Origin of the sequence: Streptomyces sp. NPDC050534 (genome assembly GCF_044457745.1) — a bacterium.
Classification (GTDB): Bacteria; Actinomycetota; Actinomycetes; order Streptomycetales; family Streptomycetaceae; genus Streptomyces.
This window is the reverse complement of sequence record NZ_JBITHF010000014.1, coordinates 112,543-168,616: the sequence shown is the minus strand read 5'-3', so window position 1 is coordinate 168,616 and position 56,074 is coordinate 112,543. Positions and strand designations below refer to the sequence as shown.

The following is a 56,074-nucleotide window of genomic DNA, read 5'->3' as shown; positions in this document are numbered from 1 at the left end:
GGGCCTTGCCGTCCTCGACCAGCTGCTTGCCGGTCTGCGCCGTGAACATCGGGTAGTAGTCGAACCAGGACTGGTAGAACTCCGAGGACGGAGCCGGCCAGATCGCGGCCTTGGCGGCCTTGGCCGCGACCAGCTTGCGCGAGGTGTCGAGGAAGTCCTGGTAGCTGGAGAGCTTGGGGTGCTCCGGGTTCAGGCCGGCCTTCTTGAACAGCTCCTTGTTGTAGAAGATCATCACCGGGTTGCTCTTCCACGGCATCTGGTAGTACTTGCCGTCCGGCGACGCGTACTGCGACAGCCTGCCGCCGACGCGCTCCTGCAGGTACTTCTTGCCGTCGGGGAAGTCGTCGAGCGGAACGAGACCGCCCTGCTTCTGGAACCCGGGCACCGCGGCCGGCGCGGTGTTGAGGATCAGGCAGGGCGCGTTGCCGGCGGTGATCGCCGCGCCGATGACCTCTTCGGAGCTCTTGCCCGCGGGGATCTCCTGCGCGGTGATCTTCTCCTTGGCATGGGCGGCGTTCCACTGCGCCACCATCTTCTTGCCCCACGCCACTTCCTGCGCGTTGTTCGAGTACCAGATCGTGATCGGGCCGCGGGAGTCGTTGGAGGCGCCGGAGTCTGATCCGCCGCTGCCGCACGCACTGAGCGTCAAGGCGGCCACCGGCAGCAGGGCGAAGAGGGCCTTCTTCATTGGAGGTTCCGTTTCTTGCTGGGGAATCGCTTGCGGTACGGCTCGGCCGGTGCGTACGTGCCCCGTCCCGTCCCGGGGGTGGGGCGCACCGACGTGCCGCGGGTCTCAGCGGACCGGCGCGGGGCCCGTGGAGGCGCGCACCACCAGGGCGGCGGGCTCAAGTTCCACGTCGGCGGTGGTGCCGGTCTCGATCAGTTCCACCAGCGCCTGGGCGGACGCCCGGCCCCAGGAGACGGGGTTGGCGCGGCAGGTGGTCAGCGGGGGGCTGGTGTAGGAGGCGAGCGGTACGTCGTCGAAGCCGACCACCGACAGGTCCTCGGGCAACCGCAGCCCGGAGTCCTGGGCGACCGCCATCCCGGCCGTGGCCGAAAGGTCGTTGCCGTAGACGATGGCCGTCGGCGGCGTCGGCCGGTCGAGCAGCATCCGGGTGGCCCGCGCTCCACCCTCGGCCGTGAAGCCGCCCGGCAGTAACGTCCCCTCGGGCAGGCCGGCTTCGGCGAGGGCGTCGCTCCACGCCTGGCGACGGCGCCGGGCGTGCACGAACTCCTCGGGGCCGGCCACGTAGGCGATGTCGCGGTGTCCCAGGCCGGCGAGGTGGTGCACGGCCTCGCGAACGGCGGGCCGGTCGTCGAGGTTGACGGTCGGCAGGCCGGTGCCGGCACCGGCTCCCACCGCCACGGCCGGCAGACCCAGCTCGGCGACCAGCGCCGGACGGGAGTCGTCGGTGCGCAGGTCGGTGAGGAGCACGCCGTCCACACGATGGTCGGCGGCGAGCCTGCGGTAGGTGTCCACTTCGTTTTCGGGGCGGCTCATCTGCAGCATGAGTCCGTCGCCGGTTTCCGATATGACCGTCTCGATGCCCGCCATGAAGGCCGGGAAGAACGGGTCGGTGCCGATGAGCTCGGGCTCACGTGCCAGGACCAGTCCGACCGCTCGGACCCGGCCCGTGGACAGCGCCCGGGCACTGGAGCTCGGCGTCCACCCCAGCTCCTCGGCCGCGGTGCGGACGCGCTGCTGCGTGTCCGCGGCCACGCCGGGACGGTTGTTGAGGACGAAGGAAACGGTCGCACGAGACACTCCCGCCAGCTTCGCCACGTCGGCGATCGTGGGACGTCGGGCCATGCGCACACCGCTTTCTTCCGAACAGCCGGGCACGGGCCCTCCAAGGCGGCCGAGCAGGCCCGACACCTCGCCACCGCACGTTCCGGCACCGGCGAGGAGGCCGGGAGCGGGCGCGGAGGCGGGGTGCCGTGAGGGGCACCGAGCCGGCGTTTAAACCGGTTTGAATGAACGACCCGTAGCCTCGGCGCTCCAGTCGCGGAAAGTCAATAGCCCGCGAGAAAGTGCCCTACTTGCTGAGTCTTCCTATGGAATGGCCGATTTGTTCCAGTCGGGCACGCGCAGGTCAAGGGCGGCGGCGTCCGCGCCGGGCGAGGGCCTCGACTCGTACGGTGAGGTGATCTCCGGATTTCATATAAAGGGCGACGGGTCGCGACCGAGGCGATTCCGATCCTGCGGCGGAACCATCAGAAATATCCTTCGCTCGGGATTTTCCGAGATCCTCGACGAGCCTTCGTTGATCCATCAGCGGCCCGCTGAACAGGACTTTCAGTGGGTTGGCGGCGTGCGGACGCCTCCGTGCCGGTTGTGTGATCCGAGGCGGTCGCTTTTCGCTGATTCGGCGCCGCGGAGGAATGCAGAACCATCGCAGGCGCACAAGTAAATGCCCGGCCGGCGCCCCCCAGTCGCCGGCCGGGCAGGATCCCGACCCTGCGCCTCAGCGGCGCAGCCCCTTGTCGGTCGGGGAGGTCGAACGCGCGATGCCGTTCGCATGGCCGTTCTGCAACCAGGACCACTGAATCCGGCAACCGACTCGTAGGTGGCCCTGGGCGGTCGTACGCACGCCGAGACGCCCGAAATCGATCCGTGCCGGATCCTCCATCTCGGGGTGCCATTCGGGGTCGTCCCCGCCGGGCGGTTCGTCCCAGTCTGTGAAGATGACGGTGACGCCGACATCGTCCGTGCCGAGCATGACCCAGAAGCGGGCCTGCTCGCTGTGCCCGCGCATGTAGTGACAGCCCACCCGGATGGCGTCCGCCACGCGCGAGGCCGTGAGCTTCGGCACCCCGAAACCGACCAGCATGCCCCGAGCTGCTTCGGAGGTTCTGACGACGTCGATCTCCCGTCGGACTTCCATGGCCGAGGACACATGCGCAAGCTGTGAGAAGGCCTCGTCGCCGTATACGCGAGGAAGGCTGAAGAGCCGGACATCGCGCCCCACGGGATCATCCCCTCGTCCTTTGAATGCCGGAGAGGTGCAGATCAGGGGTGTACGGCCTGCGCCCCAGGACTGCTCTCGTCCGCAGTGGCCGCCGAGGTCTAGGGCTACATGACCACACTAGACCGGACTGATGGCCGATGCCAGGATGAGAGTTTCTGGGACGGATGACGGATCCGGAGGGGGACGTACCGCGGCTCGGGCGTCGGTCTGCAGGGCCCGCGGATCAGCACGGGAGCGACGTTATCTCCGAGTCTGGGTGCGGGTGTGGCCAGGCGAGGCGCGCGTGATCGTGGTCTGCCGATGCCGTCCACCCTGGGCCGGGCGTGCCCAGGGCGTGAACGACGCTACGGCGTGGCCGGGAACGCTGAAGGCCTGACCGACATGGTGGCGGCACACGGCTGGGCCTCCGTCGCACCGCTCGCGATCACCTCGCGCAAGCATCTGCGTGTGTCTTCGGGCGGTGCTTCGCCGTGCGGCCGGGTCCGTTCCTGACCCCCGCGCTTCGGCATCCCCGGGCTGCACGCGCCGTCCGCCCCAGCGGGCGGTCGGCGCGTGCAGCAGGCCGGCTGGTGGCTCATCCACCGCAGGCGGCGCGGATCTTGTAAAACGTACTGAGGTATTTCGAGTGGTAGGACGCGCTGGCGATCCGCACGATCGCCTCGTCGGCCGAGCGCAGCGACGACCCGGTCATGTTCGCACTGCCGGTGTAGACCCGGGGCGTGATGTCGCCGTCGTAGGCCCCGTCGATCAGCATCTCCTTGTTGTGCGGACGTACGTCGATGCCCGGGCCGTTGGGGATGCTGCATCTGCGGTGCTGGATGCCGGCGGCGTCCAGCCGGCTGGTGATCGTCGAATCGGTCTCGGCGTAGAGGATGTCGATCCAGCAGCCCTGGCCGTGCAGTTGGGCCAGTTTGTCGGCGACCTGGCGGCGCGAGCCGAAGAAATCGTTGGTCACGATACGGACGTCGGTCTGGTGCTTCTTGCCGTCCGATCCGGTGTAGGTGCAGCTGAGCTGGTTCAGTACGCCGACGATCGTGTCGGTGGCCGGGTTGTAGTACGACGAGTCACCGCGCGGGAAGAAGAAGGCGCGGTAGGTCGAGCCGCTGGGGGTGGAGAAGTAGGCGTGGTTGTTGCCGCCGGCGAGAGAACGCCCCTTACGGAGCATCTCGTGATAAGTGGCATAGCCGTTGTACACCGCGCTGTCGGCGAAGGTGACCGAGTCGTTGAAGGACTCGACCTTGTACCAGTCGCCGAGGTTCGAGGAGGTCTGGAAGACGACCTTCGAGTAGCTGGTGCCGTCGTCGAAGGGCCCGATCTTCGAGAAGATGAAGAACTTGTTGTGGGCGTAGGCCGGTCCGGGCGGGGCGACGCCCAGGCAACCGCGGCTGACGTCGTCCACGCCGTCCGCGTCCTCGAACTTGTCGTCGCAGACGACGACCCAGGACCGGGCGGAGTCGTTGGTTCCGAGCCCGGACTTGAGGGCCTGAAAGGCCGGGTTGGTGTATTCGGCCCCGTTGGCTCCCACATACGTGGAGTCGTCGACGACGAGCTTGACGGCGACGCCACGCGAGTTGGCGGCAAGCAGGGCGTTCGCCACCGCCAGGTCGTTGAACTCGTACATCGAGCCGCGGATCTGCTCACCCGCGGGCGTCGCGTTGATCAGCCGGATGAGCTGAGTGAAGATCGCCTCCTGCTGCTCCGATGTGCCCAATGGGTCGTTGAACACCGGTCCGTTGACCACTGGTTTGACGGGCGCGGCGGCCGCCGGTGTCGCCTGGCCGACGAGGAGGGCGAACACAAGCGGCAGCACCGTCGCTGCGACGACGGTCACGGTACGGAGATATCGGAAAAGGCGAGGCCCCACGGGCGTACGGGTCATCGGCGACGCTTTCATGAGTGCGGTGGGGGCGAGCGGGGGCACGGGTCGCCGAAGTGACATCACTGTGCCCAGAAAGGCCGAAATGTCATCCTGAGTTAGCCGAATCGGGGTATTCCGTGCGCCGTGTGAGTGACGGCCCGGCGCTCAGAGGGCAATCCAGGCCTACGCGGTCGTCCGCCGCCGGCAGGTGATGTGGCGGCTGCGATGTGCCGGCCGCGAACTTGACGAGCCGGTGTACTGCCGTCAACCGGCGGGCGGGGTGAGGACGGTGCGGTCGAACGGCCCTGCATGCGCGGCGGCGTATTCGACGGCGTCGTTGACGGCGTCGAGGGGGAAGGTCCGCACCTGTTCGGGACCAAGGTCGAGTGCACGCGCTGCGATGAGCCGGATCATGCCGACGTTCGCCGAGCGCGGGTACATCCACTGTCCCCGCACGGTCACCGAGTTGCGCATGATCCACGGGTAGGGGAGAGCGAGGTCTGCGCCGCCGAGCATTCCCACACCGCCCATGAGGACGACGCGTCCGCTCTCGCGGACGGTCATGGCCGCCGCGCGCGCCGCCGATGCGGGTGCGGCGGGCGGGAGCAGGTCGAGCACCATGTCGATCGGGCCGTCGGCGGCCGCGGACATGGCTGCGCGGTCGGTGGCCTCTTCTCCGGTCAGTTCGACCGGCCGCACGCGTGGACCGAACCGGTCGCCGAGGAGGCCGAGCGCGGCGCGGTTGCGTCCAGGCGCGATCACCCGGCCCGCACCCATGGCGAGGGCCACGGCGACCGCGGCACTGCCGAGGTTGCCGGTGGCCCCGCTGACGAGCAGCGTTTCACCGGCATGGAGTTCGCCTGCCAGCAGCCCTCCGTACGGGATGACGTACACGCTCAGCGAAGCCCAGCGCGCAGGGTCGTCCTCCGCTTCCGCGGGCAGCGGGTAGACGTTCTCCGTAGGAAGGCGCATGAGCTCGGCGAACGATCCGTCGTGCAGGTGCCGGGCGAGCCTGGCGCCGCCGTCGCCCCGGGAGCTCCAGCCCTGCAGCGTGATGTCGGGGGTCAGCGCGTCGTCGCGCGAGCGGACCGTGCAATCGCACCACACCAGGTCACCGACGCGCAGCCGGGTGGCGTCCGGGCCGACGCCGACGACCCGGCCTATGCCACCGATACCGGGGATCACCGGCGGTTCGAGCGGATATTTCCGCTGACCGCTGAAGACCTCGACGGCGTACGGCGGGACACAGGCCGCGAGGACCTGGACCACCACCTCGCCGCCCACTGCCTCCGGGTCGGGCGTCTCTCGCACGGTGAGCGGGGCACCGAATCGGGTCAGAACTGCTGCTCGCATCTGCTGTCTCCTTGGTCGTCCGCCTTGAGGCTAGGAGCGTGCAGGGCATGCGCCAAGCGACGTTCTGGCATGTGTGGTATGCGTAGTGCGCATGGACTTCTCCAGTACGGCTCTGCGGGTTCTGCGGCAGGTCGCCGAGTCCGGGAGCTTCACCGCGGCGGCCTCCCAGCTCGGCTACACCCAGTCGGCGATCTCACGCCAGGCGGCGGCCCTCGAACGGAGCGCGGGCACTGCGCTGTTCGAGCGCCGCTTCGACGGCGTGCAGCTCACTGCCGCGGGCCTGACCCTGCTGCGTCATGCCCGCTCGATCCTGGACTCCGTCGCGGCGGCCGAGAGTGAACTCACCGGCTCGGCTCCGCAGACCGAACTGGTGCGGCTCGGGATGTTCCCCAGCGCCGGGGCGGTACTGCTGCCCGGTGTGCTCGCGCGGCTCGCAGTGACCAGCCCGCGGATCACGGTCACGACACGTGAGGCCGGCACACCCGCGCTGCTCCGCGCCCTGCGGGCGGGCACCATCGACATCGCCGTGCTGACGTCCCGCCCACCGCACCGGCCGGCGGACGGTGAATCCCCCCGGTTGCACACCGAAATGGTCGAGGATTCCGAACTGCTCGTGGCGGCGCCTGCCACCGGCCGGTTCGCCGGCCGGACCACCGTGCACGTCGACGAACTCGTCGACGCTCCGTGGATCGCCAGTCCGTCGTCGAGCAGCGAACCCATGCTCGGCGTCTGGCCCGGCCTGCCCGGCAGGCCGCGCATCGTCCACATCACGCGTGACTGGCTGACCAAACTGCAGCTGGTCTCCGGCGGATTCGGCGTGACGACCGTTCCCTCGCGCATGTCGCCGGTGCTGCCGCACGGCGTGAGTCTGCTGCACGTGGACGGCGTGCCACCCGAGGTGCGCCGGATTCTCGTGACCCGCCTCCCCGGCCGACCGGCCCCGGCCATCTGCGCCGTCACCCGGGCGATCACCTCGGGCGCCTGATCCGCCGGCGGGGTTGCGGGCCTGCACGGCAGGGTGGGTTTTCGCAGGGACGGCAGCCGCCTTCCAGGCTGTGAACGAACGGTGCCGTTGTCGGCTCCCTCGCCGCTCTTGGCGCGGCAATCGTGAGTGGGCGTGTGGCGGCGCGCTCGCAGTTCGCCCAGTGGCGCAGGCAGCATCGCAGGGATGCCTACGCGAGTTACCTCAGCGCTCTGCACGATCGCGACATAGCCATGGACGCCATCTTTGATGTACTTCGGCCGCACCAGCCTGACCTGCAGAGTGTCGACGAGAAGGTGCAACGCTTCATCACCCTGGCGCGCGAAGTGCACCGTGCGGCCGAAGTTGTCGTGATTGAAGGGCCGTCCGCCGTGGTGAGGGCGGCCGACGACGTGGCCCGAGCATCCGGCGGTCTTTCCGACGTGATGCAGCGGATGGTGAAGAACGCTCACGCGGGAGACAGCTCTCACAAGACGGCGGACGTCGCCCTTGCCGCTGAGAGAGCGCGTCCTCTACCAGGCTGTGAAGAGCTTCCGCTCGGCAGCCAGGGACGTCCTCGGCAGCCCGAACTGACCGCTCCACACAGATCCGGTCTCCAGCGAGCCCTTTTCGCCCTCACCACCCGCCGCCTGAGGCGCAGTCAGGTGCGGCGCCTGTCTCAGGACCCCGTGCGAGGTTCCTCGCCCACATGGTCCACCACGGCTCGCTGGAGCACCGCGGTGGTCTGGATCACGCTGCCGGCCTTGCCGATCACCGTGTCCTGCTGAGTGACATCGCGGAAGCCGAGGAAGGCGTACGTGGACTTGTCGAAGATCCATTCCTGGCGGTCTCCGGCCTGACCGTCCAGGGTGATCGCGACACCGTGCCGGCCTGCGGCGTCCACCGCGTCGGGGATCACCGCGGTGCCGGGGATCTGGGCGGCGACGCGGTAGAGGAACGCCGTGGTCTGCGGGTCCACGGACTCCTGGAGCATGCCGCCGAGATACGCGAAGACCCACGGCATGCTCACGGCCGGGTGCTTGCCCCCCTTGGTGTTCTCCGCGTTGTCCACCTGTCGCTGCCAGTCGGTCTCGATCGCCCGAAGCGCCGCCGCGGGGTCGCGGGGGAGGGCGGCCAGGTCCTCGTAGGGGCTCTGCGTGTGTCCGGGGCCTCCGATCGTGCCCTCGCCGGGGCCGGGGAAGTTGAGGCGTTCGGGAGCCTTGTCGCCGTACGCCTGGGCGCCGGCCTGGCTCCGCGACCAGGGAATCCACTCCCGAAGGGTCTCCAACCTGCTGAGCTTCTCGGCGGTCTTGGAGTACTTCCTGTGCACCCGGCCGTCCTTGTCGGTCCACTGCGCCTGGAGGGGGTTCTCCCTTCCGGCAGAGACGCTGCGGATGTACACGTACTGCTGCCGGCCGACAGTGACGGCCGGTGCGCGAGAGACCACGTCGGCCGCGTTGTCCAGCAACATCGAGGCCTTGGAGGGAGCGGGCCGCGCGGTGTCGGTGTGCCGGTTGTGGTGGCCGACGCCGGTGGTGAGGACCACGGCAGCCACGGCTGCCGCGGCGAGCGGGGCGAGGACCGGCACCCAGCGCTGCCTACGGCGTCTCGGCGCCGCAACGGCGTCCGCGGCGGCAGCATCGGGGCCGGCCGCGGGTACGGATCGACGGATCTCGCTCATCAGGTGCTCCTTGAGGACGCCCAGGCGGTCGTCGGGCAGATCGCGGAGAGCCGGGAGCGGCAGCAGTCGGGCCGCGTCGGCGCGCTGTGCGGACTCCGCGGACGCTTCGGCATCGGGGCCGTCGTGGTGTGGCGTCTTGGCGTTCATCGGTTCTGCTCCTGGATCGACCGGGCCGCGATCGCGCGGCCATCCTGTTGCTGTCCGGAACGCGACGCCGGTTCCGTCCTGTCAGAGGCGAGTTCCTCGTCCGTCAACTTCCGCAACCGGCGCCGGGCGCGGGAAAGGCGGGAGCGGATCGTGCCGACGGGCACGTCCAGCGCCTCGGCGGCGGCCGCGTAGTCGAGGCCGGCCCACACGCACAGCGCGAACACCTCCCGCTCGCCGCGCCGCAGCCGCCGCAGTGCCCGCTGCGCTGCGGCCAGCCGCCTGGCGTCCTGCATCCGTTCGACGACCTCGTCCGCGAAGTCCGGCGCGGTGTCGTGCGGCGGGACACGGTTCAGGGCGGCTTCGTAGCGGCGAGCGGCCCGCGTGGTGTTGCGCAGCACGTTGGTGGCGATGCCGAGCAGCCACGGCAGCATGCCGTCGCCTTCGGGCCGTACCGTCTCGCGCAGCCGCCAGGCCTCCAGAAAGGTCAGCGACACCACGTCTTCGGCCGTCGCCCAGTTCCCGGTCACGCGGACCGCGTACCGGTGCACCGTCCGGGCATGTTCGTCGAATATCGCCCCGAATGCCTCCGGATCACCGGAGCGCAGGCGGGCGCGCAAGGAGAGTTCCACACCTGCTCCTGTCCGCGCGCCACCGGGTTCCCTGAGGCATTCGTGACTCAGGTCACATCCGCGGGCTGCAAGTAATCCGATGCAACTCGAAGAGGGAACGCGCGGCCGCGACCACGCCGCCGGCCGGCCGCGCCGTCACCGACCGTACCGTGTGGGTCTGTTGGGCGGCCGCCGTGATCTCAACGAGCGGCAGGGCACCTGTTCTGAGCGGAGGCCGGATCGCCTCTACGGCCCGGGGATGGTCTGCTCGTCACGCTCAACTCCGTTGAGACCGGCTGACGTCCACAATTCGGAATGTTACGGTCCGGTTCTGGGGCGGGGCGGGAGTTGCGGTCGGGGTGAGTGGGATCGATAGCGTGGCACAGCGATCATCACCTGCGCACTGCACAGGGCGATCGCCGAAAGCACACGAGAAACGGGGACACTTCTTCATGGCCAACTCGGCCCGCTCTACTCACATAGCCCGAGCCACGCGCATCGGCGTGCTCGCCGCGGCCGTACTCACAGCCGCGGCTTCCCTGACCGGATGCTCCGCCGGCGACACCGCTTCCGCGCCCGCGGGCGTTGCGGCGACCGAGAGGCCGCTGCTCACCAGGGCCGAGGCGAACAAGACGCTGGACGCCTATCAGAAGGCCAACAACCAGGCCAACGCCAAGCGTTCCGCCTCACTCATGGCGACGGCGGAGGCCGGCGCTGTCCTTGCGATGGACCAGGCGTACTTCACGCAGATCCCAGGCCTCAAGAAGAGCGATGTCGCGCGCACCATCGCTCCGTTCGTCTACGTCAACCGCACCTTTTACATCCCGCCCGCTTCCTCGGGGGCCGACTGGTTCCTGGTGCGCACCCAAGGCGCGCAACTCACCGGTGGCAAGCCGGGCAAGCTGTGGTCGAAGGACATCAGGTTCCTCGTCTTCCAGCGCTCCGGTGACGGCTGGCGGATGGTCGTTGCCCGCGACTTCGAAGGATCCGACGTGGCCAAGGTGCCCCACCTCGCCCTCGACAGAAGCGGGTTGATGAAGGTCGCCGCCCCCGACGCCAAGATTGGTAAGACGGCGCCCTCGCAGTTGCCGGGACTGGTCACCGATCTCTGGGTGACAGGAAGCAGCAACACCCCGCTCGCCCCCACCTCCGCCCGACGCATCGGCAGTTCCTGGTACACCGAACGGGAAGACAACCTGGACGGCCACGCCTGGGTCGACTTCAAGAAGACCGCCCCCCGCGCGGGCGACGTCTTCGCCGCGAAGACCACCGGCGGTGGCGCGCTTGTATTGTCCGACAGCGCTGTCGAGGAGACTTTCCTCGCCAAGGACCTGCAGTCCTATATCAGCCTCGGCGATACGGACAAGCCGTTCGTCAAGCACCACCCGGACGCGCACATGACCAAGGTCGTCCGCCACTACGTCCAGACGGAACTCGGACTCATCTCCGCAGACGGCAAACCCGCCGTCTACTCCATCGGCACCCAGCTGACCAAGGTGGACGCGACACCGACACCTGACATCTGACACACCGTCCACTTCCGGAACAGTTGGTTGGTTCGGGGCGGGTGGGAATGAACTCCGTTCGGCAGCGGGAGAGATGGGCATGATTGGTCTGCCCGTCTCGCTCGTGGAGGTGGCCGGTGCCCTCGGTGCTCGGCCTGCTGGAGGTCCGGGAGAAGTGAATCCGGGAAGAGATCGTGTGGTCGCCTGAGAGGTGCGGTGGAGCTGATCTCGCGACGACCGGATCCGCGGGACCGACGCGCGCGCCAGGTCCTCCTCACCGACAACGGCCGCAGGCGGCTGGAGCAGGTGCGGCGCAGCTTGGGAGCCGCGGAGGCACGACTTCTCGTAAGCCTCGGTGACAAGGACGCCGAACTACTGCGCACCCTGCTCTCCCGTGTCGCGCAGAACGCTCAGCGCGAGAAGCTCGCCCCCGACGAAGCAGACTGCTGAAAGCCCCTGCACAGGGGGCGTTGACGGCACGACGCGGCTCGCTGCTCCGCCCGCCGGGGCGGCTTGGCCGCGCGTACGGGATGGGCGGCGACGTAGCGCATGGCGGGCTTCTCGGCGATGCCGAACTGGCACATCAGCGTGAGCGGGTATGTGCTTCTGGTCGCCCGTCTGCTGCCTCGGCAGCGGCGTCCCAGTCGAGGTTCTCTCGAAGCCGGGGGAACTGGGCGAGGTGCCGTCCGTGGTGGTCGTCCACCTCGACCGTCCCGCGGTCATCCCCGAGATCACGGCCGCCGCGGCGGCGACCGTCGCCGAGTTCGGCATCACGGACGAGGCCCTGCTGGGGCTGTTGTTCGGCGATGCCGCGCCTCGCGGGCGCCTGCCGGTGGAGATGCCCTCCTCGATGCGCTCGGTGGAGGCGTCGCGCGAAGACGTGCCGAACGACACGGGGGACCCACTCTTCCCGGCAGGCCACGGCCTGTCCTACAGCGCCTCCGGGAATGAGCCGCGCCGGCCCGACTGACCGGGCCGGTACGGACACCGAGCCGCCCGCGCGCCCTCTACCTCCCCGGGACGGTCAACGTGTCAACGTCCAGGCGGGTCCGCCGGCTTCGGGGTGTCGGCGGGTGGCCGGGACGGCAGGGCCGCGAAGGCCAGTGCGGCACCGGCCGTGGCGACCGCGGCGCCGACGGTCAGGCCAAGACCCATGCCGCTGATGAACGCCGAGCGGGCGAGTGCCGCCAGCAGGCGGCCGGACGTACCGCCCACCCGCTGGGCCAGTTCGAGGGCGCCGCCCAGGGAACCGAGGACGCTGTCCGACACGCCGTGCGGGAGGTGGTACGGCGTGAGCGGCGGCCCCATGCGGTCCTGGTAACGGGTCGTCAGCAGGCTGCCGATCACGGCGACCCCGAGCGCGCCGCCCAGTTGCACGGACACGCCGTTCGATGCGGAGCCCACACCCGTGTCGCCCGGCGGCAGGGTGCCCATGAGGGAGTCGAGCGAGGCCGGGACGACCAGACCGGCGCCGAGGCCGAGCAGCATCATCCCGCCGACCACGTCTCCGTAGGTGGACGACACCTCCGCGCGGGACAGCTGCCACAGCCCGCCCGCGACGACCAGCAGGCCCACACCGACGACCGCCTTGGTGCCGGCCACCCGCACCAGCACGGGAGACAGGGGAGCCACCAGCGCCAGCAGCCCGGCGACCGGCAACACCCGCACGCCCGTGGCCAGTGCCGAGTAGCCGAGGCCGAACTGCAGGTACTGGGTGAGCACGAACAGCGCCCCGAACAGCCCGAACATCGCCAGTGCCACGGAAGTGGTGGCGAAGGAGAAGCGACGGTTGCCGAAGAAGGCGAGGTTGAGCATGGGGTGGGACGTGACGCGCTCCCACAACACGAAGCACACCAGCACCGCCAGCCCGGCCCCGCCCGCACCGAGCACGATCCCCGACGACCAGCCGCGCACCGGCGCCTCGATGATCGCCCACAGGAGCAACCCCAGACCGACGATCGACAGGACCGAACCGGCCGGATCCGGCCGCAGCGCCGCGGGGTTGCGGGACTCCGGCACCAGCAACCGTGCGCACACCAGACCGGCCGCGGCGAAGGGGATGTTGACCCAGAAGATCGACCCCCACCAGAAGTGCTCCAGCAGCAGCCCGCCCGCCACCGGACCGATGGCGATGCCGAGCCCGCTGGTGGCGGCCCACACGCCGATCGCCCGTCGCCGCTCGCCGGGGTCCCGGAACACGTCGGTGATGATCGACAGGGTGGCCGGCATCATCATCGCCGCGCCCACGCCCATGCCGGTGCGCGCCGCGATCAGCATGCCCACCGAGCCGGAGTACGCCGCCCATGCGGATGTGGCCCCGAACAGCGCGAGCCCGGCCGTGAAGACCCGCCGGCGGCCGAACCGGTCCGCGCTGCTGCCCGCCACCAGCATCAGCCCCGCGAACGCCAGCGCGTAGGCGTCCACGATCCACTGCAACTGCGTCGTCGTCGCCCCGAGTTCCTTCACCAGGGTGGGCAGGGCGACGTTCAGAATGGTGTTGTCCAAGGTCACGATCAGCAGCGACACACACAGCACCACGAGGGCGATCCATCGGCTCCTCGCGCCGCCCGCCTCGGGTGCCGGAGCTGCCTGCGGCATGTCACGCAGATTGGTCATGCTTCCATCCAGCGCCTGGCTCCGCGCTCCCGGGCAGGTGCCGAACGTCCCGCCCAAGGGTCGGGCGGCCTGCGCACGTCGCCCTGTTCCGCATCGCTGGCGAGCGTGCGGTCTGGCTGTGCGTGCGGTCTGGCCGTACGTGTGGTCTGGCCGTGGCGCAGGGCCCGATGGGCAGACTCCTGGCCCACTGGGCCCAAGCAGCGAATGGCGCGATCGCACGACGCTGGGCGTGAAGACGGAGAGGCGACCGTCATGCCGACAGCCGGGCGAGCAGTCGTGTGCCGGAAAGATGCCGGGTCCGACGGCGCGGCGATCCTGGACACCCATGACCGGCCGGCGCCGAGCCGCGTCCAAGGCCCGTACCCGAGGCGATTGCGCTGAAGGGAAACCCACGACAACCACAACCACAACCACAAGGACTGGCAAGGACGAGGAGCGGAAGCGATGTCTGAGCAGAAGACCCTTTGGGACTATGCCAAGTACGCACCCCGAGCCCCCCTGCACGGGCACGTGCTCGTCGGGGTGGACGGGTCGGACCAGGCCGTGCGCGCCCTGGACCGCGCGGTTGCCGAGGCTCAGGCCCGCTATGCGCCGCTGGAGATCCTGCACGGTTGGCCGTGGGCCAAGCACGGCGCACCCGACGCGGAGACCGGTGGAAGGGACGAGCGCTCCCTCCTCGACAGGGCGCACAACGTGCTGGAATCCGCCGTCGAGCGGGTGCGCGAGCGCGCCCCGGAGCTGGATGTGGTCGCGACCCTGAGCCCGGAACCGGCGGCATCGGAGCTGGTGCGTCGCGGCGAACGGGCGGCGCTGACCGTCGTCGGCAACCGCGGTTGGGGTGAGTTCACCACACCGCTGGCGGGCTCGGTGGGCCTGCGGGTCGCCGCGCACTGTGCCGGTCCGCTGCTGGTGGTGCGTGGCGAGTCGGCGGATTCGTCGTACGGAAGGCCCGGACACGAAAAGGTGCTGGTCGGAGTCGCCGACGACACCGACGTCGATGCCGCCCGGTTCGCCTTCGAAGAAGCCCAACAAGGCGGCGCGCACGTGCAGGTCCTGTACGCGAACACCTTCGCGGCGCTGCTGGGCAGTCACCGCCCCGTTCCCGCCGAGCAGCTCCAGGCGGACCTGGCCAACGAGATCCGCAGGGCAGACGCCGTCCCCCGCATGGCCGTCGCCACGGTGCGGGAGAAGTTCCCGGAGGTCGAGGTCCAGATCGACACCGTGTGGGGCGGAGCTGCCGAGGCGCTGGTGGAGGCCAGCCGCGCAGCCGGCACGGTCGTGATCACGACGCATCGTCGGCACAGCCGAGGGCCCGGCAGGCGACTCGGCCCTGTCACGCACGCGCTGCTGCACCGCGCGCACTGCCCGGTCGTCCTCGTCCCCGCCGTCTGAGAAGAACGCACGGCGACACCGACGACGACACGTGGACCGGGGGAGCTTTCACCCATGCCGTCCAGCTCTCAGACAAACATCCAGCTCTCAGGCAAACCCGGAGCCTGCTCCACCATCACGCTGCGGCAGCGCGTGGCCATCCGTCAGAGGAACGCCGGTCAACCAGCCGCTGGGACGAGCGCTCCTCAGCGGCTGACGATCAGGGCCACGACGTTCAGGACGACCAGAGCGAAGGCCGTGACGCCGCCGACCAGGGCGGGAGTCAGACCGGCCGGCGCGCCACGCCGCCGGGCGCGCAGACCGTAGAGGAGCGCGGCGACACCGGGAGTGATCAGCACCAGCAGGGCGAGGCCGCCCGCCAGGAGCGTCGCGGTCAGGGGCACGGTCTCGTCGCCGTCGGCGTACCCCTGAAGGCTCAGCAGCCAGTCGCCGAAGAGCACCGTCAGGACGAAGGCCGGGAGGAGCAGCGCGAGCCACAGCCAGGCCCGGCGCACATCGCGGCGGGCCTTGGCCGACCCGGGCGCCAGACGGCCGTATCCGCTTCGGGAGGGAGCGTGTGCCATGGGGTCTCACAGCCTCTGTCGGAGTGCGAGTTCGGAGTGCCAGTTCGGAGTGCGGGGTCACTCGTCCTGGCCCGGCCCTTCACGGGTGGGGGACGAGGAGCACCGGGCAGGTCGCGTGGCGTACGGCGGCGTGGGCGACCGCGCCGAGCCGGGGCCCGGCGGCGAGCGTGACGCGGTGGCCGAGGACGGCGAGGGCGGCATGGTGGGTGGCGGCGGTAACGGCGCCGGCGGGGACGTCCTCCAGGCAGATCTCCTCCACGCGTACGTCGGGGAACTTCTGTCGCCAGGGCAGCAAGGTCTCGGCGAGCAGTTGCTCGGCGTGGCGGGCGTGAGGCGAACTGGCGTACTGCCATGACGCGACGGGGTAGGTGCGTGCGGGGGCGGACGGCATCCAGGCGTACAGGGCGCGCAGGGGTACCTCACGCATCGCCGCCTCCTCGAAGGCGAAGGCGATGACGCCGTCCTGAGCAGGGGTCTCGGCGTCGATCGCCAGCAGGACCGGTCCGGCGGGCAGCTTGTCGGCGTGCGGTGCGGGGCGGACGAGAGCGACGGGGAAGTCGGCCTCGGCGGCGGTCTGCGCGCCGGTGGAGCCCAACAGTAGGGCGGACGTCGCGCCCAGGCCGCGGGAGCCGAGCACGAGCAGGTTCGCGGCGAGTCCGGCGGCCAGGAGGGCTTCGCGGGGCGGCAGGCTGAGCATCTGGGCGTGGATGTCGAGGTGGGGGTGGCGCAGGCGCAGCCGGTCGCGGGCCAGGTCGAGGGAGCGGGCGGCCCAGCGGCGGCGGGCGGGGGCATCCCGTGTCGGGGGAGAGGAGTTGTCCGGCGGCGGCCAGGCGGAGACCAGGTGCAGGGAAGTGTCGCGGAGTTCCGCTTCGCGGGCGGCCCAGGCGGCGGCAGCGAGACTGGCGGCGCTGCCGTCGATCCCGGCGGTGATGGGGCCGAGCATGGTCACACACCTTCTGTCGGGCGATGGGGGCACCTCCCGGCTGGAACGCAGCCGAGAGCCAGGGGAGGCTCGAGCCCCGGCCGCGATTCGAGGGGCTCTCCACCCTGGCCTGGGTGCGGGCACGGACGGGAGGGCTCCTCGGCTCCCGGCGTTGGGCCGAACGGCCCAACGCCGCGTGGAACGTGACTGGAAGACAGCACCGAGGTGCACAGGAGGGTGGAGCGCCGTGTGAGCCGGATGTGAGCACGGTGGCCTGCGGGGTCTGGCGGTCCCTGTCCACCACGCGGTTGGCCGCCTTCCCCCGGTCACCGGTCGGCAGTGGGCCATGCAGGCGTCGATGCCAAGATCAGCGCCGCCTGTCGGGGCTGTTCAGCCGGCCCACCGCCGCGATCCGTAGATCCGTGGCTCTGCGCCCGATGTGGGCCCGTCGAGGACCTGGATGTAGTCCGCCTGCGGCCCCGTCACAGGGCCCCACAGCCCCAGGAGGTGCCCGATCGGCCCTTCTGGGAGAGCCACCCGCCGGAGCCATTCTGAACGAAGACGCGAGAGAGGCAGGGAAAGGGGTGAGCCCGGATGAAGGCGCAGGCAGGAGACGTGCTGCGGTTCACCGGCAGGACTGTGGGAACGCCCGAACACCATGCCACCGTCGTGGAGGTGCTCGGCCCGGACGGCGAACCGCCCTATCGGGTGCGCCACGACGACGGTCACGAGACGGAGATCTTTCCCGGCCCCGGATGCCTGGTCGAGACTCGTCGGGCGCGTGATGCCTCGTCCGACCGCCCGCAGCGGGAGGCGCGGTGACCGCGCTCGCAGGACGGGGAGCCGGGGCCGAGCGACCCGTGTGCGGGGCCAGGCTGCCGTGGCGCCGGGCGGCGCGAGGCGCGGCCCGCTCGAGGGTGGCGAACGGAACGAACCGTGAGGACGGGCGAGGGTGGTTGCTGCTGCCCAAGTCGGGCTGGCGGCGCGTCGACACGATAAGGGTGCCCCGCCTGTTCGGCTGATACGGGCGGTCCGGGCCGCTTCCGCAGGGCCCCGGGTGCGGTAGCGGCAGACCGCGCCTGGCCGGCCCGCTGCAAGGTTGGGCGAACGGCGCCGTTCTGGAGTCGGTCGTTGTGCCCCGGACCCCGGCCGACGCATTACGAGCGTGGCCGCGGAGGCGTTGAACTGGCCCCGAATTTCGCCGCCCGCTCATGCAGCGTGCTGAGCCGTCTCCGCTCGCGATCCTTCCGCGTGGCGGGCGGGGATTCGCGAGGATTCCGGTCCCCGGTCGGCGGGGAGGAGAGGGACGTCGGCCGGGCACGACGGCGTGTGTCTGTTGTCGTCCTCGTGTTCTTCCGGAAAGGGGCTCGGCGATGAAACTCCTCCCGTCCTGTGCTGAACGCGGCGTGATCGCCCCGCTCCTCGGCCGAACCGGACGTTGTGCGGGCGCCGTTGCGGCCGCCGCGGTGTTCCTTGCGGCGTGCGGCTCCGCTACCCCCAAGGCTGCCGCCCCCAGCGCCGCCACACCCAGAGCTGCCGCCCCCAGTGCCGCCGCGCCCTCCATCACCACCGCCTCGCCCTCCTCGCCCGCCGCCAAATCCTCCTCCACATCACCGACTTCACCGGCTGCGGGTACGACGGCTCCGTCGCCGGACCCCATCTCCACCGCGGCGGCGTGCACCAACAAGACGAAACTCGCGGCGTGGTCGAACCGGCGCCTGGCGATGCTGACCATCGTCGTACCGGTCTCCGAGACCGGCGTGTCCAACGCCACCACGGAGGTGAGCGCCGGTGCGGGCGGCGTGCTGCTGTTCGGCAGCTCGGCGCCCTCCGACCTCGGTTCCCGGCTGACCACCCTGAAGTCCCATGTCCCCGGCCATCTGGGCCTGTTGGTGATGACGGACGAGGAGGGCGGCGGCGTTCAGCGCATGGCCAACCTTGTCGGATCCCTGCCCTGGGCCGCCTACATGGGCACGCACTGGACACCCACGCAGATACGGCAGAACGTCGGCAAGGTCGCCGCCAGGATGTCCGCCGCCCAGGTCAACATGGACCTCGCGCCGGTCGTGGACGTCGACGGCAGGAACGTGGCACCCTCCAGGACCGACCCCGACGGCTGGCGCTCCTTCAGCGGCAGCACCTCGGTGGTGACGAACGACGGCATCGCCTACATGAACGGCCTGCGCGACGGCCACGTCATCCCCGTCCTGAAGCACTTCCCCGGCCTCGGCGGTTCCAGCTACAACTCCGACTACGGACCCGCGCACACCCTGCCCTGGTCCACCCTGGTCAAGGTCGGCATCCCGCCTTTCAGCGCGGCCATCAGGGCAGGTGCCCCGGCCGTCATGGTCTCCAACGACACGGTCCCGGGCCTGGCCACCAACCCCGGCAGCCTCTCGCCCACCACCATCACCTACGAACTGAGGGGCAAGCTGGGCTTCAACGGGCTGGTGCTCACCGACTCCCTGTCGGCCAAGGCGATCTCGAGTGCCGGTTACACCGTCCCACGGGCCGCCGTACAGGCTCTGCGCTCCGGTGCCGACATGGTCATGTTCGGCCTGGCCGGCAATGTGGCTTCGGAGACCTCGGCGACCTCCTCGGCGATCACCACCGCGGTGGCGGGCGGCCAACTGTCCCGCAGCCGCCTGATCGACGCTGCGGCCCATGTCCTGGCCGTCCGGCACGTCAACCTCTGCACCTGAGCTGCCCTCGCCCTGCCGGCCGCGGAGACCACCGCGCGTGACGTTTCGTCCTCCGGATCAAACGGCTTGATCTTCCGGCACGCTGCGTTGCCGACGAGGACCAGGACGAGGTCGGCGGGCTACCGGTGCCCGGCGGGGGAGAGTGCCGAGGGGGACTCGCGGAAGCGGACGGTCGCATCGGCGAGCGCGAGCGGGCCGAGCGAGGACCGGTAGTGGTGACCGCACAGAAACAGGTCGACCCTGCGGCCGTCGTGCGTCGGCAGGAGCACTTCGACCCGCGGCGGGGCGGTGCAGCAGCAGGACCGCCCCGGCCACGCGGTCGTGCCGTCGGAGTCGACGGACCGGACCCTTGCAACAGGTGCGTGAGGCATGATGTCGGCCCCTTCCGTCGGGACGTCTGGGCTGCTCGGCCGCGGGCGGTCGCCGGCGGCACGGGTGGGGTCGTGCGGTGGGACTGCCGGATCCGGGCAGGAGGCGAGCGGTGGGACTGCCGGATCCGGGCAGGAGGCGAGCGGTGGGACGGCCAGAACCGGGCAGGTGGCGTGTGTGAGGCAGTAGCGGAAGGTGGAGCGCCTGAACCAGCGCCACGGCCACCCACGCCGCAGGCCGCGAGCACTCGGCTCGCCCACCACCAGCAGGTCGTCCTCCCGGTAGGCGGTGGCCACCAGCACCGCGCCGGGTGGGCCCGTCGACGCGACCGGACGCACCCGCACGCCGCGCGGAATGCCGCCCAACGCCCGTGTGAACGCGTCCCGCACCACGCGTATCTCCCGCTCCTCGCGTGCGGCCTGCATCTGCTCCCATATCTGCGAGGGGGTGGGGTCCGGCAGATGGGCGAGCCGCCAGGCCACCGGATCCGGCACGGCCGGATCCCGTGTCAGCGGTGGTCGGTAGGCGCGTACGGCGAGCAGTTCCCGGCCCCCGAGCTCGGCCTGCGCCACCGCGGCCCGCAGCGCCCCGAGCCCGGCCGGGGAGGCGTGCACGCCGACGATGACGCGCCCGGGCTTCTGCTTGCTCATCTCGGGTCACCGCCCCTCGATCACGGTTGATCATTGCCCCGATCCCAGGATCCGCCTGCCCCCTGGACCGGCACAGAGGCTGCATGTACCTGCCTTGGGCCTTTCGGCCCACGGCGTCACACGGGCGGCGGCACACGATGTAAGTAGCACATACGACGACACGGACAGCGCAGATCTGTGAGGGACTCGGCCTGCTGGCCGGTCTGTACCTGGCGGCATCGGCATGGATCGTGGGCTTCGACGCCACGCTGCCCACCCTCGCCGTCACCAACCTGATCGCCGGCCTGGCGTACGCGTTCTTGATGAGCGGCGGTTTCGGCTCCGCCTTCGAGCGCACGCACGCGATGAGCTGGGCCGCGGCCGGGATCGGGGTGTGGACCGTCATCGCCCCCTTCGTGGTGGCCGGAGCCCGGAGCTCGCACCCCGCCGCGGAGATCGTCAGCAACGCGGTGGTCGGTGGCCTCGCCGTCGTGTTCGCCGTCACCACGGGGATGCTGGGACTGCGGGCCAAGCGTCTGACCTGACGCCCGCACCGTTGTCCGCCGGTGGGGCCGAGCCGGTCCGCTCGCCCCCACCGGCAGACGGCCACCCCGGGCCATCGGCTCGACGGCTCGAGAGCAGACGCGCAGCCGGCTCCCGCGACTCCGGCGGCATCTTCATCTCCGGCGGACCACCCGACGCGCGGGCTCAATTTGAGTGTGCACAGCCGTGATCGCCCGCGCGGCCCTGCGCCACTGAACGGGCGGGGATGCACGGAGCGGAGCCGCCCGGCCCCGGCCGAGGGACTTTCGGCCCCGTGTGCGCGGTGGGCGCCGAGCGGATGGTCGAAGAAAGTCCGCAGGGAAGGGAGCCACCATGCCCTGGGGAACGATCTACAAGGACACTCCGCCGCCAGTCCCGCCCAATCTGGACGACTATGACAAGGTCTGCGCGGCGTTCTCCTGGTCCGATGCGCGCATCGGACTCCACGGCCTGCCCGGCGGACGCGGCCTCAACATCGCGTACGAGGCCGTGGACCAGCATGCCGAATCAGGTCGGGCCGGGGCGGTCGCACTGCGCTGCGTCGGCCGGGACGACTCCGTGACCACGGTGACGTACGGCGAGCTGGCCCGCTCCACCGCCCGGTTCGCGAACGTGCTGCGCACGCTCGGGATCGGCCGGGGCGACCGCGTCGTCACGCTGCTCGGACGATGCCCCGAGCTGTACACCGTGGTTCTCGGGACCCTGAAGAACACCAGTGTGCTGTGTCCCCTGTTCTCCGCCTTCGGACCTGATCCCGTGGCGCAGCGGCTGCGCCTGAGCGATGCCCGGGTGCTGGTCACCACCGCGGAGCTGTACCGCAGGAAGGCCGCCGAGCGGCGCGACGGGCTCCCGGGACTCGACCACGTGCTGATCGTCGGCGAGGGCGCGGAGGAACTGCCCGGCACGCTCTCCTACGACACGCTCATGGCCGGCGCATCGGACGACTTCACCATCCCGCCGACCTCGCCCGACGACATGGCCCTGCTGCACTTCACCAGCGGCACCACGGGCACGCCCAAGGGCGCCGTCCACGTCCACGAGGCAGCCGTCGGGCACTACGTGACCGCGCTGTACGCCCTCGACCTCCACCCGCAGGACGTCTACTGGTGCACGGCCGACCCGGGATGGGTGACCGGCATGTCCTACGGGATCATCGCGCCGCTCATGCACGGCGTGACGGTCGTGGTCGACGAGGGTGACTACGATGCCCGGCGCTGGTACCGGATCCTCGCCGGACAGCGGGTCAGCGTCTGGTACACCGCCCCGACAGCGCTGCGGATGCTGATGCGCACGACCCCGAGGACCGGGCCGTACGACCTTCCCGCCTCCTTCGACCTGAGCGCGCTGCGCTTCATCGCGTCGGTCGGCGAGCCGCTCAACCCGGAGGCCGTGCTGTGGGGCCGGGACGTTCTGGGGCTGCCGGTGCACGACAACTGGTGGCAGACCGAGACCGGCGCGATCATGATCGCGAACTTCGCGGGCTGCGAGATCCGGCCGGGTTCGATGGGACGTCCGCTGCCCGGCGTCGAGGCGGCGGTGTTGCGCCGTGGCGACGACGGGCGTGCCGAGGTCGCCGACGGACACGTCACGGTGCTGGAACAGCCGGATGTGGAGGGCGAGTTGGCGCTGCGACCGGGGTGGCCGTCCATGTTCCGCGGCTATCTGCACGACGCGGAGCGGTCTGCGGCGGCCTTCGCGAGCGGCTGGTACCTCACCGGTGACCTGGTCCGGCGTGACGCCGACGGCTGGTACTGGTTCGTCGGACGCGCCGACGACGTCATCAAGTCCGCCGGGCACCTCATCGGGCCGTTCGAGGTGGAGAGCGCCCTGATGGAGCATCAGGCGGTCGCCGAGGCCGGGGTGATCGGGCGGCCGGATCCCGTCGCCGGGAACATCGTCAAGGCGTTCGTGACCCTGCGACCGGGCTTCGAGGCGACCACGGCGACGCGGCAGGAGCTGCTGGCCTTCGCCCGGCGCCGGCTCGGGCCGGCCGTCGCGCCCCGTGAGATCGCCTTCGACCAGCATCTGCCGCACACCCGCAGCGGCAAGGTCATGCGCCGCCTGCTGCGGGCCCGCGAACTCGGCCTGCCGGAGGGCGACATCTCCACCCTGGAGGGAACGGAGGGTTCCGCATGAGCGGCACACGCACCGCGCGCAAGCCCGGGCCGAAGCCCAAGGCCTACCCGAAACAGCAGGCGGCACACCGGCTGGCCCTGCTCGGTTCGATGCTGCGCATCCGCCGGTTCGAGGAACGCTGCGTGGAGCTTTACAGCGCCGCGCACATCCGCGGCTTCATGCACCTGTACATCGGTGAGGAGGCCGTCGCCGTCGGCGTCAACGAGGCGCTCACCGGCGAGGACGCGGTCGTGTCGACGTACCGGGAACACGGACACGCGCTCGCCCGCGGTGTCCCCGCCGAGGCGATCATGGCGGAGATGTTCGGGAAGACCACCGGCTGCAGCCGCGGCCGCGGCGGCTCCATGCACCTGTTCGACGCGGGCCGCCGCTTCTACGGCGGCAACGCCATCGTCGGCGGAGGCCTGCCGCTGGCCGCCGGACTCGCCCTCGCTGATCGCATGAACGGCCGCTCCCGCGTCACCTGCTGCTTCTTCGGCGACGGCGCCTTCGCCGAGGGGGAGTTCCACGAGACGGCCAACCTCGCCGCGCTGTGGAGACTGCCTGTGCTGTTCGTCTGCGAGAACAACAGGTACGCGATGGGCACCGCCCTGCAGCGCCACCAGGCCCAGACCGATCTGGCGCTGCGGGCCGCCTCGTACGGCATGGTCTCCTATGCCGTCGACGGCATGGACGTCCTCGCCGTCGAGGACGCGGCCCGGCGCGCCGCCGAAGGGATACGCACAGGAACCGGCCCCCACTTCCTGGAGATGCGCACATACCGCTTCCGCGCCCACTCCATGTACGACCCCGACCGCTACCGCGACAAGGCCGAGATCGAGGGCTGGAAGGAGCGCGACCCGATCGAACTGCTCGCCCGGCAGCTGCGGGAGCACGGCGCGCTCACCGGCAAGGCGCTCGCCGCAGTCGAGGAACGTATCTCCACCGAGATCGACGGCGCCGTCGAGGCGGCGGAGCGGGCACCGGAGGAGTCCGTCGACGACCTGCTGAAGTTCGTCACCAGCCCTGCGGAGGAGGCGATCCGGCCATGACCGCGAACAGGACTCCGAGCGGTGATCCCGCCGAACGGAAGACCACCTACCGGGAAGCGATGCGCGAGGCGATCCGGGAAGCGATGCGCGCCGACCAGCGGGTGTTCCTGATGGGGGAGGACGTGGGACGCTACGGCGGCTGCTTCGGCGTCAGCCTGGGACTGCTGGAGGAGTTCGGCCCCGAACGGATCCGCGATGCCCCGCTGTCGGAGTCCGCGTTCGTCGGCGCCGGCATCGGCGCGGCCCTGGCCGGAATGCGGCCGATCGTCGAGATCATGACGGTCAACTTCAGCCTGCTGGCGCTCGACCAGATCCTCAACAACGCGGCCACCCTGCTGCACATGTCGGGCGGCCAGCTGCCGGTGCCGATCGTCATCCGGATGACCACGGGTGCCGGCCGGCAGCTGGCGGCCCAGCACTCGCACAGCCTGGAAGGCTGGTACGCGCACATTCCCGGCCTGCGCGTCCTGGCCCCGGCGACCATCGCCGACGCCCGCCACATGCTGGCCCCGGCGCTCGCCGACCCCGACCCGGTGCTGATCTTCGAGCACGGCAGTCTGTACAACACCTCGGGCGACCTGCCGGTCGACGCCGGCCCGGTCGACATCGACCACGCCGCGATCCGCAGGCCCGGCACCGACGTCTCCCTGATCACCTACGGCGGGTCCCTGCCCAAGGCGCTGGACGCGGCCGACGAACTGGCCGGCGGGGGGATCAGCGCCGAGGTCGTGGACCTGCGCACGCTGCGTCCCCTGGACGACGTCGTGATCAGCGACTCGGTCGCCCGCACGCACCGGGTCGTCGTGATCGACGAGGGCTGGCGCACCGGCAGCCTGGCCGCCGAGATCTCCGCACGCCTCACCGAGCAGAACTTCTACGACCTCGACGCCCCGGTGGAACGCGTGTGCAGCGCCGAGGTGCCCATGCCGTACGCGCGCAAGCTGGAGGAGGCCGCGCTGCCGCAGGTCGCCGGGATCGTCGCGGCCGTACGCCGTGCGGTCGGCCCCGCCCCGTTCACCATCGACGAAGGGCGGGTGCCGGACGGCAGGGGGGCGAGCTGATGGCCGAGTTCACCATGCCCTCGCTGGGCGCCGACATGGACGAGGGGCTGCTGCTGGAATGGCTGGTCGGCCCCGGGGACCGAGTGCGCAAGGGCGACGTCGTGGCGGTCGTGGAGACCGACAAGGCGGCCATCGAGGTCGAGTGCTTCGCCTCGGGCACCGTGGGGCGGCTGCTCGTCGATCCCGGAACGCGGGTGCCGGTGGGGACGCCGCTCGCGGTGATCGAGGGCGCGGCGGCGCCGGAGACCGCTTCGGCGAAGGGCGTCGGGGAAAAGACGTCGGCGCGTGCCGAGCGTAAGACTGCCCCCACGAAGGCCGCGCGGGACATCGCGTCGGCGAAAGCTGCCCGGCCTTCCGCTCCCGCGGAAGCCGCGCCGAGGCACGCTCACGTCGGGGCCACGGCGGAACCACCGCCCCGTACGACCGTGGAGACAGAACCCGAGCCTGCCCCCGCGACTGCCGTCGAGCGCAGGAGCGAGCGGGAGCCCGAGCTCGTGGCGGCCCCTGACCTGGCTCCGCCTGTGAAACGGTCCGCCGAGGGGAAGCCCGTCGTCGGGGCGGGACCGCTGGTGCGGCACCTCGCGGAGGAGTCGGGCGTCGATCTGACGTCCGTGCACGGCACCGGACGCGGCGGCCGGATCACCCGGGCCGACGTCGCACATGCCGCGCCCGCTCCCGCGCTCAGGGTGCGGGCCACGCCGTACGCCAGGCGGCTGGCCCGCGAACTCGGCGTCGACCTCGGTGTGTTGGACGGCACCAGCGACGGCGGAGTCGTACGTGCCGCGGACGTGCACGCGAGCGTTCGTGCACGCGGCGCCGCCGAACCGCACGCCCTGCAGCCCGCCAGCAGTGCCGGGCAAGCCGAGGAACGAAGGCCCGCACCTGCTCGCGCCGAGAGCAGCAAGGGGCAGCGCGCGGCTGCCATGCGGCGTGCCGTCGGCGACCTCATGAGCCGCTCCAAGAGGGAGATCCCGCACTACTACCTGTCCACCACCGTCGACCTGACCGCGGCCGTCGACTGGCTGCGCCGGCGCAACCGTGGCCGCCCGCCCTCCGACCGGCTCGTCCCCGCGGCCCTGCTGCTGAAGGCCGCCGCCGTGGCGGCCCGCGAGGTACCGCAGCTCAACGGCTTCTGGCAGCGCGGCGCTTTCACCCCCGGAACGGGAGTGCATCTGGGCGTCGCCGTGTCGCTGCGCGACGGGGGCCTGCTCGCCCCCGTGATCCACGACGCCGACACGCTCGCGCCCGAGGACCTGATGGCCACGCTCAAGGACGTTGTGCAGCGGGCCCGTCTGGGACGGCTGCGCGGCAGCGAGTTGTCCGGCGCCACCCTCACCGTCACGAGCCTGGGCGATCAGGGCGTGGAGTCGGTGTTCGGTGTCATCTTCCCGCCCCAGGTGGCCCTGGTCGGCTTCGGCGCGGTGGTCGAACGGCCCTGGGCCACCGGCGGTCTGCTCGGCGTACGCCCAGTGGTGACCGCGACCCTGTCCGCCGATCACCGTGCCACCGACGGCGCGATCGGGGCGCGCTTCCTCACGTCGGCAGACCGCCTGTTGCAGAAACCCGAGGAGTTGTGACGCAGATGAAGCCCCTGAACCCGACCGAGGCGCTGATCGTCGTCAAGGAGTCCATCACACGGATCGTCCCCGACGCCGACTTCACCCGGGTCCGGCCGGACGACAAGTTCCGCGACGTGCTGGAACTCGACTCGCTCGACTTCCTGAGCCTGGTGGAGATCCTCCAGGAAAGCACGGGCGTGCGCATCGACGAGGACGACTATCCCGAACTCACCACCCTGGCCGACACCGTGGAGTTCCTGGTCACCCGGACCGGGCAGGGGCCGCTCGGCACCTGAGCCCGACCGGTCGGCTCAGCGGGTCATCTCGTGGCCTCGGCGCAGCCGGTGGCGATTCCACGAGGCTCGCCGTGTGACCCGAACGGCACCGTCGCCGGGGCCCGGTCGGCCCTGCCCGATCCGCCGGTGGGGCCGCAGGCCGAGAGGGCTCGTGTCGGCCGGTGCCGAGTGGGCGAGGGAGGACGTATGCCTGCGATCGATCTTGCTGCTGGGGGAAGTGCGGTGTCGCTGTCCGGTGGCGACCTGGTGCTGGTGGTGGTCGTCGGGATCGTGGCGCTGGGGGCCTTGGCGGTGGCAGGTGGCCTGCTGCGCGGGGTGCTGGCCGCAGGGCAGGGCACCGAGCGGATGCAGACGATCGCCCGGGGCGTCCAGGAGGGCGCCGCGTCCTGTCTGGGGCGCCAGTTCCGCACGCTCGCCGCCTTCGTGGTGCTGATCCCTTTCCTGCTGCTGCTCCTGCCCGCCGACACCACCGGGGTGCGTATCGGTCGGTCGGTGTTCTTCGTGGTGGGTGCCTGCTTCTCGGCGACCGTCGGCTATCTGGGCATGTGGCTGGCGGTGCGCGGCAACGTACGTGTGGCCGCCGCGGCGGGCGAGGGCAACGAGAAGCGGGCGGTGCAACTGGCGTTCCGCACCGATGGGGTGACCGGGATGCTCACGGTCGGGCTGGGACTGCTGGGCGCGGCCGTGGTCGTGCTGATCTTCCGGGGCCGGGCGGTCGGAGCGCTGGAAGGCTTCGGGTTCGGCGAGGCCTTGCTGGCGATGTTCATGCGGGTGGGCGGCGGCATCTACACCAAGGCCACCGGTGTCGGAGCGGACCTGGTGGGCAAGGTGGAGCAGGGCATCCCGGAGGACGACCCGCGCAACGCCGCGGTGATCGCCGACAACGTCGGGGACAACGTGGGCGACTGCGCCGGAATGGCCGGAACCCGACGTGTCGTCCCCGATGCCACGCGTCCGAACCGGCGGTCATATCGTCGGAGCACAGTCGCCGCGCGCAGGTGAACTCAGCCCGGCCGCCTCGTGCCGGGGACCGTGTACGTCCCTCCCTCCGCGACCGGCGAAGCATGGGCCGGGTGGCCCCTGCACAGGGACGGCGGGCCTCTACTGGATGGCGGCCGCGGTTGTGACATTGGAAGGGACGACCGGCCGCCCTTCTGCCGGGCGAAGGAGATCGACATGAGCATCCGGCGTCAAACCCACCACCGGCACCGCACCGCGGAGACGGTCACGGACCCGGTCTGCGGCACGCGGATCAGCCGGTACGGGGCTCCCGCACACCGCGGAGCGGAAGGACACACCCGCCACTTCCACTCCGCCCAGTGCGCGTCCACGTCCGGCACCGGGACCGCCCGCTCCACCGCCAAGGCCCCGTGACCCGCCCGAGCGGACGAAGGACACCATGACCAAGAAGGCCCAGCCCCCACCCCCAGGCGACCGGCCGACGCCCACGGCGCCGCCGCCCCCGCCCGCCTGGCGGCACTGGCTGTGGCCGCTCGCGATCGTCCTGGCCATCGGCCTGTGGACGGTGCTGCCCGGCTTGCAGTCCACCCAGACGCAGAAGGTGAACCTGACGTATTCGACGTTCCTCACGGACGTCGACGCCGGGAAGGTCAAGAGCGTCACCATCAAGGGTGACGGGGAGACGAACGGCACGCTCACCAGCGGGCGCCGCTTCACCACCGTGGTCCCCGTGCAGCTCGCCGGCGACCAGCTGCTCACCCGGCTGGAGAAGAAGCATGTGGAGGTGACGGCGTCCCAGCCGTCCTCCGCGCCGTCGTCCGGTTCCCAGGTGCTGTCCTGGATCCTGCTGCTGGGGCCGGTGGTGTTGATCTTCTGGTTCTGGCGGCGGTTGTCGAAGGGCGGGGCCGCGCAGATGAGCGGGGCGTTGGGCGGGGTGGGCAGGTCCCGGGTCAAGGTGTTCGACGCGGAGCGACCGCAGACCACTTTCGCCGATGTCGCGGGGTATGTGGGTGTGAAGTCGGAGATCGCGGAGGTGGTCGATTTCCTGCGGCGGCCCGAGCGGTACCGCCGTGCCGGGGCGATGGCGCCGCGCGGAGTGCTGATGGTCGGCCCGCCCGGCACCGGCAAGACGCTGCTGGCCCGCGCGGTGGCAGGGGAGGCGGAGGTGCCGTTCCTGTCGGTGGTCGGCTCCAGCTTCGTGGAGATGTTCGTCGGGGTGGGTGCCGCCCGGGTGCGGGACCTGTTCGCCGAGGCCCGCAAGCGGGCGCCGGTCATCGTCTTCGTCGACGAGATCGACGCGCTCGGCGGCCGCCGGGGGGCGGCGGGGGCGGTGGTCTCCAACGACGAGCGGGAGCAGACCCTCAACCAGCTTTTGGCGGAGATGGATGGGTTCGAGGCCGCCGAGGGCATCGTCGTCCTGGCCGCCACCAACCGGCCCGAGGTACTGGACCCCGCCCTGCTGCGCCCGGGACGCTTCGACCGGCAGGTGACCATCCCGCTGCCCACCCTGGCCGAACGCACCGCGATCCTGGCCGTGCACTGCCAGGACAAGCATCTCGGCGCCGACGTCGATCTGGAACGGGTGGCGCGCGGCACGCCCGGTTTCTCCGGCGCGGACCTGGCCAATCTGGCCAACGAGGCGGCCATCGTCGCCGTGCGGGCGGAGCGTGCGGAACTGTCCGCGGACGACTTCGACGCGGCCCGCGACCGGATCCTGCTCGGCCGCCGTGAGGGCTCGAACGTGCTGCTGCCCGCGGAGAAGGAGGCGGTCGCCGTGCACGAGGCCGGGCACGCGCTGGTGGCCGCGCTGTCGCCGAGCGCGGACCCGGTGGCCAAGGTCACCATCCTGCCCGCCGGTCAGGCCCTCGGGGTCACCGAACAACTCCCGCTGGTGGAGCGTCACTTGTACGGTGAGGACTTCCTGAGTCAGACGCTTGCGGTCCGGCTGGGCGGGCGCGCCGCGGAGCTGGTCGTCCTGGGCCAGGGCTCCACCGGCGCGGCCAACGACCTGGCGGGTGCCACCGAGCTGGCGACCAAGATGGTCCGCGAGTTCGGGCTTTCGCGCGCGCTGGGGCCGGTGGGGTACCCGCAGGGAGGCTCGGTGTTCCTGGGCGGCGGGGCCGCGATGAGCAGCCGCCCCTTCGCCGAGGCCACCCAGGCCGCCATCGACGCCGAGGTCGCCCGCCTGCTGCGCGAGGCCGAACAACACGCCACCGACCTGCTCACCCGACACCGCGCCCAGCTGGAGGAACTGGCCCACCTGCTGGTCAAACACGAGACCGTGGACGGCACGGCGGTGTACGGCCTGCTGGGCACCGAACCTCCGAGCACGCACCCCCCCGGCGAGACCATCGCACCACGCCGCGTCACTGTCACCAAGAAACCAACCCAACATCGCACCGGCCACGCATCGGCCACGCCTCCCCCCGGCGGGGACGGAACCGGGGGGACGCCTCCAGCGGCCGCGCCTTGACGCGCGTCGACATCCGCCGGGTCGCCAGGCTCGGCCCGGGGCCTCGCGCCCGAGGCAGGATGGACGAGCGGACCGAGGACGAGGGCCGTTCGGTACACCAGCAGGGTCGTTGGCACCCATGCGGAGCGGGTGACGGAGGGGGACCGTGGAGGTCGGGATCGAGAAGACTCCGGCTCCAGGCGCTCCGGGAACGGGCGATGTGGGCCGAAACGTCGATCGCGACGGCCGGCGGGGCGATCTCCAAGCCGAGAAGGACAAGGCGTCCGAGGACAGGGACGTGCGAGGAGGCACCGACGTGATCACGCGGATCCTTGGCGAGGGCCAGTATGAGATCGACGACGCCCACCTGGGCGTGCTGGGGGAACTGGACGCCGCGGTGCAGTCTGCCGCCGCGTGCGGCGACGACGAGGAGTGCGTGGCCGGAGTCCAGGCCCTGCTGGAAGCCGTACGCGATCTGGGCACCCCGATGCCGGACGACGCCTCCGTGCCGTTGGATCTCATCCTGCCCGACGAGGGCACCAGCCGACGTCACATGCGCCAGATGCAGGCACTGCTGGCCGACAAGGGCCTGATCCCGGCGGGACGAGGGGCGACGCCGTGCGCAGCCGCTTCGCCGGTCACGGCGCCGAGGAGATCGGCCGTCCCCGCGAAGGAGGTCTCCTGCGTGGTGATCACGCCGTCGGCCGGCAACGTAGGTTGAAGGCGTCACGTGCCGTGGAGTTGACGCACGGGTGCGTCATGAAGCCGACGAGGACGAGACCCCGTCGGCTCGTCCGCCGCGACCGCGCGTCCATGTCGGTCCCGACGAACCGGACCTCGGCGGGACCCCGTGCCGGTCCTGACCGACTGTCATAACGCCTACCCGCAGGGCCCGGCTGTTCGGCCTTGGACGAGGGGCCTGACGGCCCATACGCAGAGCCCGCCGAGCTGGACACCATGGAAGGACGACGGCCAAGCGCGCCGCGGAGGACCGTGGAGCGTGCCGTCACGAACACGGCCGGAGGTGAGGGACCGATGTCGGTTCACGACGAGTTGGTGCATGCTCGGCATGCTCTCGACGACTTGGCCCGAGTGGTGGATCGACTCCAGAGCCATCTCGGGAACGGCCCGGACGTCCGCCGGGCCCTGGCGGACGCCGACCATCTGCGGGACGACCTCGACCTGTTGCAGCAGAGCGCAGCGGCCGATGAGTCGGGTCAGAGCCCCGCGCAGCCCGAGGTCGTCTTCATCCCCCGTACGCCAGACGACCCCTCGATGTGGGCCGGTTGCGAGGACGAAGGAATCGGCTCCCGCCACGGCCCCGAACTGAGGCAGGGCCCCCCGGCCCATCGGACACTTCATCTGCCGCTGCATCGGGCGCCTCGCACGAGGTGAGGTCGCCGACGGATTTGCGAACGTCCAGTCGCCCCGAGTCCGCTCGTGCACACACGCGCCGCCGCACGGAGCGCACTGCCCGATCGTGTGAGGGCGGACCTGATTGCCGACAACGATGTCGTACGGTCGACAGGGCCCTGCGTGCCCGGCCGGAACAGGTCGAGGACCTTCGGCCCCGTGACCGGGCCTTACGGGCGTCCGATCATGGAGTGGGGACGTGCGGAGGTGAGGCCGATGACCGACGCGACGATCACGAGATGGCCGGTCTGGGGGGAACGAGCGACGTCGCTGCGGCCACCCCGGCTACCCGGCCCAACGGCGACCCCGGCTACCCGGCACAACGTCGAGCGGCAACCCGAATCTGGATGAGGAGGACACGATGTCGCACACCGTGGAATGGAAGATCCGCCTCTACCTCTTCGAGGAGGAGGGGACGACGAAGGCACGGGTGGTGCTGGACACGGGTACCACCTCGCTCACCGGCCATGGGACGGCCCACTGCAATCCGGGGGACACCGACGTGCCGGAGATCGGTGATGAACTTGCCGCGGGCCGGGCGCTGCACGACCTCGCCGGCCAACTGGTGGAGACCGCCGAGCGGGACATCGGCGACACGGGCGCGCCTGCGGCCGAGGCGGAGTCTCGGCCGTCGGTCGGCTGGCCCATGTGACCGGTATGGGCGCCGCGGGCAGGTCCCGCGGCGCCCACACGTCGTCCCGGCCGGGTCGGCCCGGCCGGGATCACGGTTCGGGAGGCCGTGACGGCCCAGCGTCGCGCTGGTCCGTGTTCATCGCCCGCAGGGCCGCGGCAACGCTGGCGCGGTCCAACTCGACCTCGGACTCGGCCAGTCCGTGTCCCAGCACGCGTGGACGGGTCAGGTCGGACAGGGACAGCAGCGCCGCCACCGGGCGGTTGTCGGCGAGATAGGAGGCGCTGAAGCTGTGGATGTGCCGTTCCAGTGCCGCCTGGGCGAGGATCTCCACCATCGCGGTCGCCAGTCCGACCCGGCGCCAGGCGGGGTCCACCGCGACGGCGATCTCCGCGACACCGTCGTCCAGACGCTCGTAGCGTGCGATGGCGATGCCCTGTCCGCAGGTGGCGTCCGCCGCGACCAGGGCGAAACGGCGCATGTAGTCCAGCTTCGTCAGCCGGGTCAGCAGGTCCGGAGTGATGCGCGGCGGGCCGCCCAGGAAGCGGCCGTACAGCGTTTCGGCGTCCGCCGACCGGATCGCCGCGGCCAGGTCCGGCGCGTCCGAGGGCACGATCGGCCGGATCGCGACGCGGCGGCCGTCAGCGAGCCGTAGTTCGCGTTCGTAGGCGAGCGGGTAGTTCGGTGGCGGGTCTACGGGATGGGGCTGAAGGCTCATCGCTGCTCCGTGTCCGCAGGACCCCGGGTTTCCGGCACGCCAACCGGTCCTTGGGGGTGCTCCCATGATGGGATGCCCAGCTCCGGTCTGTCCCGGTCCGGTGGACCCTCATGTGGTGCTGTTGGCCCCATTTGCGGAGGCTCACCGGGCCGGAAGTATGGGGATATGGATGAGCCATCGGATTCGGTGATGTGGCGCACCCCGGCGAAGTTCGTGACGTCGCCTTGCGTGAACGCGACCGATGACATCGTCGACAACGCCCTTCGGCGCCCCGACCACGCCGCTTTCGCCCGTAAGGTCGACGGAGTCTGGCGGACCGTCACCTCCAAGGAGTTCGCCGACGAAGTCCGGGCGCTGGCCGCGGGCTTGATCGCGGCCGGGATCGCGCCGGGTGCCCGGATCGCGTTGATGTCGGCCTCGCGCTACGAGTGGATGCTGTGCGACTTCGCGATCTGGACCGCCGGGGCGGTTACCGTGCCCGTGTACGAGACCTCGTCCCCGGACCAGGTCGCGTGGATCCTGCGCGACAGCGGCGCCACGGCCGCGTTCGTCGAGGGCGACGCACGCGCCCGCGTCGTCGCCGGGACCGGGGCGGTCCCGGCGGACCAGGTGTGGCGGATGGACGGAGGACTCGGGCACCTCACCGAGCTGGGCCGGTCGGTGTCGCCGGAACTGCTGGAGCGGCGGAGGCGTTCGGTCGGGGCCGACGGGACGGCGACCATCGTCTACACCTCCGGCACGACCGGCAGGCCCAGGGGTTGCCTGATCAGCCACGGCAATCTGGTCGCCGAGGTGCGCAACGTCGCCCTCGCCGACGGGATCAAGGAGAAGGTCCTGACCGACCGCACCACGATCCTGGTGTTCCTGCCGCCGGCCCACGTTCTCGCGCGGGTCGTCGCGCTCGCCGCCGTGCACAACGGTGCGCAGGTCGCGCACACCAGCGACCTCGAGAACCTCAGCACCGAACTCCGGATCTATCGGCCCACGTTGCTGCTGGCCGTCCCCCGCGTGTTCGAGAAGATGCGCAACACCGCGCAGCGCTCGGCCGTGGCGGGCGGGCACGTGAGGCTGTTCCGTGCCGCCGAGGCCACCGCTGTCGCTTACAGCGAGTCGCTGGACCACGGCGGACCGGGACGTTGGCTGCGTGCCAGGCGCCGGGTGTACGACCAACTGGTGTTCAGGAGGCTGCGGGCCGCGCTGGGTGGCCGGGTCGCCTACGCGTGCAGCGGCGGCGCACCCCTGGGAGCCGGCCTCGGGCACTTCCTGCGGGGTGCCGGAGTCACCGTTCTGGAGGGCTGGGGGCTGACCGAGACCACCTCAGGGGTGACCCTCAACCTGCCGGCCGCTCAGCGTGTCGGCAGCGTCGGTCGTCCGCTGCCCGGTTGCGCGGTTCGCATGGGTCCCGGAGGCGAAGTGCTGGTGAAGGGCCCGAACGTCTTCGGAGGCTACCTGCACGACAAGCAGGCCACGGATGAGGCGTTCGACCCCGATGGCTGGTTCCGCACCGGTGACCTGGGCGAGGTGGACGACGGGTATCTGACCATCACGGGCCGCAAGAAGGACCTCATCATCACCGCCGCGGGCAAGAATGTCGCCCCCGCCCCGCTGGAGGACCGGCTGCGGGCCCACTGGCTGATCGACCAATGCGTGCTCGTCGGTGACCAGCGGCCGTACATCAGTGCCCTCATCACCCTCGATCGCGAATTCCTCACCGTGTGGCGGCGCGAACACAACCGGCCGCCGGCAGCCGGCATCGCGGAACTCCGCCACGACCCGGAGCTCACGGCGGCCATCCAGGCCGCGGTGGACGAGGTGAACCAGATGGTGTCCGCGGCCGAGGCCATCAAGAGATTCCGCATCCTGAGCCGGGAGTTCGCCGTGGGCGAGGAACTGACACCCTCGCAGAAAGTGCGACGCGGATACGTAGCCGCCAAGTTCGCCGCGGACATCGAGGCGCTCTACGCACAGGCCCGACCCAATTCATGACACTGCTTGCGCACCCAACCGTCCTTCGAGGAGGGACGCCGACCTCGTTGGCCCGATGGTCGCGGCGTGCGGCCGACCAGAGGACGCCGAGGACGGTACGCAGGTGACTGACCTGCGGTGGCGCGCCGGGAGCAGGCGTGCGGCGGCCGTGGGACCTCGGTCGGAAGGCCGTCGTCGGGATGTCACAGAAGGCGGTCCCCGATGCGTCTTCCGTGGTGGATACGAAGAACACCGGCCGCTGAGCCCCGTTCGGACTTCCCCGGAGGTGGACATGCACCCGTTCGGTCTCGCCATGGCAGGCCACGACGTCGACACAGCCGTGACACTGCTCGCGGCGGACGTCGAGTTCCGCAGCCCCGTCGTCTTCACGCCCTATCGCGGGAGGGACGCCGTCGCACCGCTCCTGTACGCCGTCGCGGACGTCCTTGAGGACTTCCGTTACACCCGGGAGATCGGCTCGCCGGACGGACGAGACCTGGCGCTCGTCTTCCGAGCGCGCGCGGGCGGCAAGGAGATCGAGGGATGCGACTTCCTGCACCTCGACGATTCCGGTCTGATCGACGAGCTGTTCGTCATGATTCGCCCCATGTCCGGCGTGCACGCGCTGGCCGAGGCGATGAAGGCCCGCCTTGATGCGGCGAGCAGTGGCCGGCAGCCCACCTGACGGGCGGCGCGCCCGGATGAGGCGGCTGATGTGCTCACCGGGACCGGTCACGGGAGCGTGCTGGTGTCACGTTCGGTGCCGCTGTCGCGTCCCGAGGGAGAACGCTGACTTCAGGGAGGTCGTGATGAACGTTGCGCTGTGGACGGGGCAGGCGCTGCTGGCGGTGGTCTTCGTGTATTCGGGGGCGCTCAAGGTGTCCCAGTCGAGAGAGAAGCTGCTGGAGATGGGGCAGACGGGGGTGGCGGTGTTCCCGGTGCCGTTGCTCCGGTTCGTCGCGTCCTGCGAGCTGCTCGGCGCGGTCGGTGTCATCGTGCCGAGGCTGATGGACACGGCGCCGGTGCTCACGCCGCTCGCTGCGGCGGGTTTCGCGGTGATCATGGTCGGCGCCATCGCGGCACATGCCCGGCTCCACGAGCCGCGCAACGTCGCGGCCACCTCATTCGTTCTGGTCGTCGCGGCGGTCGTCGCCGTCGGCCGGCTTCCGGGAATGTGACCGTGACCGATACCAGCCGCGATGTCGAGGAGTACCAGCGGCTCCGTCCGTTGCTGTTCTCGATCGCGTACAGGATGACGGGGAGCGTCGCAGACGCCGAGGACATCGTGTCCGAGGCGTTCCTCCGGCTGCACCGGGCACGCGCCGACGGCACCGTGATCGAGTCGATGAAGTCGTACCTGTCGACCGTCGTGTCCCGGCTGAGCATCAGCCATCTCCGCTTGGCCCGGGTCCGCCGGGAGCGCTATTTCGGTACGTGGCTTCCTGAGCCCGTCGTGGCCGAGGAGAGTTCTGCGACGGACCTGTCGGACTCGCTCTCGCTGGCGTTTCTGGTCGTGCTGGAGAACCTGACTCCTGTCGAACGCGCGGTGTTCCTGCTGCACGACGTGTTCGACTTCGAGTACGTGTCCATCAGCGAGGTCGTAGGGAAGAGCGAGGTCAACTGCCGCCAGATTGCGGCGCGTGCGCGGCGGCGCGTCGACGCGCGGCGGCCGCGCTTCGAGGCACCGCTCGCGAAGCGCGCGACACTCGCCGAACGCTTCTTCGCAGCCGTCGAGACCGGTGATCTCGAAGGCCTGGTCGACATGCTGGCCGCGGACGTCGTGACGTACGGCGACGGCGGTGGACGCGGCCCGTCGTTGCCCAAGCCGGTGTACGGACGCGAAAAGGTTCTGCGTCTGCTCGTGGCGTTGACCACGGCGCTGCAGCGCTTCGACCTGCATCTCGAACGCGCGACGGTGAACGCCCAGCCCGGCGTGCTCGTGCGCGACGCGTCCGGCGCCCTCCTCGACGTCCTGTCCGTGGATGTGGTCGGCGGCAAGGTGCGGACCATCCACTCGATCCTCAATCCGGACAAGCTCGGTCACCTGGGACCACTGGCCGGACCGGACCATCCGCTCCGCCGCAGCACGCACCGGACACGACACGAATAGCCCCCCGGTGTGTCACGGCCCGCCCGGCCACTGCGTCTCAGAGCCGAGAGAGTTGCCGGAACACGGGAGGTTCGTCATGACGCACAAGGTGCTGGTACTGGGCGCCGGATACGCGGGTCTGGTGGCAGCGAAGCGGCTCGCCCGGCAGGTGCGCGGCGATGAGGTGTCGGTGAAGTTGGTGACGGCCTTCGCGGACTTCGTCGAACGTCCACGCCTGCACCAGTTGGCGACGGGCCAGGCGATCGAACGCGTGCCCGTCGCGAGATATCTGCGCAACACGTCAGTAGAGCTGGTGGTCGGGTCGGTCGTCGGCATCGACCTCGAGGAGCGGACCGTGACGACGGTCCCGGACGGTGAGTCCCGCCTCATGCCCTACGACACTCTGGTGTACGCCTTGGGGAGCAACATCGACGTCGCGGGCGTGCCCGGAGTCGCCACACATGCGTGGAGTCTCGTCGGCACCGACGCGGCGGCCCAGGTGAACGGCCGCCTGCAGGTCCTGGCGCGACAGAAGGGCCAAGTCGCCGTCTGCGGCGGCGGCCTGACCGGAATCGAGATCGCCGCCGAGGTCGCCGAGTGCTTCCCGGACCTACAGGTGACACTGGTCAGCGGCGCCCGGCCGGGCGCATGGCTGTCGCCGAAGGCGCAGGCGTACCTGGCGCGAACCTTCGAGGCGTTGGGCGTGACGGTCCGGACCGGTGCACGCGTCCAGGAGGTGCGCGCGGACGAGCTGGCGCTCGACGACGGTGACCGCCTCCCGTTCGACCTGTGCCTGTGGGCAGGCGGGTTCCGGGTCCCTCCGCTCGCCCGGGTCAGCGGCCTCGCGGTCACCGGTCAGGACCGCGCCCTGGTGGACGGCACGCTGGAGTCGGTGTCCCATCCGGGCGTCTACGTGATCGGTGACGCTGCGGCCGTCTCCGGTGCGTGGGGGTCCGAGCTCGCGATGGGCTGCCGCACCGGTGGCTTCAGCGGGCCCAGGGCTGCCGACATCATCGCCGCGCGGCTGACCGGCCGGGAACCACGCCGGTTCCGTTACCGCTACATCCACGAGTGCGTCAGCCTGGGGCGACGGCACGGACTGGTCCAGTTCCTCAATGCCGACGAGTCACCGAAACCCGTCGTCCTCACCGGACGCAAGGCCGTCGCGTACAAGAACGCCACCCTCAACGGTGCCAAGACCCTGTTCCGCCACCCGGGCCCTGCCCTCGTGCGCCGCAGGCATCTCACTCCCCAGGCCGGCAGGACGCATGCGGGCAGAGCACAGACCTGACGGCGAACAAACCTGGGCCCACCACGGCCCGCGACGGCGAAGTGATCAGTACTCCAGCTCGGGGCGCAGGCGCAGCGGGTCGCCGACCGCGTGGAGGTGCCGCAGTACCTGGACGTAGGAGTCGAGGAGCCCGGTCTCGTGGTAGGCGATGGCGTGCCGGGCACAGTAGGCGCGCACCAGTTCTTGGGCGTGGCGCAGGCTGGGGCGCGGCATGGAGGGGAACAGGTGGTGTTCGATCTGGTAGTTGAGCCCGCCGAGCGCGAAGTCGGTGAACCGGTGGCCGCGGATGTTGCGTGAGGTCAGTACCTGTCGGCGCAGGAAATCGATCTTGTCGTCCTTGGCGAACATGGGCATGCCCTTGTGGTTGGGGGCGAACGAGCACCCCATGTAGAGCCCGAACAGCCCCTGATGCACGAGGAGGAAGCACACGGCCTGGACGGGGGACAGGACCAGGAACAGCGCGGCGAGGTAGCCGACGAGATGCGCCGTCAGCAGTCCCGCTTCGGCCAGCTTGGTCACCCGCGAGGTCGCGGTGCCGGTGCGGTCGAGCAGTGCCCGTACGCCGGCGACGTGCAGGGCGACTCCTTCCAGGAGCAGCATCGGGAAGAACAGCCAAGCCTGGTGACGGGCCAGCCAGGCGTACGCCCCGCTGCGGATGCGGGCCTGATCCTGGGTGAAGGCGACCGCGCCGTCGGCGATGTCCGGGTCGCGGTCGACGTGGTTCGGATGGGAGTGGTGCCGGTTGTGCTTGGTGATCCACCAGCCGTAGCTGAGGCCGATCAGCAGGTCGGCGTGCACGCGGCCGAGCAGGTTGTTGACGCGTTTGGAGGCGGCGATCTGGTGGTGTCCTGCGTCGTGGCCGATGAACCCGGTCTGGGTGAACATCACCGCGAGGAAGGCGGCGGTCAGCAGCTGCCACCATGACTGCCCGATCAGCGCGAACGCGGTCCAGCCGGCGACCAGCAACAGCAGGTTCGCGCCGACCTTGACGGAGTAGTAGCCCGGTCGCCGCTTCAGCAGCCCGCTCCGCCTCACCTCGCGGGAGAGCGCGGCGTAGTCGCTGCCCCGGCTGCCGGGCGGGGGTACGGCTGTCGCGGTCTGGCCCGCCGGATCGGGGCTCCGGTCGCTGACGTCAGTGGTCACAGTGTTCCCTTCGGGATGGACACGCGCTGCCCACGGCGCGAGAAGCGGGACGCAGGATGCCGCACGGGTCGGGAATCCTGTGGAAGCCGGCCGAGGCAGGCCCGCATCGCGGGCCTGCCTCGGGAAAGGACCTCAGAGCGGGCGCACCTGGTCGGCCTGCATGCCCTTGGGACCCTGGCCGGCGGTGAACTCCACCCGCTGGTCCTCCGCCAGGGAGCGGAAGCCGTCCGTGTCGATCGCCGAGTGGTGGACGAAGACGTCGGCACCGGCCTCATCAGGGGCGATGAAACCGAAACCCTTCTCCGCGCTGAACGACTTCACTGTTCCTTGAGCCATGGGACGTCTCCTTCGAGAGGGCGGCTGGTCGGATCACGCGCGATCACGCGGATCCGGGCTGCTGGCCGCCGGCCGTCGAAGAAAGCCCCGAAACGACGAAACGCCCGCTGTCGGAACTCCGCGGGCGCTTCCACGTTCGCAAACTTCAACTGCAACCACTGCCTGGAACGTCCAGAGCGCCGGGAAGGTTCCCGGCATCTGCCGGGTCCGGAGGGGAGTACGGTTGCGGCACCGGGGCATCTCGCACGCCGTCATCAGTTTCGGCGTCGCCCTCGGGCAACGGCACGGGCCGGCGTACATCGGAGCCGGCCGGAAATGAGCCGCAACATGCTTCTTGCCCCGCACTTTCACGCCGTCTTCCGTATCCGGTCCCGCGCGGCCCGGTAGCAAATTTCCCGGCTTCCGGGTTGCAGCAGAGGCTCTCCGGACGGCCCGGCTCATCTGCGGCACCGACCACCGCGACGCACCCGACGCGGAGACGCCCCTTCCGCTGACCGGGCGCGTCCGCAGGCACCGGGCCGACGGCTCCTGCCCCTGATGTCGGGCAGCCACTACAAGCACGTAGAGAACGAAACGAATTGAAATGACGAGGAAGCATATGAGCCTGATGAGTCTTGGAGTGCTTGCCTCCTCCGGCAAGGAGAACGAGTTCCGCCTGCCGTTGCACCCCTCTCACCTCGAGCGGATCGCTCCGGACGTACGCGAGAGGATCTTCCTGGAACAGGGCTACGGCGAACGGTTCGGCGTCGCTGACGACGCGCTCGGACCGCTCGTGGCGGGGCTGCGTTCCCGTGAGCAACTCCTCGCCGAGTGCGACGTGTTGCTGCTGCCCAAACCCATGCACGAGGACGTTGCCGCGCTGCGTGGGGGACAGGTGTTGTGGGGATGGCCGCACTGCGTGCAGGACGAGGAGCTGACCCAGCTCGCCATCGACCGACGGCTGACCCTCATCGCCTGGGAGGCCATGAATTACTGGACGTCCACGGGCGCCTTCAGCGTCCATGTGTTCCACAAGAACAACGAGCTCGCGGGCTACTGCTCGGTGCTGCACGCCCTGCAGCTCGGTGGGCTGACCGGCAGCTACGGGCGGCGTCTGCGCGCTGTGGTCATCAGCTTCGGCGCCACGGCGCGCGGAGCTGTCACCGGCTTGGGAGCCATGGGGGTCTCCGACGTCACGGTGCTCACCCAGCGAGCTGCCGCAGCAGTGGCCTCGCCGATGCCCTCGGTCGTGATGGGCCACTTCGAGCATCAGGAGGACGATCCGTCGCGCCTGCGGGCAGTCACCGCGGCCGGTTCCGTGCCGCTGGCGGAGTACCTGGCCGGATTCGACATCATCGTCAACTGTGTGTTGCAGGACACCGACGCGCCGCTGATGTTCGTCACCGAAGAGGAGCTCGTCCGGTTCCGGCCGGGGACCTTCTTCATCGACGTCTCCTGCGACGAGGGCATGGGCTTCGAGTGGGCCCGTCCGACCACCTTCGGCGAGCCCATGCACGCGGTGGGGCCGGGCTGCCACTACTACGCGGTGGACCACAGCCCGTCCCACCTGTGGAACTCGGCCACGTGGGAAATCAGCGAGGCGCTCCTGCCCTACCTGCGCAAAGTCATGAGCGGCCCCGCGGCATGGGACAGCGACGTCACGATCAGAAAGGCCATCGAGATCCGCGACGGCGTCGTCCAGAACCCGAAGATCCTCTCCTTCCAGCACCGGTCGGCCGACTACCCCCACACCCTTCAGATCCCGGCCTCCGACCCCATGCCACACTCCTCCGCGCAGCCGGCCTGACCCACGCGGAACCGAGCGAGCCACGGCCCCTGCGGGAGCGTCACCGCAGGGGCCACAGGACCCCGGGAGGCCAGGCTGCGTCGGCGGCGCCCTGTACGTCATCGTTCGCCGCGACCGACCCGGCGGATGTCGGTGTGCGAAACGCCCCCGTGCTGTCCACACCGCTCCGCGTCCCACCACGGCGCGGACCTACGGCCGCCTAGTAGGACTCCGTTAGGTCTTCCTATCAGTCCTGATCACGAGCATGTTGAGTGTGTGGACGCACATGAAGTGAACCGTGTTCGGGCGACGTTGGCGTTATACGTGGCTGATGTGTTCGCCTCGGTACCGCGCAAGGACCAGCGGGCCAAGGGCGACTGCTATCTGCGGGGACTGATGCTGGACGGCCGCCGCAAGTCGATTCAGGCGATGGCGTCGCGGCTGCCGGACGGCAACGAGCAGAATCTGCAGCAGTTCGTGAACCAGTCCACGTGGGATCCGGCGCCGGTGCAGCGGCGGATCAACGAACGCCTGCTGCCGCTGGTCGATCCGGCGGCCTGGGTGATCGACGATGTGTCGGTGCCCAAAGACGGCCAGATGTCGGTCGCCGTGGCTCCGCAGTACTGCGGAGCCCTGGGCAAACGGGCCAACTGCCAGGTCGCCGTGAGTGTTCACGCGGCGAGTGACACCGCCTCCTGCCCGCTGCAATGGCGGCTGTTCCTGCCCGCGGAATGGGCCTCGGACAGCGACCGCCGGGCCAAGACCATCATCCCGCCCGAGATCACCCATCGGGAGAAGTGGCGTCTGGCGTTGGACATGCTCGACACCCTCGCCGCCTGGGGGATGACACCGCCGGCGGTGGTGGCCGATGCCGCCTACGGCACCAACGCACACCTGCGGGCCGCGCTGAGCGACCGCCAACTCCCTTACGTGCTCGCCATCCGCGCCGATGTGACGGCCCACCCGTTCGACGCCAAGCCTGAGGCCCCGGCCCGCCACGGGACGGTCGGCTGCTGGCCCCAGCCACGCTATCGCCACCGGGCACGCTCAGTGTCGGACCTGGCCGCGGGACTCGAGCACGACGTCTTCACCACCCTCACCTGGCGGCAGGGCTCGCGAGGAGAGTTACGTTCCCGCTTCGCTGCCGCACGTGTCCGTCCGGCAGGCAAAGCCGTCGAGCGCCCGATCAAAGCCGCTGCCTCGGCCGAACAGGGCTGGTGGGACGGGATCCTGCCCGACTGCTGGCTGCTGGTGGAATGGCCCGAAGGCGCCGAGGCTCCCACCGACTACTGGCTGTCCAACCTGCCGGCCGACACGGCGATCGCCGACCTGGTCCGGCTGGCCAAGGTCCGCTGGCGCATCGAGCACGACTACCGCGAACTCAAACACGGCCTGGGCCTGGACCACTTCGAAGGCCGTTCCTGGCCCGGCTGGCACCACCACGTCACCCTCGTGACCGCCGCCCACGCCTTCCTCACCGAACAACGCCTGGCCCCAAAAGCACCCGGACCGGCCTCACCCTCTACCAGGTCCTCGACACCCTCCAGAACACCCTGAGGTGCTGGACCGGCATCTGCACCACCTGCCATCAGCCCCTGCCCAGCAGGACTCCAAGATCGAGACAGACCTAACGGAGTCCTACTAGAGGTGGAGCAGCCGTTGCGTGATCTCCCGGTACTGCCTCAGCGCGAGCCTGACTTCGGTGGAGTGGGTTTCGGGGTCCTGCTCCTGCCAGCCGGCGCGGAGGAGACGCCGCCGTTCCGCAAGGGCGTCCACGAGCAGCGCGGTGGCTTCGTCGTAGGCGCTCTCGGCCTCTTCGAGCGCCTCGAGCGGGGAGTCGGCGAACGTGTTGAGGGCGTGCCCGAGACGCAGGGCGATCTTGTCCCGTTCGGACGGCGGAAGCAGCGGCTCCGGGCCCGGGGTGCGGCGTTCGGCGTGGCCCCGGGGCTGGTCCGCGGGCTGCTGGGCGCGAGTCTGGTCATACATCGTCGTGTGCCGCTTTCGTTGCGTTGGCGGTCACCGGTGATCATCGCGGTGACCCCTGCCGGGTGCTTCGGTGATCACCGCCGGAAGGCTCGCCCGGCCTTCTCGGCCGCCTGCTTCAGGCTTCCGGAAACCCGGTCGGTCCTGCCTTGGCGCTTAAGTCGCCTGCTGCCGGTGACCCGGCCGAGTTCTTCCGTGACCTTGCCCTTCAACGTCTGCGCCTTGTTCCTCATCGTCCGTGCAACGGTCATGGCGTGCCTCGCTGTTGTCCGTCGGGCGTGTTCCCACGGGGTCTGTCTGGGCGAGGCGGGCAGACGTGATGCTCGCCGTGGCTGCGGAGTGGCACGACCCCGCGTCGTGCCGCCAGTCAACGTCCAGCGACGGTCCGTGTCAACGCAGCGACCACGCGACCGGCGCGCCTCGCCTCGGAGCGTACGGGAGTGCCCGCGCGTGATGGCGGAGAACGGTGGTACGACACGGTGACGGCGCTGACCGTCGTCCAGCCCTTCGCGGCGCTGGGCCCGGACGGGGCCGGCCGCTGTGCAAGACTGTTCGCCTTGATCCCAACTATGCGTCTGCGTACGGGCTTTGGAGTGGCCGCTTCCCACGGCCCCGAAACTCTCGGTGTCCTACGTCATAGGGCGACGATGCGGTCGTGGGTGCCGACGACGACATCCGTCTGTAGGCCGCGCGATCGGCCCTGGTCGGGCTGGTGGGTTCGCCCGTCTCCGTCACCGGGCCCTCTTGTCACGTGAGGCGAAAGCATCGCGCCAGTCCACGCCGTTGTCGAGCAGGCGCCCCACGAGGCCGCCAACCGCACCGAGTGCCGCCACCAGCAGGAAGGCACCGAAGCCGCCGAAATAGCCGACGACGGCCAGGGCCATGCCCACCAGCATCCCCAGTACTGCTCTGTTCATCAGCCACCTCGGGTCTCATCCGAAGGCGTCGGCGCTCGCGACTACGCGACGCGCGTCTCGCCTGAGTGATCGGGCTCGTCCTCGTCCGGCAGGTGGACGTCATTGACCGCGATGTTGACCTCGACGACCTCGAGACCGGACATACGCTCCACGGCCTCGATCACGTTCTCCCGTACGTCACGGGCCAGGTCGGTGATGGGCACCCCGTACTCGACGACCAGGTCGAGGTCGATGGCGGTCTGCCGCTCGCCGACCTCGACCTTCACACCACGCCCTACGTTCGACCCGCCTCCCGGCACGCGGTCGCGGACCGCGCCCAGGGTGCGCGACAGGCCGCCGCCCATGGCGTACACGCCAGGTATCTCCCGCGCCGCCGTGCCCGCGATCTTGACGATGACCGCGTCGGCGATCGAGGTCTTGCCCCGGGTGCCGGCCGGCTGGCTGACGCCTGCCGAACCGCCGCTGAGGGTGGTCGTGCCCTGCGTGTTCCGGGCCGTGTCCCTGGTCTTGTTCTCCGTCATGAACGTGTCCGGCGTCGTCATGATGGCCTCCCGATGAGAGTCGTCGGCTATCGAGCCTGCACGGGTTGGACACGGGCCGTGCCCGGCCGTTACGCCGGACACGCGAATTTCTGCGCTGCCCGCCACCGCGTGCGGGAGGGGTGCGCTCAGCGCGCTGTGATGCGGCGGGCCGAGACCTTCCTGTTCGCACAGCGGCCTTTGCCCCGCCGCGTAACGCCCGCCGCGGTCCGGGTGTCCAAGCAGGGGGTACCCGTCCAGGACCCGCAAGCAGCGAGCGAAGGGAGCGCCACGTGCCCGGGGACCGGAGACCCGCGCCAGCTCCCGACGTGGAGTGCCGCCTGGAGGACGGGCTGCTTGCCGTTCGGGCTGCCGAGGGCGACGAGAACGCCTTCGAGGCGCTCGTCCGCCGTCACGCACCTGCCCTGCTGCGGCTGGCCGCCACGATGCTGGGCAACGCGACCGAGGCCGAGGACGCCGTGCAGGACGCCTTCGTGAGTGCATGGCGCAGGCTGCCGGGGTTCCGTAGCCAAGCCGCGTTCGCCACATGGATGCACCGCATCGTGATCAACCGGTGTCTGAACATGCTGCGTGCCCGTCGCCTTGTGGCCGACCTCGATGCCGTCCCCGAACCCGCGGCGCCCGACCACGTGGCCTCACCGGCACGGACGGCCGAGTCCCACGCCGCGGTCCGGGAGCTGGCCCGCTCCTTGTCCGCGCTGTCTCCCGAGCAGCGGGTGTGCTGGGTGCTCAGAGAACTGGAGGGGCGGTCGTACGAGTCGATCGCGGACACGGTCGGCATCAGCCCGGAGGCCGCCCGCGGCCGGGTGTTCCGCGCACGACGCTGTCTGACGGAGGCGATGACCGCATGGCGATGAACACCGGCCCTGATCGGCCCGAGCCCCGCCGCGGATTCGACGGGGCGGGCGCCACCGCCGACGACGCACGGCTCGCCTGCGGACGGATGCTGTCCGGTGTGTGGGCAGCCTGGGAGGAGGGAGCCTCGGACGCGCACATGCGAACGTGCCCGCACTGCGCCCAGGCCGTGCAACAGCTGAGAGCCCTCGGTGCGGCGGTACGTGAGGCACACGGTGAGCAGGGGCACGACTGGGATTCGTCGCCGCTCACCGAACGGATCATGGACGTGGTCAGGCTCGAACTGCGGCCTGGCCGCCCGCTGCCCCTCGGCGAGCGCGAAGAGGACGTGTGGATCATGGAAGCGGTGGCCGCCAAGTCACTGCGCGCGGCCGCCGAGACGCTTCCCGGCGTCCACGCCGGCTCGTGTCGCTTCCAGCCCGCCGCATCCGACGGCAACGGTCCCGCGCGCGGTCCGGTCCAGGTGGGCCTGGAAGTCGTCGTCCCGCTCACCACCAGTCTCCCGCACCTCGCCGAGCAGATTCGCCGGCAGGTGCACCTCGCGGCGGACGCGACCCTCGGACTGCCCGTCGAGAGCATCGACATCCGCATCACCGACCTCGCCGTCCCCGACGCCACCGCCACCGCCGAAGCGGAAAGTCGCCCGCACCAGGCACAACCGGAGAGGGACGGGAGCATGAGCCGTCCGACGAACAGAGAACTCTGAAGGGAGACGCAGATGACCGCCGCCGCCCACCGTGACGAACTGGCCCACACCATCGCCCACATCGTCTGCGCCGTCCCAGGCGTTGCCTTCTTGCGGCCGGGCATCGTCGACCTCCTCCGCGCTTCCGGCCGCAGCGGACTGCCTCACGCCGAGGGCTCACCGTCGGGTGTGCGCCTGACCCCGCGTGCCCGGCCGGGACATTGGGACGTGGACGTCCAGATCGTCGTCCAGCACGGCCACCGCGCGCTGGACGTGGCCCGCGCCGCATGCTCGGCGGTGCGCGCAGCCCTGCCTGACAACCCGCCTGCTGCGCAGGTGAGGGTCACCGTCACGAACGCAGTCTGAGCGGATACAGAGCAGTAGCGGTAGATGTCCCAACTGCGCCACCTCCGCCACGAGTTCGGCGCCCTGTGAGCTGCCTCACGCACCGCGGTCCGTTCCCGGCACGAACTGCCTGGCCAGCACTGCTCTTTCGCTCTCGGCGACTGCGCGTTGGCCGGATACGTCAATGATCTGTCATTGCAGCCAGTCGGACGGTCGATACAGAGTGTGACCGTGTTAGAGCGACGTGTTGTGGTGGTGGTGTACGCGGGTGCAACGGCCCTGGACATCACCGGACCCATTGAAGTGTTCGATACCGCCAACCGGTTCCTCGACCCGGCGGCCACCCCCTACCGGATCGACTTCGTCTCCGCCGAGGCGCCACTGGTGCGCATGGGGTCCGGAATGATGGTGGAAGCCGCGCCGCTGGAGGCGGGGGAGGGCCCGATCGACACGCTCCTCGTGCCGGGCGGCTGGAGCCTCAACAACGCGCTTCAGGACCGGGCGTTGGTCTCCTGGATCCGTCAGTCGGCGGCCCGGTCCCGCAGAGTCGCCTCCGTATGCGGCGGATCCTTTCTGCTCGCTGAGGCGGGCCTTCTCGACGGCAGACGCGCGACCACGCACTGGGCATACAGCGAGGCGCTGGCCCACCGCTATCCGGACGTGACGGTGGACGCCGAGCCGATCTTCGTCTGGGACGGCCCCTTCGTGACCTCCGCGGGGGTGTCGACGGGGATCGACATGGCGCTGGCCCTGGTGGAGGCCGATCACGGTGCGGCGCTCGCGCTGCAGACGGCGCGGTACCTGGTGCTGTTCCTCAAGCGGCACGGAGGACAGTCGCAGTTCAGCGCCGTCCTCGACGCCCAGTTGGCCGACCATCCGCCGATCCGGGCAGCGCAGGAGTGGATTCTGGACAACCTGCACAACCCCTTACCCGTCGCCGAGATCGCCCAGCGGGCCAACATGAGCCTGCGCAACTTCGCCCGGGTCTTCAGGCGCGAGGCGGGCACGACCCCCGGCCAGTACATCGAGCGAACGCGTATAGCCCGCGCCCGCGAGCTGCTGGAGACCACCGATCTGACGATCGGCCAGATAGCGCGCCGCTGCGGATTCGGCGCCCCCGAGACCTTCTTCCGCTCCTTCGGGCGAACCCTGGGACTCACCCCGAAGGAATACAGGCACCGCTTTCAGCTCATCTCGCCCTCCGGCTTCATCGACCCGCACCACGAGACGGACAGGAGCCCGGTATGACCACAACGACCGCGGACTTACCCGAGGCAGGAACGGTACGCCTGGTCGACCACCTGGCAGGGGAGCTCGCCCGGGCCGGTGTCACCCACGTGTTCGGGGTCGGCGGCGCGAACATCGAGGACCTGTACGACGCCGTTCACCGCGCCGGCGCCATCCGCGGCGTCGTCGCCAAACACGAGTTCTCCGCCGTCACGATGGCCGACGGATACGCCCGTGTCACCAGGCGCCTCGGCGTCGTCGCCGCCACCTCGGGCGGCGGTGCCATGAATCTGCTGCCTGGCCTGGCCGAGGCGTACGCCTCACGGGTGCCGGTGCTGGCCCTGGTGGGCCAGCCGCCGACCGGCCAGGAGGGCCGCGGCGCGTTCCAGGACACCAGCGGCAAGGCGGGCTCCTTCGACGCCCGGGAGGTCTTCGCACCTGTCTCCCGGTTCTGCGCGCGGGTCGATGACGCGGACTCGCTCACGGAGTTGCTGCCGCGGGCGGTGGCGGCGGCACAGACCGAACCACGGGGGCCGGCGGTCCTGCTGCTGCCCAAGGACGTGCAGCAGGCACGGATCCGGTTGCCCGGCCGTGGCGCGGCACAGACACCGGGCGGGCCGACGTCGGTGCCGACGGCCTCGGTGGCGCGGCTCGACTCCGTGGCCGTCACCGCCGTGGCGGACACTCTTCGCCAGGCCGGCCGCGTCCTCGTCATCGCCGGTGAAGACGTCGCCGCCACGGACGCGCGCGCGGAACTGGCCGAGCTGGCCCGGCGCTTGGGGGCGTGGGTGGCGGTCACCCCCGACGCCAAGGACGTCTTCGACAACAGTGATCCCCGATTCGCAGGCGTAGCCGGGGTGATGGGTCATGCCAACGTCGAGGAGTGTCTGCGGCGGGCCGACGTGTGCCTGCTGGTCGGCACGCGGCTGCCGCTCCTGGCACGCGGAGGCCTCGAACGCGCCCTGGCCGCCGCCGAAGTCGTGTGCCTGGGTCCCGAACCACCGTTCGTGCCGGCCACCGCACTGGTCGGACATCTGCCGGACGCGCTGCGCGCGGTGACCAGCCGGCTCTCGCCACGACCACGCGCCTGCCCACAGCACGCCGGTCCTCTCCCCGCCGTCATGCCGGGCCCGGATTCCCAGACCCGAGGCCGAACCATCCCCTACGCCCAGGCGGTCGCCGCGGTGGAGGCGGCACTCCCGCACGATGCGCACGTCTTCGTGGACGCCGGCAACGCGGGGGCCAGCGCGGTCCATCTCCTCCCGGCACCGCGCCACGGCCGCTTCGTGCTGGCGGTCGGCATGGGAGGCATGGGCTACACCTTCGGTGCCGCGATCGGCGCCGCGCTCGCCACCGGCCGGCGCACCTACGTACTCGCCGGCGACGGGTCCTTCTTCATGCACGGGATGGAAGTGCACACCGCCGTGGAGCACGCCGCGCCCGTGACCTTCGTCGTCTTCAACAACAACGCCCACGCCATGTGCGCGGTGCGGGAGGAGTTCCTCCAGGGCGGCGTCCGCAGCGACGACCTCTTTTCCCGGACCGACCTCGCCGCCGGCGTGGCCGCTGCCTTCCCGTCCCTGGACGTCACAGGGGCCGACCACGCCGCGCACCTGCGCAGTGCTCTGCTGCGCAGCAACGCGGGCGGCGGCCCGGCGTTCGTCGCGCTGGACTGCGACCCAGCCGAGATCCCGCCCTTCCGCCCCTTCCAGTCCTTCACCGAAGCCACCCGTGGCACCGAAGCCACCGACAGCAAGGAGAGCTCCCATGAGCGAGGCGTCGTCCATGTTGGCTGACATCCCCGGTCTGATGCGGATCGAGAACGCCGGCAAGGAGGAGCTGACCGCGCACTGCATGGAGCTCACCCATGCCGTCTACCCCCACCATCAGGTCTACGGGCAGTACTGCACCATCCACGAGTACGTCGACTGCCCCCCGGAGCAGGTCTACGACTACCTGCGCCAGGGCCACCACCTGGAGGAGTGGACCTGCACCCTGCGGGACTTCGCGCCCACCGGCACCCCGGGGCTGTGGGCCGGCTTCGACCGGCTCGAGGACGAGACCAGGATCTACTGCAAGGTGGTCGCCAATCCCGAGGCCATGACGGTGGACTACCACTGCTCCTGGGACCAGGGCGACAAGCTGTGGATGATCTACCTGATGCGCGTCGTGCCGGCTCGCCTGGTTCTCGACAAGCCGGGGTCGGTGATCACCTGGACCAACTGCCGGCACCCTTACTACGACGACAACCCGCACCCCGACACGACTCCTCGCTCGGACCGGCCCTGGGTGGGCGACTTCTGGGACCTCTTCTATGCGGGGCACACCGTGGAGATGAACAACCTCAAAGCGATTCTGGAACACCGCCACCGCAACGGCCTGCCGGTCAGCGTGGCTCCGGTGAGGGCGGTGGCGCAGTGACCACGGTCAGCCTCACCGATGTCGCAAGCTACCTGCCCGGCGAGCCGGTCCCCGCGGACTTCTACACCGAGTACCCCGGAGCCGAGGACAAGCTGCGCAGCCACCCCATGTTCAAGGTCCCGCCGTTGCGGCACCACGTGGCAGCGGACGAGACCAACGCCGACATGGTCGAGCGCGCCGTGCAGTCCCTGATCGAGCGGCACGGCGCGGACGAGATCCGAGGCGTGGACGTGCTGTTGGTGCACAGCCAGCTGCCGGATCTGCCATTCGTGGGCGCCGGCACCGAGGTGGCACGCCGGCTGGGCCTGAACCCGGAGTGGCTCGTCGACGTGGCCAACGCGGGCTGCGCGTCCTTCGTGTACATGTTGAAGCTGGCGCGGCAGATCCTGAGCACCACCGACGCGAAGACCGCGCTGGTCTGCAATGCGCAGAGCGCCGCGGGTCAGTGGTTCACGCAGTCCGAGGTGCGCCGGCTCGCCCAGGCCGCGATCCCGGGCGACGGCTGCGGCGTGGGATATGTGACGACGTCGGCCGGCAGCCCGGTGCTCGACGTGGAGACCCGGCATATCGGCGAGTACGCCGGGGACATGACCGTGGCGGTCGACGACGGCCGCAAGTACTGGGAGCCGGGAGAGTCCCAGCTGCGCATCGGATTCACCGACGCCAGCGTCGCCAAGGTCCTGGCACGCGGCAACCGCCTGGTCCCGGAGGTGGTCACGGACCTGTGCCGACGGCTCGGTGTGGCGACCACCGACGTCAACGTCCTCATCACCAACCAGCCCAACCGCACCTTCCTGCGTAACTGGCGAGAGGCGCTGCAGCTGCCCGCCGAACGGCATCTGAACACCTTCGACGAGTACGGGAATCTGTTCGGAGCGGCGATCCCGATCACCCTGGACCGGGCGATCCGTTCGCAGCAGGTCGAGGACGGCGACCTGGTGGTGCTCGGGGGATTCGCCCATGCCGGCGACTTCGCCGGTGCCGTCGCGGTCCGTTGGCACGGCGGGCGGGGCTGACGGATGAACCTTCCCGTGCTGCACCAACTGGCCCTGAACGAGAGCCCGTACCCCCCACTGCCCTCGGTCCGCGAGGCGATGCAAGGTGCCGTCGCGCAAGCCCACCGGTATCCGCAGTTCTACCCCGACGACCTCACCGAGCGGATCGCCGCATGGTGCCAGGTGAGCCCCGACCGCGTCGTGGTCGGCAGTGGATCGGTGGGCGTGGCCCTTCAGTTGCTGCAGGCTGTGGTCGAGCCTGGCGACTCATTGGCGTACGCCTGGCGCACCTTCGACGCGTATCCCTTGCTGGCCGCCATGGTCGGCGCTCAACCCGCCCCCGTACCCCTGGCCCCGGACGGATGCCAGGATCTGGACGCCCTGCTCGCGGTGCTCGACCACCGCACCCGCGTCGTGGTGCTGTGCAATCCGCACAATCCCACCGGGACCCTGGTCACGGCCGACGCGCTGTCGGCGTTCCTGCGTCGGGTCCCCCGGCACGTCACCGTGCTCCTCGACGAGGCGTATGTGGAGTTCGCCCGTGGCGCCGAACTGCCGGACACCCCCGCCCTCTTGGACGACCACCCCAACCTGCTGGTCCTGCGGACCTTCTCCAAGGCGTACGGTCTGGCCGCCCTGCGGGTCGGCTACGGACTCGGCGCCCCCGACCTGGTGGCACGAGTCCGCCGGCAACAACTGCCCTTCGGGATCAACGCGGTGGCAGCGGCGGCAGTGAAGGCATCGCTTCAGGCCGCCGGTGAACTGCGCCGACGCGTGGACACCGTCATCGCCGAACGCGAACGGCTGCATCACCAACTCGTCCAGCGCGGCTGGCACATACGCCCGGGCCACGCCAACTCCGTCTGGTTCGCCGCCCCCGATCCGGTCGACGAGGCTGCCGCGGCACTCACCGCCGCCCGCGTCCAGACTCGCCACTACCCGGGCGAGGGACTCCGGCTCACCGTCGGCAGCCGGGAGGCCAACGACGCCGTGCTCGCCGCGTTGGCGGGAGTGAGCCGACACGAAGCGCCGGACATGGGGGCATCGGCCCGACCACCGGACGGGCCGATCGGCGCGTACCACCACCTCAAAACCCAAGAGCAGTCGTTCAGTTGACACCCGAGGCGGGCGCTCGCAATCCGTGCGCGGCGTCTGCGGGGCCTTGGGTCAAAGGCGGATGACGACCAGGGCAATGTCGTCGGTGTTGCCGCCGGGTGGGAGGAGATCGGTCAGCAGGATGTCGGCGAGGGTTTCGGGGGCGGCGTTCCGGTGGTGGGTGAGGGAGTCGGCGAGGCGGGACAGACCGGTATCGATGTCCTCGTGCCGGCGCTCGATCAGGCCGTCGGTGTACAGGACCAGGGTGGCGCCTTCGGTGAAGGGGGAGTGGGCCTGGGGGCGGGAGACGTGCACGGGGCGGGCACCGAGCGGCGGGTCGGTGGCCTGGTCGAGAAAGGTCACGGTGCCATCGGGGTGGAGCAGGGCGGGTGGTGGGTGGCCGGCGCTGCTGTAGGTGAGGGTGTGGCGGCCCCAGTCGATGAAGACCGTGACCGCGGTCGTCGACTCCGCGCCCTCGACGATGCGGGCGTACAGGCCGAGGGCCTCCAGGGCGCGGGCGGGGCCTTGGGCGACGCGGCAGGCAGCGCTCAGCGCGCTGCGCAGCTGCCCCATGACGCAGGCGGCCGCCAGACCGTGGCCGACGACGTCGCCGACGGCGACCGCGATGCTGTCACCGGGCAGGTCGGCCAGGTCGTACCAGTCGCCGCACACGTTCAGGTTTCTGGTGGCGGGCTGGTAACGCACGGCTGCCTGGTGGTGCCCGACGGGGCTGGGAGTGGGCAGCATCGCCTCCTGCAGGGCCAGGGCCACTTCGCGCTCACGGGCGTGGGCCTGGCGCAGGCGCTCGTTGACCTCCTGCAATTCACGAGAGCGGGTGTAGAACTCGGCCTGCAGGACCCGCGACCTGTCGCCGGCGGCCACGCTGTCGCGGGCACGAAGAAGTTCGGTGATCTCCTCCACTCGGTGCACGATGAGCACGACCTGCCCGTCCGGCCCCAGGACGGGAGCGTTCACCGGGCTCCAGTAGTGCTCCTCCCACCGCCCCGGCCTGTGGGGATCTTCGAGGTCGTAGCGGATCAGTGCCATGGTGTCGCGCTCGCCCGTGGCGACCACGCGGAGCATCGATGCCCGGGTCTCCCGCATGCCGGCCGCGGCCGGATCGTTCGGGTTCTCGGGAAAGACATCGAAAATGTAGCGGCCCACCAGCTGCTCGCGAGTACGCCCGGCCAGCCGCTGGAAGTCCTTGTTGGCGTCGGCGTACACCAGGTCCGGCGTCAGCAGCGCCACCATGCCCGGCAGGGCTCGGAAGACGGCCTCGTAGTCGATCTGCGGGTTCATGTGCTGCCTGCCTCGACTCCGACTGTCAGTGTGCTGTTCACGGTAAGAGCCAACACACCGCCCTGCCCCAGCACCGTTCCCATCGGTCCGCCGTTGTCACCTGGCCAGCCCTGTCCTGCGGCATCGCGCGGCCTTCCGACCGCCCGGACTGTGGAGCCGCGACGGGCGGACCTCGACTGGCGGCTCATCCGGCGGTGGCAGCGGCGCGTTCCATGGGCGAGCACTGGCTTTGACAGCCGATGTTTCGCCAACTCCAGCCGTACGAAGATGAGTTGACCCTCTAGTCGAGCGTTCCCTCAGGATCCGTGCATGGGCTGTTGCCACGCAGGAGACCTTCCCGCTCGTTCAAGATCGTGGCTCCCGGTCCGTCTCGGGTGGCGACGGCTGACGCAGCAAGCCGAGTTGTCATCGATCGCCCACCGGCGCCTGCCATGCACCGGGACGCATGCCTGTCGCGTTCCGGAAGAACACCGAGAAGTTGGATGCGTCGGGGAAGCCGAGCGTGTCGGCGCAGCGAGCCGCGGTGAGGCGGTCGTGCGCGAGGAGCCGTTTGGCCTCCAGGACGATCCGGTCGACGATGTACCCCTTCGCCGTGCGGCCGGTGACCTGCTGCACCGCTCGTGAGAGGGTGCGGGGCGCGTAACCCAGAGCACGGGCGTAGTAGCCGGCGTCGTGATGTTCCCGGAAGTGCGCCTCGACGCTGGACCGGAACAGCCGGAACACCGGGTGTGTGAACCGTGCTTCGGCGTGCGGCGGCCGGAGCCGGGCGATGAGCGCGGAGAGCAGGATCTCGGGCAGCTCCGTCGAGATGTCCCCGGGTGGGGCCGACGCCTCGAGGAGCAGATGGTTGCGCGCGGTGTCGACGAACGGCCAGTCGGCGTCGGGAATGCTCCAGTGCGCGGCCAGGTCCGGGGATGCGACGAGCTCCCGGGTGGCGTCGGTGACCGGCGCGGTCGGCACGAACAGCACGAGGTGCCCCACAACGCCGGCGATGTCGTCCCACCGGTGCACCGCTCCGGGAGGGACCCACACCGCGGACCGCTCCTTGAGCGGGTGATGGAGGAAGTCCACCGTGACGGAGCCCTGCCCGGCATCGATGACGGCGAGGACATGGAAGTCGGCACGTTGCGTGCCGCCGTCGTTCAGCTCGCGAAGGCGGTCGAACGACATCGTCTCGACCGCGGCCGCGCGGCGCCCGTCGGGCTGGTAGGTCATCTGCCGGATCACCGTCACGTGTCCAGTTTCCACCATCGGGTGACCAGTCACGCCGATGCCCCGACAGGGTCGAGAAGTTTCAATGAAAACAAAGGACAACCGCCCACAGAACACTGACCGAGAGAGCCACGATGAACACGACGCAGCAGACGCTACTGCCCGCTTACGACCATCGGCCGGGGACCGGACCGACCCTGGTGTTCCTGCACTACTGGGGTGGTTCCGCCCGCACCTGGGACCTCGTCGTCGACCGGCTCATGGGCCGGGACGTGCTCGCTGTGGACTTCCGCGGGTGGAGCCGGTCGAGCGGCATGTCCGGCCCCTACACGCTGCGCCGGTTCGCCGACGACACGCTCGCCGTGCTGGCCGACGCGGGCGTCACCGACCACGTCCTGGTCGGGCATTCGATGGGAGGCAAAGTCGCGCAGATGGTCGCGGCGAGTCGGCCCACCGGCCTGCGCGGGATCGTCCTCGTCGGTTCCGGTCCGGCGAGGCCCGCCGCGCAGATCACGCCCGAGTACCAGGAAGTCCTTTCCCACGCCTACGACTCCGACGAGTCCGTCGCCGAGGCACGGGACCACATCCTCACTGCGACCGAGCTGCCAGCGTCGATCAAGGCGCAGATCGCGGCCGATTCGCGAGCCGGCGCCGACGCCGCCCGCACCGAGTGGCCGCTGCGCGGCATCGCGGAGGACATCACCGAGCACACTCGCATGGTCCGCGTTCCCGCCCTCGTCGTCGCCGGAGAGAACGACCACGTCGAGCCCGTCGACGTGCTCCGCGACAACCTGATGCCTTACCTCTCCCAGGCCGACTTCATGGTGATCCCGAACA

54 protein-coding genes and 1 pseudogene (2 of these 55 running past the window's edge) are annotated in these 56,074 nt (G+C 70.3%); 34 read left to right on the top strand and 21 right to left on the bottom strand.

Going from position 1 to position 56,074, the window contains the following annotated elements; all coding sequences use genetic code 11:
* From ACIBN2_RS37410 to ACIBN2_RS37390, 5 genes are all read right to left on the bottom strand, one after another.
* On the bottom strand, window positions 1-688 hold the 5' portion of the coding sequence (locus ACIBN2_RS37410) for an extracellular solute-binding protein (protein WP_399141311.1). The gene continues 584 nt to the left of window position 1, outside the view; only the first 688 of its 1,272 coding nucleotides appear in the window; the start codon lies at window positions 686-688; its stop codon lies beyond the left edge, outside the window.
* A gap of 105 nt (window positions 689-793) precedes the next feature.
* The gene (locus ACIBN2_RS37405) at window positions 794-1,810 is read right to left on the bottom strand and encodes a LacI family DNA-binding transcriptional regulator (protein ID WP_399141309.1); all 1,017 of its coding nucleotides are present in this window, start codon (window positions 1,808-1,810) and stop codon (window positions 794-796) included.
* 655 nt (window positions 1,811-2,465) lie between these two features.
* The gene (locus tag ACIBN2_RS37400; RefSeq protein ID WP_399141308.1) at window positions 2,466-2,969 is read right to left on the bottom strand and encodes a hypothetical protein; all 504 of its coding nucleotides are present in this window, start codon (window positions 2,967-2,969) and stop codon (window positions 2,466-2,468) included.
* 574 nt (window positions 2,970-3,543) lie between these two features.
* Entirely contained in the window at window positions 3,544-4,800 is a 1,257-nt protein-coding gene (locus tag ACIBN2_RS37395) for a phospholipase D-like domain-containing protein (RefSeq protein WP_399141306.1), read from the bottom strand.
* A gap of 291 nt (window positions 4,801-5,091) precedes the next feature.
* Window positions 5,092-6,180 carry an alcohol dehydrogenase catalytic domain-containing protein gene (locus tag ACIBN2_RS37390; RefSeq protein WP_399141304.1) on the bottom strand — a complete coding sequence of 363 codons (1,089 nt, stop codon included), beginning with the start codon at window positions 6,178-6,180 and terminating at the stop codon, window positions 5,092-5,094.
* A gap of 91 nt (window positions 6,181-6,271) precedes the next feature.
* Here ACIBN2_RS37390 and ACIBN2_RS37385 point away from each other — a divergent pair, with 91 nt between their 5' ends.
* Complete coding sequence (locus ACIBN2_RS37385; RefSeq protein ID WP_399141302.1) at window positions 6,272-7,165, top strand: LysR family transcriptional regulator; 894 nt, start codon at window positions 6,272-6,274, stop codon at window positions 7,163-7,165.
* A 655-nt stretch (window positions 7,166-7,820) separates the two neighbouring features.
* On the opposite strand, the gene ACIBN2_RS37380 is transcribed toward ACIBN2_RS37385, so the two are convergent.
* Window positions 7,821-8,969 carry a CU044_5270 family protein gene (locus tag ACIBN2_RS37380; protein WP_399141300.1) on the bottom strand — a complete coding sequence of 383 codons (1,149 nt, stop codon included), beginning with the start codon at window positions 8,967-8,969 and terminating at the stop codon, window positions 7,821-7,823.
* Window positions 8,966-9,598 carry an RNA polymerase sigma factor gene (locus ACIBN2_RS37375; protein ID WP_399141299.1) on the bottom strand — a complete coding sequence of 211 codons (633 nt, stop codon included), beginning with the start codon at window positions 9,596-9,598 and terminating at the stop codon, window positions 8,966-8,968. The genes ACIBN2_RS37380 and ACIBN2_RS37375 overlap by 4 nt, the downstream gene beginning before the upstream one ends.
* Window positions 9,599-10,029: 431 nt before the next feature.
* Between ACIBN2_RS37375 and ACIBN2_RS37370 the strand changes: the two genes are divergently transcribed.
* From ACIBN2_RS37370 to ACIBN2_RS37360, 3 genes are all read left to right on the top strand, one after another.
* A complete protein-coding gene (locus ACIBN2_RS37370) occupies window positions 10,030-11,103 on the top strand; it encodes a hypothetical protein (protein WP_399141297.1) in 1,074 nt (357 codons plus the stop codon).
* 195 nt (window positions 11,104-11,298) lie between these two features.
* The gene (locus ACIBN2_RS37365) at window positions 11,299-11,532 is read left to right on the top strand and encodes a hypothetical protein (protein ID WP_399141295.1); all 234 of its coding nucleotides are present in this window, start codon (window positions 11,299-11,301) and stop codon (window positions 11,530-11,532) included.
* A gap of 148 nt (window positions 11,533-11,680) precedes the next feature.
* Complete coding sequence (locus ACIBN2_RS37360; RefSeq protein ID WP_399141294.1) at window positions 11,681-12,052, top strand: glycoside hydrolase family 3 C-terminal domain-containing protein; 372 nt, start codon at window positions 11,681-11,683, stop codon at window positions 12,050-12,052.
* 62 nt (window positions 12,053-12,114) lie between these two features.
* Here the strand turns inward: ACIBN2_RS37360 and ACIBN2_RS37355 are convergent, their stop codons facing one another.
* Window positions 12,115-13,698, bottom strand: coding sequence for an MFS transporter (locus ACIBN2_RS37355; RefSeq protein WP_399141292.1), 1,584 nt, complete (start codon window positions 13,696-13,698; stop codon window positions 12,115-12,117).
* Between the two features lie 444 nt (window positions 13,699-14,142).
* On the opposite strand from ACIBN2_RS37355, the gene ACIBN2_RS37350 reads away from it, so the two are divergent.
* A complete protein-coding gene (locus ACIBN2_RS37350) occupies window positions 14,143-15,090 on the top strand; it encodes a universal stress protein (RefSeq protein WP_399141290.1) in 948 nt (315 codons plus the stop codon).
* A 185-nt stretch (window positions 15,091-15,275) separates the two neighbouring features.
* Here ACIBN2_RS37350 and ACIBN2_RS37345 read toward each other — a convergent pair whose 3' ends face one another.
* Both ACIBN2_RS37345 and ACIBN2_RS37340 read right to left on the bottom strand, forming a co-directional pair.
* Entirely contained in the window at window positions 15,276-15,653 is a 378-nt protein-coding gene (locus tag ACIBN2_RS37345; protein WP_399141288.1) for a hypothetical protein, read from the bottom strand.
* Between the two features lie 79 nt (window positions 15,654-15,732).
* Entirely contained in the window at window positions 15,733-16,596 is an 864-nt protein-coding gene (locus ACIBN2_RS37340) for a universal stress protein (protein WP_399141286.1), read from the bottom strand.
* Window positions 16,597-17,169: 573 nt separating this feature from the next.
* Between ACIBN2_RS37340 and ACIBN2_RS37335 the strand changes: the two genes are divergently transcribed.
* Complete coding sequence (locus tag ACIBN2_RS37335; protein ID WP_399141284.1) at window positions 17,170-17,397, top strand: DUF1918 domain-containing protein; 228 nt, start codon at window positions 17,170-17,172, stop codon at window positions 17,395-17,397.
* 551 nt (window positions 17,398-17,948) lie between these two features.
* Window positions 17,949-19,277 carry a glycoside hydrolase family 3 N-terminal domain-containing protein gene (locus ACIBN2_RS37330; RefSeq protein WP_399141282.1) on the top strand — a complete coding sequence of 443 codons (1,329 nt, stop codon included), beginning with the start codon at window positions 17,949-17,951 and terminating at the stop codon, window positions 19,275-19,277.
* Between the two features lie 119 nt (window positions 19,278-19,396).
* Here ACIBN2_RS37330 and ACIBN2_RS37325 read toward each other — a convergent pair whose 3' ends face one another.
* Window positions 19,397-20,296 (bottom strand): universal stress protein, encoded by a 900-nt coding sequence (locus tag ACIBN2_RS37325; protein WP_399141281.1) that lies wholly within the window; start codon window positions 20,294-20,296, stop codon window positions 19,397-19,399.
* A gap of 173 nt (window positions 20,297-20,469) precedes the next feature.
* On the opposite strand from ACIBN2_RS37325, the gene ACIBN2_RS37320 reads away from it, so the two are divergent.
* The 10 genes and pseudogenes from ACIBN2_RS37320 (at window position 20,470) to ACIBN2_RS37275 (ending at window position 31,034) form a co-directional block, all read left to right on the top strand.
* Window positions 20,470-20,820 carry an SPW repeat protein gene (locus tag ACIBN2_RS37320; RefSeq protein WP_399141461.1) on the top strand — a complete coding sequence of 117 codons (351 nt, stop codon included), beginning with the start codon at window positions 20,470-20,472 and terminating at the stop codon, window positions 20,818-20,820.
* Between the two features lie 331 nt (window positions 20,821-21,151).
* On the top strand, window positions 21,152-22,954 hold the full coding sequence (gene acsA, locus ACIBN2_RS37315; protein WP_399141279.1) for an acetate--CoA ligase: 1,803 nt from the start codon (window positions 21,152-21,154) through the stop codon (window positions 22,952-22,954).
* Window positions 22,951-23,985, top strand: a complete 1,035-nt coding sequence (gene pdhA / locus ACIBN2_RS37310; RefSeq protein ID WP_399141277.1) for a pyruvate dehydrogenase (acetyl-transferring) E1 component subunit alpha — start codon at window positions 22,951-22,953, stop codon at window positions 23,983-23,985. The genes acsA and pdhA overlap by 4 nt, the downstream gene beginning before the upstream one ends.
* On the top strand, window positions 23,982-25,046 hold the full coding sequence (locus ACIBN2_RS37305; protein WP_399141275.1) for an alpha-ketoacid dehydrogenase subunit beta: 1,065 nt from the start codon (window positions 23,982-23,984) through the stop codon (window positions 25,044-25,046). Before pdhA ends, ACIBN2_RS37305 begins: the two co-directional genes overlap by 4 nt.
* Window positions 25,046-26,623, top strand: coding sequence for a 2-oxo acid dehydrogenase subunit E2 (locus ACIBN2_RS37300; RefSeq protein ID WP_399141273.1), 1,578 nt, complete (start codon window positions 25,046-25,048; stop codon window positions 26,621-26,623). The genes ACIBN2_RS37305 and ACIBN2_RS37300 overlap by 1 nt, the downstream gene beginning before the upstream one ends.
* 5 nt (window positions 26,624-26,628) lie before the next feature.
* The gene (locus tag ACIBN2_RS37295) at window positions 26,629-26,901 is read left to right on the top strand and encodes an acyl carrier protein (RefSeq protein ID WP_399141271.1); all 273 of its coding nucleotides are present in this window, start codon (window positions 26,629-26,631) and stop codon (window positions 26,899-26,901) included.
* Window positions 26,902-27,087: 186 nt separating this feature from the next.
* Window positions 27,088-27,822 (top strand): annotated as a pseudogene (locus tag ACIBN2_RS37290) (sodium/proton-translocating pyrophosphatase); the annotation flags it as partial.
* Window positions 27,823-28,077: 255 nt separating this feature from the next.
* Window positions 28,078-28,275, top strand: coding sequence for a hypothetical protein (locus ACIBN2_RS37285; protein WP_399141269.1), 198 nt, complete (start codon window positions 28,078-28,080; stop codon window positions 28,273-28,275).
* A 25-nt stretch (window positions 28,276-28,300) separates the two neighbouring features.
* Complete coding sequence (ftsH, locus tag ACIBN2_RS37280; RefSeq protein WP_399141267.1) at window positions 28,301-30,334, top strand: ATP-dependent zinc metalloprotease FtsH; 2,034 nt, start codon at window positions 28,301-28,303, stop codon at window positions 30,332-30,334.
* Window positions 30,335-30,629: 295 nt separating this feature from the next.
* Window positions 30,630-31,034: a hypothetical protein gene (locus tag ACIBN2_RS37275; RefSeq protein WP_399141265.1), complete on the top strand. Its 405-nt coding sequence runs from the start codon at window positions 30,630-30,632 to the stop codon at window positions 31,032-31,034.
* Here ACIBN2_RS37275 and ACIBN2_RS37270 read toward each other — a convergent pair.
* Window positions 31,006-31,128 carry an isochorismatase family protein gene (locus tag ACIBN2_RS37270; RefSeq protein WP_399141264.1) on the bottom strand — a complete coding sequence of 41 codons (123 nt, stop codon included), beginning with the start codon at window positions 31,126-31,128 and terminating at the stop codon, window positions 31,006-31,008. The genes ACIBN2_RS37275 and ACIBN2_RS37270 overlap by 29 nt on opposite strands.
* Before the next feature lie 959 nt (window positions 31,129-32,087).
* On the opposite strand from ACIBN2_RS37270, the gene ACIBN2_RS37265 reads away from it, so the two are divergent.
* Window positions 32,088-32,378, top strand: a complete 291-nt coding sequence (locus tag ACIBN2_RS37265) for a DUF1876 domain-containing protein (RefSeq protein ID WP_399141262.1) — start codon at window positions 32,088-32,090, stop codon at window positions 32,376-32,378.
* 70 nt (window positions 32,379-32,448) lie between these two features.
* Here ACIBN2_RS37265 and ACIBN2_RS37260 read toward each other — a convergent pair whose 3' ends face one another.
* Window positions 32,449-33,075 (bottom strand): GNAT family N-acetyltransferase, encoded by a 627-nt coding sequence (locus tag ACIBN2_RS37260; protein ID WP_399141260.1) that lies wholly within the window; start codon window positions 33,073-33,075, stop codon window positions 32,449-32,451.
* Window positions 33,076-33,264: 189 nt separating this feature from the next.
* Between ACIBN2_RS37260 and ACIBN2_RS37255 the strand changes: the two genes are divergently transcribed.
* From ACIBN2_RS37255 to ACIBN2_RS37235, 5 genes are all read left to right on the top strand, one after another.
* A complete protein-coding gene (locus ACIBN2_RS37255; protein WP_399141459.1) occupies window positions 33,265-35,061 on the top strand; it encodes an AMP-dependent synthetase/ligase in 1,797 nt (598 codons plus the stop codon).
* Between the two features lie 271 nt (window positions 35,062-35,332).
* Window positions 35,333-35,725 (top strand): nuclear transport factor 2 family protein, encoded by a 393-nt coding sequence (locus tag ACIBN2_RS37250; RefSeq protein ID WP_399141258.1) that lies wholly within the window; start codon window positions 35,333-35,335, stop codon window positions 35,723-35,725.
* 124 nt (window positions 35,726-35,849) lie between these two features.
* Window positions 35,850-36,218 carry a DoxX family protein gene (locus ACIBN2_RS37245; protein WP_399141257.1) on the top strand — a complete coding sequence of 123 codons (369 nt, stop codon included), beginning with the start codon at window positions 35,850-35,852 and terminating at the stop codon, window positions 36,216-36,218.
* 2 nt (window positions 36,219-36,220) lie between these two features.
* The gene (locus tag ACIBN2_RS37240) at window positions 36,221-37,150 is read left to right on the top strand and encodes an RNA polymerase sigma-70 factor (RefSeq protein WP_399141255.1); all 930 of its coding nucleotides are present in this window, start codon (window positions 36,221-36,223) and stop codon (window positions 37,148-37,150) included.
* Between the two features lie 76 nt (window positions 37,151-37,226).
* Entirely contained in the window at window positions 37,227-38,420 is a 1,194-nt protein-coding gene (locus tag ACIBN2_RS37235) for an NAD(P)/FAD-dependent oxidoreductase (protein ID WP_399141253.1), read from the top strand.
* A gap of 45 nt (window positions 38,421-38,465) precedes the next feature.
* On the opposite strand, the gene ACIBN2_RS37230 is transcribed toward ACIBN2_RS37235, so the two are convergent.
* Complete coding sequence (locus ACIBN2_RS37230; RefSeq protein WP_399141251.1) at window positions 38,466-39,563, bottom strand: fatty acid desaturase family protein; 1,098 nt, start codon at window positions 39,561-39,563, stop codon at window positions 38,466-38,468.
* 132 nt (window positions 39,564-39,695) lie between these two features.
* The gene (locus ACIBN2_RS37225) at window positions 39,696-39,899 is read right to left on the bottom strand and encodes a cold-shock protein (RefSeq protein WP_399141249.1); all 204 of its coding nucleotides are present in this window, start codon (window positions 39,897-39,899) and stop codon (window positions 39,696-39,698) included.
* A 598-nt stretch (window positions 39,900-40,497) separates the two neighbouring features.
* Between ACIBN2_RS37225 and ACIBN2_RS37220 the strand changes: the two genes are divergently transcribed.
* Window positions 40,498-41,685 (top strand): N(5)-(carboxyethyl)ornithine synthase, encoded by a 1,188-nt coding sequence (locus ACIBN2_RS37220; RefSeq protein ID WP_399141457.1) that lies wholly within the window; start codon window positions 40,498-40,500, stop codon window positions 41,683-41,685.
* 255 nt (window positions 41,686-41,940) lie between these two features.
* Window positions 41,941-43,221 (top strand): IS701 family transposase, encoded by a 1,281-nt coding sequence (locus ACIBN2_RS37215; protein WP_399141247.1) that lies wholly within the window; start codon window positions 41,941-41,943, stop codon window positions 43,219-43,221.
* 84 nt (window positions 43,222-43,305) lie between these two features.
* Here ACIBN2_RS37215 and ACIBN2_RS37210 read toward each other — a convergent pair whose 3' ends face one another.
* The 4 genes from ACIBN2_RS37210 to ACIBN2_RS37195 all read right to left on the bottom strand — a co-directional run bounded on the left by ACIBN2_RS37210 (window position 43,306) and on the right by ACIBN2_RS37195 (window position 45,085).
* Complete coding sequence (locus ACIBN2_RS37210) at window positions 43,306-43,650, bottom strand: hypothetical protein (RefSeq protein WP_399141246.1); 345 nt, start codon at window positions 43,648-43,650, stop codon at window positions 43,306-43,308.
* Between the two features lie 74 nt (window positions 43,651-43,724).
* The gene (locus ACIBN2_RS37205) at window positions 43,725-43,898 is read right to left on the bottom strand and encodes a CsbD family protein (protein ID WP_399141244.1); all 174 of its coding nucleotides are present in this window, start codon (window positions 43,896-43,898) and stop codon (window positions 43,725-43,727) included.
* A gap of 480 nt (window positions 43,899-44,378) precedes the next feature.
* The gene (locus ACIBN2_RS37200; RefSeq protein ID WP_399141243.1) at window positions 44,379-44,564 is read right to left on the bottom strand and encodes a hypothetical protein; all 186 of its coding nucleotides are present in this window, start codon (window positions 44,562-44,564) and stop codon (window positions 44,379-44,381) included.
* Between the two features lie 41 nt (window positions 44,565-44,605).
* On the bottom strand, window positions 44,606-45,085 hold the full coding sequence (locus tag ACIBN2_RS37195; protein ID WP_399141455.1) for an Asp23/Gls24 family envelope stress response protein: 480 nt from the start codon (window positions 45,083-45,085) through the stop codon (window positions 44,606-44,608).
* A gap of 290 nt (window positions 45,086-45,375) precedes the next feature.
* Between ACIBN2_RS37195 and ACIBN2_RS37190 the strand changes: the two genes are divergently transcribed.
* From ACIBN2_RS37190 to ACIBN2_RS37155, 8 genes are all read left to right on the top strand, one after another.
* Window positions 45,376-45,960, top strand: coding sequence for an RNA polymerase sigma factor (locus tag ACIBN2_RS37190; RefSeq protein WP_399141241.1), 585 nt, complete (start codon window positions 45,376-45,378; stop codon window positions 45,958-45,960).
* Complete coding sequence (locus tag ACIBN2_RS37185) at window positions 45,951-46,664, top strand: Asp23/Gls24 family envelope stress response protein (RefSeq protein ID WP_399141239.1); 714 nt, start codon at window positions 45,951-45,953, stop codon at window positions 46,662-46,664. Before ACIBN2_RS37190 ends, ACIBN2_RS37185 begins: the two co-directional genes overlap by 10 nt.
* 12 nt (window positions 46,665-46,676) lie before the next feature.
* A complete protein-coding gene (locus tag ACIBN2_RS37180; RefSeq protein WP_399141238.1) occupies window positions 46,677-47,009 on the top strand; it encodes an Asp23/Gls24 family envelope stress response protein in 333 nt (110 codons plus the stop codon).
* 231 nt (window positions 47,010-47,240) lie between these two features.
* Window positions 47,241-48,236 (top strand): GlxA family transcriptional regulator, encoded by a 996-nt coding sequence (locus ACIBN2_RS37175; protein WP_399141453.1) that lies wholly within the window; start codon window positions 47,241-47,243, stop codon window positions 48,234-48,236.
* Entirely contained in the window at window positions 48,233-50,011 is a 1,779-nt protein-coding gene (locus ACIBN2_RS37170) for a thiamine pyrophosphate-binding protein (protein WP_399141236.1), read from the top strand. The genes ACIBN2_RS37175 and ACIBN2_RS37170 overlap by 4 nt, the downstream gene beginning before the upstream one ends.
* The gene (locus ACIBN2_RS37165; RefSeq protein WP_399141235.1) at window positions 49,983-50,636 is read left to right on the top strand and encodes an SRPBCC family protein; all 654 of its coding nucleotides are present in this window, start codon (window positions 49,983-49,985) and stop codon (window positions 50,634-50,636) included. Before ACIBN2_RS37170 ends, ACIBN2_RS37165 begins: the two co-directional genes overlap by 29 nt.
* Window positions 50,633-51,652 (top strand): 3-oxoacyl-ACP synthase III family protein, encoded by a 1,020-nt coding sequence (locus ACIBN2_RS37160; protein ID WP_399141233.1) that lies wholly within the window; start codon window positions 50,633-50,635, stop codon window positions 51,650-51,652. The genes ACIBN2_RS37165 and ACIBN2_RS37160 overlap by 4 nt, the downstream gene beginning before the upstream one ends.
* 3 nt (window positions 51,653-51,655) lie before the next feature.
* Window positions 51,656-52,747, top strand: a complete 1,092-nt coding sequence (locus tag ACIBN2_RS37155; RefSeq protein WP_399141231.1) for a histidinol-phosphate transaminase — start codon at window positions 51,656-51,658, stop codon at window positions 52,745-52,747.
* Window positions 52,748-52,798: 51 nt separating this feature from the next.
* Here the strand turns inward: ACIBN2_RS37155 and ACIBN2_RS37150 are convergent, their stop codons facing one another.
* Together ACIBN2_RS37150 and ACIBN2_RS37145 are read right to left on the bottom strand one after the other, a co-directional pair.
* Window positions 52,799-54,025 (bottom strand): PP2C family protein-serine/threonine phosphatase, encoded by a 1,227-nt coding sequence (locus ACIBN2_RS37150; RefSeq protein WP_399141230.1) that lies wholly within the window; start codon window positions 54,023-54,025, stop codon window positions 52,799-52,801.
* Window positions 54,026-54,430: 405 nt separating this feature from the next.
* Complete coding sequence (locus ACIBN2_RS37145; RefSeq protein WP_399141228.1) at window positions 54,431-55,258, bottom strand: helix-turn-helix domain-containing protein; 828 nt, start codon at window positions 55,256-55,258, stop codon at window positions 54,431-54,433.
* Window positions 55,259-55,371: 113 nt separating this feature from the next.
* On the opposite strand from ACIBN2_RS37145, the gene ACIBN2_RS37140 reads away from it, so the two are divergent.
* Window positions 55,372-56,074 carry the 5' portion of an alpha/beta fold hydrolase gene (locus ACIBN2_RS37140; protein ID WP_399141226.1) on the top strand. 74 nt of this gene lie beyond the right edge of the window, so 703 of the gene's 777 nt are visible here — the first part of the coding sequence; the start codon lies at window positions 55,372-55,374; its stop codon lies beyond the right edge, outside the window.

Coding starts and splice junctions, on each gene's coding strand:
- ACIBN2_RS37180 (WP_399141238.1), top strand. CDS start 46,677: ATGACCGCCGCCGCCCACCGTGACGAACTGGCCCACACCATCGCCCAC.
- acsA (WP_399141279.1), top strand. CDS start 21,152: ATGCCCTGGGGAACGATCTACAAGGACACTCCGCCGCCAGTCCCGCCC.
- ACIBN2_RS37235 (WP_399141253.1), top strand. CDS start 37,227: ATGACGCACAAGGTGCTGGTACTGGGCGCCGGATACGCGGGTCTGGTG.
- ACIBN2_RS37370 (WP_399141297.1), top strand. CDS start 10,030: ATGGCCAACTCGGCCCGCTCTACTCACATAGCCCGAGCCACGCGCATC.
- ACIBN2_RS37295 (WP_399141271.1), top strand. CDS start 26,629: ATGAAGCCCCTGAACCCGACCGAGGCGCTGATCGTCGTCAAGGAGTCC.
- ACIBN2_RS37155 (WP_399141231.1), top strand. CDS start 51,656: ATGAACCTTCCCGTGCTGCACCAACTGGCCCTGAACGAGAGCCCGTAC.
- ACIBN2_RS37300 (WP_399141273.1), top strand. CDS start 25,046: ATGGCCGAGTTCACCATGCCCTCGCTGGGCGCCGACATGGACGAGGGG.
- ACIBN2_RS37285 (WP_399141269.1), top strand. CDS start 28,078: ATGAGCATCCGGCGTCAAACCCACCACCGGCACCGCACCGCGGAGACG.
- ACIBN2_RS37270 (WP_399141264.1), bottom strand. CDS start 31,128: ATGGACGCGCGGTCGCGGCGGACGAGCCGACGGGGTCTCGTCCTCGTC.
- ACIBN2_RS37165 (WP_399141235.1), top strand. CDS start 49,983: ATGAGCGAGGCGTCGTCCATGTTGGCTGACATCCCCGGTCTGATGCGG.
- ACIBN2_RS37305 (WP_399141275.1), top strand. CDS start 23,982: ATGACCGCGAACAGGACTCCGAGCGGTGATCCCGCCGAACGGAAGACC.
- ACIBN2_RS37185 (WP_399141239.1), top strand. CDS start 45,951: ATGGCGATGAACACCGGCCCTGATCGGCCCGAGCCCCGCCGCGGATTC.
- ACIBN2_RS37220 (WP_399141457.1), top strand. CDS start 40,498: ATGAGCCTGATGAGTCTTGGAGTGCTTGCCTCCTCCGGCAAGGAGAAC.
- ACIBN2_RS37195 (WP_399141455.1), bottom strand. CDS start 45,085: ATGACGGAGAACAAGACCAGGGACACGGCCCGGAACACGCAGGGCACG.
- ACIBN2_RS37210 (WP_399141246.1), bottom strand. CDS start 43,650: ATGTATGACCAGACTCGCGCCCAGCAGCCCGCGGACCAGCCCCGGGGC.
- ACIBN2_RS37265 (WP_399141262.1), top strand. CDS start 32,088: ATGTCGCACACCGTGGAATGGAAGATCCGCCTCTACCTCTTCGAGGAG.
- ACIBN2_RS37340 (WP_399141286.1), bottom strand. CDS start 16,596: ATGCTCGGCCCCATCACCGCCGGGATCGACGGCAGCGCCGCCAGTCTC.
- ACIBN2_RS37385 (WP_399141302.1), top strand. CDS start 6,272: ATGGACTTCTCCAGTACGGCTCTGCGGGTTCTGCGGCAGGTCGCCGAG.
- ACIBN2_RS37350 (WP_399141290.1), top strand. CDS start 14,143: ATGTCTGAGCAGAAGACCCTTTGGGACTATGCCAAGTACGCACCCCGA.
- ACIBN2_RS37200 (WP_399141243.1), bottom strand. CDS start 44,564: ATGAACAGAGCAGTACTGGGGATGCTGGTGGGCATGGCCCTGGCCGTC.
- ACIBN2_RS37225 (WP_399141249.1), bottom strand. CDS start 39,899: ATGGCTCAAGGAACAGTGAAGTCGTTCAGCGCGGAGAAGGGTTTCGGT.
- pdhA (WP_399141277.1), top strand. CDS start 22,951: ATGAGCGGCACACGCACCGCGCGCAAGCCCGGGCCGAAGCCCAAGGCC.
- ACIBN2_RS37405 (WP_399141309.1), bottom strand. CDS start 1,810: ATGGCCCGACGTCCCACGATCGCCGACGTGGCGAAGCTGGCGGGAGTG.
- ACIBN2_RS37260 (WP_399141260.1), bottom strand. CDS start 33,075: ATGAGCCTTCAGCCCCATCCCGTAGACCCGCCACCGAACTACCCGCTC.
- ACIBN2_RS37335 (WP_399141284.1), top strand. CDS start 17,170: ATGAAGGCGCAGGCAGGAGACGTGCTGCGGTTCACCGGCAGGACTGTG.
- ACIBN2_RS37205 (WP_399141244.1), bottom strand. CDS start 43,898: ATGACCGTTGCACGGACGATGAGGAACAAGGCGCAGACGTTGAAGGGC.
- ftsH (WP_399141267.1), top strand. CDS start 28,301: ATGACCAAGAAGGCCCAGCCCCCACCCCCAGGCGACCGGCCGACGCCC.
- ACIBN2_RS37380 (WP_399141300.1), bottom strand. CDS start 8,969: ATGAACGCCAAGACGCCACACCACGACGGCCCCGATGCCGAAGCGTCC.
- ACIBN2_RS37355 (WP_399141292.1), bottom strand. CDS start 13,698: ATGACCAATCTGCGTGACATGCCGCAGGCAGCTCCGGCACCCGAGGCG.
- ACIBN2_RS37170 (WP_399141236.1), top strand. CDS start 48,233: ATGACCACAACGACCGCGGACTTACCCGAGGCAGGAACGGTACGCCTG.
- ACIBN2_RS37245 (WP_399141257.1), top strand. CDS start 35,850: ATGAACGTTGCGCTGTGGACGGGGCAGGCGCTGCTGGCGGTGGTCTTC.
- ACIBN2_RS37360 (WP_399141294.1), top strand. CDS start 11,681: ATGTGCTTCTGGTCGCCCGTCTGCTGCCTCGGCAGCGGCGTCCCAGTC.
- ACIBN2_RS37150 (WP_399141230.1), bottom strand. CDS start 54,025: ATGAACCCGCAGATCGACTACGAGGCCGTCTTCCGAGCCCTGCCGGGC.
- ACIBN2_RS37250 (WP_399141258.1), top strand. CDS start 35,333: ATGCACCCGTTCGGTCTCGCCATGGCAGGCCACGACGTCGACACAGCC.
- ACIBN2_RS37390 (WP_399141304.1), bottom strand. CDS start 6,180: ATGCGAGCAGCAGTTCTGACCCGATTCGGTGCCCCGCTCACCGTGCGA.
- ACIBN2_RS37330 (WP_399141282.1), top strand. CDS start 17,949: ATGAAACTCCTCCCGTCCTGTGCTGAACGCGGCGTGATCGCCCCGCTC.
- ACIBN2_RS37345 (WP_399141288.1), bottom strand. CDS start 15,653: ATGGCACACGCTCCCTCCCGAAGCGGATACGGCCGTCTGGCGCCCGGG.
- ACIBN2_RS37325 (WP_399141281.1), bottom strand. CDS start 20,296: ATGAGCAAGCAGAAGCCCGGGCGCGTCATCGTCGGCGTGCACGCCTCC.
- ACIBN2_RS37255 (WP_399141459.1), top strand. CDS start 33,265: ATGTGGCGCACCCCGGCGAAGTTCGTGACGTCGCCTTGCGTGAACGCG.